Consider the following 54,764-nt stretch of genomic DNA (forward strand, 5'->3'; position numbering starts at 1 on the left):
AGCGGCGCAAGCTCGACATCGATCCCCAGCATCGCCAGCGTGGTCTCCTGGTTGAAGTAATAGGGATTGGTCATCAGCACCGTGTCGCCGGCCCCGGCGACGGCCATCGCGGCACAGATGAAGGCCTGGTTGCAGCCCGAGGTGATGTGGATGTTGCCGGCGGCGATCGCCCCGCCATAGAGCGCCGCCACATGCTCGGCATAGGCTTGGCGCAGTTCCGCTTCACCCTCGATCGCCCCGTAGCCCGTATAGGCCGTCGACGCCGCGGCTTCGCCCAGCCATTTCAGCATGTCGGGATGAGCGGGATAGCCGGGCACGGCCTGGGAGAGGTCGATCAGCGGGCCTTTTGCCCCGTCATAGGCCTTCGCCCATGCGAGCACCGAGGGTATCGGCGGCGGCGAGAGCTTTTCGACCAGGGGATTGAAATGCGGCATGGCGGATTTCCTGTTGTTGAAGCGGACGGGGTTCTCAGCCCCGCATTATGATTTGATTTTGCGCTTCTGCGGACGTTCCGGACGCCGGTTGCGCGGCGCGGAACGGGGCTGAAGGCTCTTCGGCGTGGTGTTGCGGCCGGCATCTTCGGGCTTCGACATGCGGCTGCGGATGATCGTGCGGGCGGACATCTGCAGCTCCGGCATCGGGTCGCTTTCGAGTGCGGCAAACAGCCAGTCGATGAAAACGCGGACGATCGGCGCGGCGCGAACCTCGTTGCGGCAGGCGACGAAAAAGGCGTCGTTGGCCGGAACCGTCAGGTCGAAGGGGGCGATCAGCTCGCCGCGGGCGATCAGGCTGCCGGCGGTGATCGTATCGCCGAGCGCAACGCCCTGGTTGTGGAGGGCCGCCTCGGTGGAAAGCCGCGCATCGCTCATGAAATGCTGGCGGCCGCGCTGAAAATCGATGGCGTCGGCTGCGGCGAGCCAGGTGTTCCACTCGCGGCCGTCGTCGCCATGCAGCATCACGTGGTCGCGGATATCCCGGATGGAGCGTAGCGGCCGCATGTTGAGGAGCGTCGGGCTGACGACCGGGAAAAGCTCGAGCCGGCTCCAGAGCCTCGACCAGCAGTCCTGCCAGTTGCCGTCGCCATAGAGCAGGCAGACGTCGACATCCGGGGAGTCGAGGTTCGCCTCGTCATTGGAGGCGATCAGCCGCAACTGGACATCGGGGAACTGCTCGGTAAAGAGGTGCAGGCGCGGAATCATCCAGAAGGAGAGCAATGCCGGGACGCAGGTGACGGTGAGCTCCCCGCTCGTCGCGGGCCGCGTCATCGCCGCGGTTGCCGCGGCGATCTCGGCGAAGGCATGCGTCACGGCAGGCAGGAGCAGCGCGCCCTGCGGCGTCAGCCTCAGCCGCTTGCCGCCCCGCTCGAAAAGGGGCGCGTTGAAGGAGAGTTCGAGCGCGCGGATCTGATGGCTTACTGCGCCATGGGTGACGTTGAGCTCACGCGCCGCAGCGGAAACGGAGCCGCGCCGGGCGGTTGCCTCGAAGGCGCGCAGCGGATTCAGCGGAGGCAGGCGGCTCGACAAGAAGAGGCTCCGGAGAGGCGGCATTTATGTGAATTTTTCTCACATCAAACGCTATAACAATGTCAATTGCTTTTCCAGAAGAATTGTCTCCTAATATGCGCAACAAAGGCAAAAGCCGGGGAACCTGATTGCGCCGCTTCGGATCGGCACTACGCAAGTCGTGACTTGCGGTGCATCATGTGCCAGCCCCGGCCGAACGATACGGAGGTCCGGCGCATGGCTTGGGATGAACAGAAGCTCAACGAATTGAAGGCGAAATATGGCGAGAGCCATGGCGGCGAGCTCTTCGATCCGACCTTCCGCAAGGTCGCGGACAAGATTTTCACGAAGAGCGGCACGCGGCTGGCGCCCTATTCCGGCATTCCGACATTCCTGACCGCACCCCACATGCCGGTCGATGCCGATGACCCGGATTTCGGCAATCTTCAGGTGGCGATGATCGGCGTTCCCATGGATCTCGGCGTCACCAACCGCCCGGGTTCGCGCTTCGGACCACGGGCGCTGCGCGCGATCGAGCGGATCGGCCCCTATAATCACGTGCTCGGCTGCGCCCCAGTGCATGATCTCCGGGTCGCCGACATCGGCGATGTTCCCTTCCGCAGCCGCTACCGGCTCGAAATCAGCCACGAGGACATCGAGAAGCGGATCAGCCAGATCGTCGATGCTGGCGTCCTGCCGCTCTCCGTCGGCGGCGACCATTCGATCACGCATCCGATCCTCAAGGCCGTGGGCAGGAAGCAGCCCGTCGGCATGATCCATATCGACGCGCATTGCGATACCGGCGGCGCCTTCGACCTGACCAAGTTCCACCATGGCGGCCCATTCCGCAACGCCGTTCTCGACGGCGTGCTCGACCCGACACGCGTCATCCAGATCGGCATCCGCGGCTCGGCGGAGTATCTGTGGGAGTTCTCCTACGAGTCCGGCATGACGGTCATTCATGCGGAGGAGGTCACCGGACTGGGTATTCCGGCGATCATCGAAAAGGCGAAGAAGATCGTCGGCGACGGTCCGACCTATCTCTCCTTCGATGTCGACAGCCTCGACCCGAGTTTCGCGCCGGGCACCGGTACGCCGGAAGTCGGAGGTCTGACGACGCGGGAGGTTCTGGAGTTGATCCGCGGGCTGAAGGGCGTCAATCTCGTCGGCGGCGACGTCGTCGAGGTGGCGCCGCAATACGACACGACCACCAATACAGCCCATGCCGGCGCCCAGGTGCTCTTCGAGATCCTGAGCCTGATGGTCTTCAGTCCGGCCGTTGCCGGCAAGGGCTGATGCGCGCATGAACGATCCGAAATCGATGCGCATGGCGGCCACGAGCGGATCACGATAATCTGATGCCAAATCACTCTCTTCGCTGAAGCGCAGCGGGGACAAAGGGCGCAGGGAATCAACTAGAACAAGGGAACGCGGCGCAAGCCGCCAAAAAACAAAGGAGACATGCGATGATCATCAATTCCATCAAGCGCCGCACGCTGCTCGGTGCGGGGCTTGCCGGCGCGTCGATGCTGGCGATGCCGGCCGTGCTGAGGGCGCAGGACAAGTCGCTGAAGGTCGGCGTCTATGGCGGCTACTTCAAGGACTCCTTCGACAAGAACATCTTCCCCGAATTCACCAAGGCAACCGGCATCGCGATCGAATCCGTCGCCGAGCCCACCGGCGAGGCATGGCTCGTCCAGCTCGAACAGGCTGCGCGCGCCGGCCAGGCGCCCGCCGACGTTTCCATGATGTCTCAGGTGGCGATGCTCAAAGGGCAGGCGACCGACCTCTGGACGCCGATCGACATGGCGAAGATCAAGAACGGCTCGAACCTGCTCGACCGCTTCGTCAACAAATATCCGGACGGCCGCATCGCCGGCATCGGCGCCGTTTCCTGGTACATCACGCTGGTGACCAACACCGACGTCTACAAGGAGGCGCCGACCTCCTGGCAGGCCTTCTGGGATCCGGCGAATGCCGACAAGCTCGGCCTCCTGGCACTGGTCTCCAACTCCTTCCTGCTCGAAGTGACGGCCAAGACCTTCATGGGCGGCACCAATGCGCTCGACACCGAAGAGGGGATCCTCAAGACCTTCGAGAAGCTCGCCGAAGTGAAGCCGAACGTCCGTCTCTGGTACCGCGACGAAGCCCAGTTCGAACAGGCGCTGAAGTCGGGCGAAATCCCGATGGGGCAATATTATCACGACGTGACCGGGCTCGCCGCGGCGGATGGTCATCCGGTGCGTTCCACCTTCCCGAAGGAGGGCGGCATCCAGGATTCCGGCTGCTGGGCGCTTTCGCGCGCTTCGCAGAAGGTCGAGGAAGCCCACATCTTCATCGATTACATGTGCCAGCCTGCGGTCCAGGCGACGCTCTCGCGCAAGGTCGGCACCTCGCCGACGGTCAAGCGCGAGTCCACCGATCTGACGGATAAGGAATTCGCCGCCGTCTCTTCGGACATCGAGCCGATCGTTCCGCGCTACGATCTCTACCAGACCAAGTCGGATTGGCTGAACCAGAAGTGGACGGAACTGATCGTCGGCTGAGGCCGGCCACGAGCCGCCGCCTCGGTATCCCCGGGGCGGCGCAGCCAATTGCACGGACCTTAAACCGGAAGCGGTTTAGGGATAAGCTGATGTTGAATTTTTCAAAATGTCGCCGAGGCAGCGCGTCTGACGTGGCCGGTGACATCCGCGTATGACGCGCGAAACGGGGAACATATGTCGGGACTTGCCCTTCAAAACGTCGTCAAGGAATTCGGGTCGTTCAGGGCCGTCAACGATGTCGACCTGACGGTGCCGCACGGCACCTTCGTCTGCATGCTCGGGCCGTCGGGCTGCGGCAAGACCACGCTCCTGCGCATGATCGCGGGTCTGGACCTGCCGACCTCGGGTTCCATAGGGCTCGACGGCGAGGACATCACCCGGGTTCCGACGCATAAGCGCAATCTCGGCATGGTGTTCCAGTCGCTGGCGCTGTTCCCCCACCTGACCGTCGGCGAGAATATCGCCTATCCGCTGCGCATCCGCGGCGCGCCGAAGGAAGACCAGAAGAAACGGGTCGACGAGCTGCTTTCGATGATCCACCTGTCGGGCTATGCCGACCGGCCGGTCTCGAAGCTCTCCGGCGGCCAGCGCCAGCGCGTGGCGATAGCCCGGGCGCTGGCGATCTCGCCGAAGCTCTTCCTGCTCGACGAACCCCTGTCGGCGCTCGATGCCAAGCTGCGCGAGGCGATGCAGGTCGAGCTCAGGCAGTTGCAGCAGAAGCTCGGCATCACCACCATCGTCGTCACCCACGACCAGCGCGAGGCGATGACCATGGCCGATACGGTCGTGGTCATGAACGGCGGCGAGATCCGGCAGGCTGCCTCGCCGATCGAGATCTACCGCCGGCCGGCCGACAGCTTCGTCGCCGACTTCATCGGACAGACGAATCTGATCGAAGCGGAGGCGGACACTTCGGGTCGCGTGACGGTGCTCGGTCAGCCGGTGCCGGGCCTGCAGTTGCCGCCGGGTGCGGCGAAGGCGATGCTTTCGATCCGCCCGGAAGACGTGCACCTGACCGCGCCGGGTGCCGGAGCGCTTTCCGGCACGGTGACCTTCGTGCGCGATCTCGGGGGCACGATCGAGACATTCGTCGATGTCGCCGGCCGGCAGATCGTAGCGGTCTCGACGCCGCGCGCCCGGCCGCAGGTGACGGTCGGCCAACAGGTCGGCGTCGCTCTCACACCCGATGTCTGTGTGGTGCTCGCCAGATGAGACGCGAACCGCCCCGGACCCTCGGCGACTACCTGCCGATCCTCTTCCCCGCGGGGATGCTGACGATCTTCTTCGTGGTGCCCTTCGGCACGATGATCGCAGTCAGTTTCTTTCAGCGCCAGCAGGGCGGCTTCTATACGCCGGCCTTCGTTTACGACAATTATGCCCGCTTCCTCTCGGCCTTCTTCGGCGGCGTGCTCGGCTTTTCCCTGATGCTGGCGATCGCGGTCGCCGCGTGCTGCGTCGTTTTGGCGCTGCCCTTCACCTATCTGCTCACGCGTATGGCGCGCCGGGTGCAGGTGGTGTGGCTCGTCGCACTGCTCTCCGTGCTTTCTCTCTCCGAAGTCATCATCGGTTTTGCCTGGTCCACCCTATTCTCGCGCACGGCCGGCATCACCAACATCCTCGTGGCGCTCGGGCTTATGGATGAGGCGAAGGCGCTCACGCCGAGTTTTGCCGCTGTGCTGACCGGCATGGTCTATCAGGCCTTCCCCTATACCGTGCTCGTGCTTTTCCCCGCGCTCGTGCGCCTCGACCCGACGCTGACGGAAGCCGCCCGCACGCTCGGTGCCTCGCCGCTCAGGGCCTTCTTCACCGTCGTCGTTCCGGCGCTGAGAAACACGATCACCGCCACGCTGATCATGGTCTTCATCTTCGCGCTCGGCTCCTATCTCCTGCCGCAACTTCTCGGCCGGCCGCAGCACTGGACGCTCTCGGTGCTCATCACCGATCAGGCGATCTATCAGTCCAACATGCCCTTCGCCGCGGCGATGGCGGTGTTCCTCGTTCTGGTGACGCTTGGGCTGGTGGCGTTAACCGTCATCGCAGGACGGAAGGGAGAGGCCGCATGAGCACCATTTTCCGCAAGGTCTACTTCTCCCTGATCGGGCTCTTTCTCGCTTTGCCGCTGATCGTCGTCGCCGGCGTATCGGTCAACGCCAAGCAGACGCTCGCCTTTCCCCCGCAAGGATTTTCCACATCCTGGTACGGGGAAATCTTCCTGAACCCCGAATGGCGCAGCGCGCTTGTCGCGTCGGTGACGCTCGCGCTCCTTTCCGCCGCACTTGCGGTCGCGATCGCGCTGCCGCTTGCCTGGTTCCTGTGGCGGCGCGTCGCGCCATGGGCGAACATCTTCCAGCTTCTGGGGGTCGCGCCCTTCACGCTGCCGCCGGTCATTACGGCGCTCGGTCTGCTCACCTTCTGGGCGACGGCCGGCTTTTACGGCCAGCCCTGGACCGCCGTCGTCAGCCACGCGATCTTCTTCGTGACACTGCCGCTGGTCACGCTGTCTCTCGGCTTCACCTCGGTCGATCGGTCGCTGGTCGAGGCGGCCTCGACGATGGGCGCAGATGACCGCACGGTCTTCCGCACTGTCGTTCTGCCGTTGATCCTGCCCTATATCGTTTCGGGCTATGCCTTCGCCTTCGTGCTGTCGCTCAATGAGTATATCGTTGCCTACATGACCGTCGGCTTCACGATGGAGACGCTGCCGATCAAGATCTTCAACGCGCTTCGCTACGGCTATACGCCGACCATGGCCTCGGTGACGATCCTCTTCGTCACGACGGCCGCGGTCATCTTCAGCCTCGTCGCCCGCTTCGGAGACCTGCCGAAGCTGCTCGGCGCCATGTCGTCGGACGGAAAATGATGAAGTTCGCTGCCCTGCAGATGAAGAGCATTGGCGGCGACGTGGCCGCCAATCTCGCCCGCATCGAGTGGGCGGCGATCGGGGCTTCCGGCGAGGGTGCGAGCCTGCTCGTCGCCCCCGAGCTCGCAATCACCGGCTACGGCGCGGGGGAAGCCATTCGCAGGCTCGCGGAGCCGGCGGATGGGCGGATCGTTCGGGAACTTGGGCGCATCTCGCTCAAAACCGGCATCGCCATTGTGGCCGGATTCGCAGAGCAGGGAGCGGACGCCGTCTACAACAGCGCCGTCCATGTCGATGGCGATGCCGTCCCGGTTGTCTATCGGAAGTCGCATCTCTACGGCGATTACGAGCGCTCGCTCTTCACGCCGGCGGAGCCCTCGACGCGCCTGTTCAAACATCGTGGCGTCACTTGCGGCATGCTGATCTGCTACGATGTCGAATTCCCCGAAAACGTCCGTCGCCTGGCGCTTGCGGGTGCCGATGCGGTGCTGGTGCCGACGGCCCTCCCGGCCGGATGGTCCGGCACTTTCATCACCGACCACATGATCCAGACGCGCGCCTTCGAGAACCAGGTCTTCGTCGCCTATGTCAATCACTGCGGTTCGGACGACATGTTCTCCTTTGCGGGCCTCTCGCTGATAGCGTCACCGGATGGCCAGGCACTGGCAAAGGCCGGTTCCTCGGATGAAACCCTGATCATCGCCGAAATCGACCCCCAGGCATTTGCCATTTCGCGAGCGGAGAATACCTATCTCATGGACTTGAAACACGACTGATCTGCCAGATCGTTCTCAATCAGAGAACAATCTGTTCGCGTCGTCCCCTCTTTTGGAAACGCTCGGCCGGATCGATATTGTGCTCAACGGAAATGCCCGCTCTGCAGGCCCGCGCGTCTGACGCAAAAGGCGATGCAGCATAGCGATTAGGAGGCAATCATGAGCTTGCAACTGACTGGTATCCACCATCTGACTGCGATAACCGCCAATGCGCCGGAGAACCTGCGCTTCTACACGGGGACGCTGGGTCTCCGCCTGGTCAAGAAGACCGTCAACCAGGACGACACCACGGCCTATCATCTCTTCTATGCCGACGGGCAGGCGACCCCCGGCACGGATCTGACCTTCTTCGACTGGCCGGTCGGACGCGAAGGACGCGGCACGCACAGCATCTCGCGGACCGGGCTTCGGGTCGGCAGCGCCGAAACCGTGCGGTGGTGGAAGAGCCGTTTCGATGAGTTGGAGGTCGCTTCCGGTGAGGTGGCCGAAATCGACGGCCGCGCCTCCCTCGATTTCGAGGACGGCGAGGGCCAGCGCTTCCGGCTCGTCGACGACGGCGGATTGGCGCCGTCCCACCCATGGGAAAGGAGCCCGGTTCCGTCCGAGCATCAGATCAAGGGCCTTGGGCCGATCACCATCAGCGTGCCGGACATCAGCAACACCGCGCTCGTGCTGACGCGTGTCATGAACATGGCCGAACTGCGGAGCTATCCGTCGCCGGATGGCGTCGGAGAGGTGCATGTCTTCTCGATGGGCGACGGCGGGCCGGCGGCCGAACTGCATGTGGCGGTCCAGCCCGACCTGCCGGCTGCTCGCCAGGGGGCGGGCGCCGTCCACCACGTGGCCTTCCGGGCGCCGGATGTCGAAGCGCTGCACCGGTGGACGGAGCGGCTCGGCGAGTTCCGCCTGCCGTCGAGCGGCGAGGTCGAGCGCTTCTACTTCCGTTCGCTCTACTTCCGCGAGCCGAACGGGATCCTTTTCGAGATCGCCACCGACGGACCCGGCTTCGCCGTCGACGAGCCGATGGAAACCCTCGGCGAAAGCCTGTCGCTGCCGCCGTTCCTCGAACCGAAGCGGGCGCAGATCGAAGCGAGACTGAAGCCTCTGGAGTAACGGCTGCCGCTCTCGTCGGGCCGAGACATGGAGAGCCGGAAGCGATTCCGGCTTTCCTTTTGCCGCGAGCCCGCTAGTTTTTCGACTGACGCGGGATTTGCGCGGCATCGCGCCAGCGAAAGGAAATTGTCGTTCATGACCAAGCTTCTCGGCATATCGGGCAGTCTGCGGAAGGCCTCCTTCAACACTGCATTGCTCAAAGCCGCACAGGCGGTCGCGCCGGACGGGGTCGAATTCGAGACCGCGACCTTGCATGGCATTCCGCTATATGACGGAGACGTGGAGGCCGAAAGCGGCGTTCCAGCCGCTGCGGAGGCGTTGAAGCAGAAGATCGTCGCGGCGGACGGCGTCATTCTCTTCACGCCGGAATACAACAATTCGGTCCCGGGCGTTTTCAAGAATGCAATCGACTGGCTGAGCCGCCCGCCAGCCGACATAAAGAAGGTCTTCGGCGGGCGGCCGTTCGCGCTCGCCGGCGCATCTCCGGGAAGCTTCGGGACCATTCTCAGCCAAAACGCCTGGCTGTCGGTGATGCGGACGCTCGGCGCCGAAATGTGGTCGGGCAAGCGGCTGATGGTGCCGAAAGCCAACACGTTGTTCGACAGCGACGGACAACTGAAGGACGATCAGACCCTGGAGAGGCTGCGCGGCTTCGTACAGGCCTTCGCCGATCACCTGGCAATGAGGAACTGACGTAGCGTTCGAAACTGTGGAGCACGCCGACTTTCCGGCTGCCACCACCATTCCCGGTGAGCGGGGTGAGGGCTCTTGAAGCAACCCCCCTCCCTCTAACCGAAACGCGGGATCGTGATCGTAGCGATTCCCTCACAGGGGCGTCTTCGGCTCAGCCCGAAACAACCGCGGTTCGATCTTTTTGGTCAGGTGATTGGAAGACTGGTATCAAACACCGCACCATGCAGACGCATCAACTGGTCCGTTCTCGCCGGGTCATCTTCGAACCGCTGTCCCGGCAATGTCACAAGATCACTCGATAAGACACGATCGAACAGGGCGTAGCAAACCTCGCCGTTATTGTGTCGGGACTTATAAGCAAGACCATCCAGATCCGGATAATCCTCATGCAATGCGAGCGCGAGCGCACGAGATGGTGCGTAGTCTGCCCCAGCACTGATGGACGCATCTACGCCGTGAAAGAGTAGCCCTTCGTCCATTAACTTTGCCAGAACTAATTGGCGATGCAGTCGACGTGGTGTCCACATGCGCTCTTCCACGAACGCTCGCCGAACGATGCGGTTTGCAGGCCTACGAAGAACGGTCTCAACAAATGCCCCTTCGAGGCGTTGCGCGACGTACAGAAGGCGATACTGGCCCGCAGGCGCATCGAACCGGCCTTGGGGTGTCGCACCGGGCGCCGGCCCAAAGAAGATCGCACCATGAATCTTCTGATGGACGCGGACAACGACGTCGCCCGCGTCTAATGCAGCAATTCTTAATCCCGAGGGAAAGCGGGCTGTTGGCGCAGTATAAGCGGGCACTCCTCAAGCCTCGTCCATGCCAAGATAGGCTTTGGCCGCCGTTACGACTTCGCCAACGCGCCCTCCGGCAAGGATTCGCTGTGGTGTATCTGCCAAGTTCGGATCGGTGTCGATCAGAAACTGCAGCATCGACCAACGGCCGGCACCGCTGTCATCAAAGAGTTTGGTCACCTTGGCCAACCCCTCTAGCAGGCGGGTGTCGTTATCCACGGTAATGAACTGGAACTTGGGAAGAACGATTTCCGATCCGTGCATGAGACCGAATGCCGAGCCCAACTTGACCCGCTTGTGGAGGGCCTGCCGGGTCGTGCCGAGCATCTTCGCGCCCTCAGTTAGAGAGACCCCACCGCCGGAACGATCGAGAAGAGCAGTGCTGATGTTGAGGAACCTTTGGTCATCGCTCAATTCAATCGCGCTGGTTCCTCCCTCGACCTCCGCCAAGAGATCGGCCGAGAGCTGAAACTGGTCGGCGGCGAGATCTATGTGCTTGGCAAGCTCCGAGAATGCTCGGGGCCTATCATACTGGCACAACCGCAACAGCTCGGTACGAGCCGGTGTCAACTCGGTCAACAGAACGAAAGCATCGATAGCCAACTGCTCGGCGCGTGGGGTAGGGGTCCACCTGTGCAACAGAGCTTGTCGAACCTCCCTCGAACGCGCGAGACAGTCATCCACAATGTGCGAGTACCAGTTACGCCTTGTCTTGACGCGGTGAACCGATGAACGCTGATGCCGGGGAAGTTCGAAGTCCGACACTGATGCCTCGTGAAACGCAGCCCCCATAAGAAGTGCTGCCGAGTGGAGCCGCGAATTGAATACGAACACAAGTTTCAAGGTAGGGCTCGCCGAAACGTCAGGGAGAAGCGTCTCGCGAACGCGCATGTTCCAGTGACGAAACTCCTCACTGTCTGCCCAATGGTGGTTCAATCGCAATTGATGACCAGCCCACTTCTCAAGCCCTCGATCCATGTCTCCTGCAGTTGGACGGTCGAATACGAGACCGGCGAGGTACTGAGAGAGTGTCTGTCCTGCTTCTCGAGCGTGCAGCTCTGCAGCAGCGCGCACGACCGGATCTATGTCGGTCGCAGATCTTGTGTGTTCGCTCATGGCCTACTCACGGCTCTCGCCGTCACGAGAGCAGCACAGGGTTGATGGTTAGGTTGATATATACAGTCGTAAGCGTGGTATATCAACCTCGAGCATCAAGCCATCAACAGCACCTCATGGGTAGGTTCCATTCCAACAGGACAGCGTTGGCGAAATGCGCCGGCTGTTCGCCATTTCTGCAGGGTTTCTTGGCGCGGGAGCCTCAGCGGCATCCGGGATTCCGACCGCTACGCTATGGACCCGTGATTTCAAGGCGTCAGGCGTGCAGTCGCCTTGGATCAAACTGCAGACCGACTATTGGGCCGGCCCACATCTAAATGCCGGATTCCGCGAGCCAGGGCCGGATGACGGCGATGTCTTCCACGCCTATTCCGTGGCCGGTATCGAGGTCGGCTTCCTCGAAATCGGCTCCGCTGGCCCTGAGCGCCGTCTTCAGTTCCGGTGCGTGTTTGCCGTAGGGATCGTCCTTGCCGGTGAGCATCAGCACTCTTGTGCCGGCGAGGTCCGGTTCCGGCGCGCTTTCGAGCGCCGCCATTGCGCGCATCATCACGGCGTTCCTGACGATGCCGGGGTGGAGAAGCAGCACGGCGGCGAGCAGGTTGGCGCCGTTGGAGTAGCCGATGAACACGGTCTTCTCCGGGTCGAGGCCGTAGCTCTCGCGCGCGCCCTCCACGAAGGCGGCAAAGGCTTCCGCTTCCGAGCGAATATCCTGCTGGTCGAATTTCGTCATCGAGAAGCGCCGGAACCAGCGCGGGAAGCCTTCCTCGGCGCTGCGGCCGCGCACGCCCAGGAGAGTCGCATGCGGATCGAGCTGATGGCCGAAGGGCAGCATATCGATTTCGTTGCCGCCGCTGCCGTGCAGCAGCACGAAGGTGCGATCGTTCGCCTTCTCCGGGCGGTGGAACCGATGGATGAAAGGAAGGTCGCGCTGCGGCACCCTGGGTTCGCCGGGCAGCGCAAATTGCGGCAGCCTGACCAGCGTTGCCGTGGGGTCGCTCGCCAGATGCGGGGGCAGGAACAGCGTCGTGCCGAGAGCATCCGGAGCTTCGTCGACGGTAAAGCCGGGCCCGTCCGTAGCGAGCTCGCAGAGCGCACCGCCAGGCTCGCGTACATAGAGCGAGAAGAAATATTTCCGGTCATGCGCATTGGTGGCGCCGGCGTGCTCCTGCTCGAGATCGGCTCTCACCGCAAGCACGGTCGCCTCATCCGGGGCGCGGAAGGCGATGTGGTCGATCGTGCCGGTGCCGGGGGCGGCACTCCAGAAGCCGCCGGCATCGCGGACATCGATCACGTCCCCGGACGAGGAAGTGAGGCGGCGGATGCTCTCCGTCGCTCCCGTCTCGGTGTAGCCGAAGTGGTTTTGAAGGAAGTGCGCCGTGTCCTTGGGTTTTTCCGTGAGCACCGTTGCGCCGCGTAAGCGGCGGATGGAGTCCGTTTCGGGGATGTCCCGGCCCGCCCAGGGCGCGGGCTCCGCAAGCGCGTTCGTTCCCACCAGCTTGACGATCACGCCGTCCGGATCCTTCAGACGCAGGACCGGTTCGCCGAATTCCTGCGAAGGGCCGGTCGCCTGGATATTGAACTTCAGCGCTCGCGTCATCCAGTAGCCGATGCTTTCGGGCGGAATGGCGAAGGCGATCTCGCTCGGCTGGCCGTAGCCGACCCGGCCCGGAGAGCCGTCCTCCCAGACCAGGAAACTCACGAGAGAGCCCGGCGAGCCCGCGGCGTCGCCGTAGAAGAGATGCAACTGATTGGGATCTTCGTAGCCGCCGGTCCGCTTGACGAGGTGCAGCCCCAGGAAGCCGACATAGAAATCGACATTGGCCTGTACCTTGCGGGCGATCAGGGTGATGTGATGAATGCCGCTCGTCACGGTTTGGTCCTCCCTGCCGTCGTCCCGGCGAGAAACGACTGGAAGGCCTCGCCGTAGTCCGGGTGCCAGCGTGAAAGCGGCGGCCGGTTCTCGACGATGTCTCCCGCTGCCCAAAGGATCCGCTTTTCATCCGTCGGACGCGCGACCTCGTTGTCGGGGCAAAGGATATAGAAGTCGCCGCGGGCAAGGCCCTCCATCATGAAGTCCACCGTCTGTTCCGGCGTCCAGGCGCCGGCCGGCTTTTCCGTGCGTCCTTGCGCGGTGAGGGACGTGTAGACGAAACCGGGGATCAGCAGATGCGCATTGACCTTGCAGTCCTCGGTATTGCGCAGTTCGTGCTGCAGGGCCTCGGTGAAGACCTTCACGCCCGCTTTCGAAAGGTTATAGGCGGGATCGCCGGGCGGCGTGGTGATGCCCTGTTTCGAACCCGTGTTGATGATGAGCGCCGGCTGCCCGTGGGCAATCATGGCCGGGGCAAAGATGCGCGAACCGTTGATGACGCCCCAGAGATTGACGCCGATCACCGCTTCCCAATTTTCGAGCGGGCCGAAGAGGGAACTGCCTGGCTGGACGCCGGCATTGTTCATCAGCACATGGACGTGGCCGAAGCGCTCGCGCGTCGCGCGCGCCAGGGCCACGAGGTCGTCCGCCAGCGACACGTCGGTCTCGATCGCAGCGACATCGCCGGAACCGCCCGGAGCCGCCTTCGCTACCTCGGCTGCCGCTGCCTGCAACTTCTCACCGCCGAGATCCGCGAGCACGACCTTCATTCCGAGGCTGGCGAAGCGCCGTGCCGAGGCAAGGCCGATGCCCGAGGCGGCGCCGGTCACGACGGCGACGTTGTTCTTGTCGATAGCGGAGTAGGACAACATGGGCTTCAATCCTGCTAGATCATGTTCATGAATTCAGGTCGGTCCCCAGCCTAAGGCACGGACCTGATCGACTCCAATATGTCAGAGCGGGATGCGGGCGGAAACCGCGCGCGTTCTTCCAATCCGCTCCAACAACGGGTAGAGGCAGACATAGGGTCTGGCCGCGGGCAAGTCCATGATGCGAGGCGGTGTTCACCAGCTTTCGTCTTCGACCTTGTCGTTCTTTTGCGCCATGCTACCTTGTGAAGTCCGCCCCCATCCGCTCCGGTCCGCCGGGCCTCGAGATACTTCATGATAACCGAAGGAAAATTCACCAAAGGCACGCCCTGCAGGGACTGTCCCTTGCGCCCGCTTCCGCTGTTCCGCCCGTTCAAGGCGGAAGAACTTGCATTCGTCTCCCACTTCAAGATAGGCGAACTCGCCTTCGGCGCGAGCGCGACGATACTCGCAGAAGGGGAGCAAAGCGAACATCTCTTCACGGTACTTTCCGGATGGGGCTTTCGCTACAAGATGCTCGATGACGGCCGGCGACAGATCCTGAACTATGTGATGCCGGGCGATATCGTCGGGCTGCAAGGCACTCTCATGGGCGAGATGCAGCATTCGATCGAGGCGCTTTCGCCGGTCGTTCTCTGCGTCTTCCAGCGTGACAGGCTCGCAGAATTGTACAGGGAGCACCCCGACCTCGCCTATGACCTGACCTGGATCGCAGCGCGCGAGGAGCGGATGCTGGATGAGAATCTGCTGAGCATCGGCCGCCGCTCCGCTGTGGAGCGGGCAGCCTACCTCATCGCCTTTCTCTACCAGAGGGCCGCCACGCTGGAACTCTTCAGCAGCGGTTGGAGCGTTATTCCCGTCACGCAGCAACATGTTGCCGACACGCTCGGCCTCTCGATCGTCCACACCAACAAGACGCTGAAGAAGCTGGCCGCCAGGGGTCTCCTGCGCTGGGCCGAGAAGGGCTGCGACGTCCACGACATCGACGGCTTGCTTGCGCTTGCAGGCTGGGACGGATTGAGCGAGCCGAAGCGGCCGCTGATTTGATGCGAAGCTTCATGCGTCAAATTACGTACAACATGTCTTTTTTAAATGCGCCCGGCCTACCGGGTGTTCTATTAGCCGCTTCTTTGAGGTCTCGAAAATCGAGGAGACCGAGGATGCAGATATAATGCCAGTCAGTCAGGTTCCGCCGGCCATCAAGTCAGTCCTCGTCCTCGAGGATAATTTCCTTATCGCACTGGACATGGAGGAGATGCTCGTCGCTCTCGGGGTGACGAGCGTCGACGTCGCTACCACCAAGTCAAAGGCGATGGAACTCATCGCGGATCATACGTACGATTTCGCAATTCTCGACATCAACCTGGGGGATGACACGAGCTTTGCCGTTGCCGATGCGCTGATGGCACGGGGCATCAGCTTCGGCTTCACCAGCGGCTACGGGGAACTGTTGGCGCTGCCCAGCCATCTTCGCGATGTCCCGAGGATCGACAAACCCTTCAGCGAGGGAACGCTCGGCAGCCTCATCGCCACGGCCGCCCCTTCGAGAGACATGTGACCGCGGTTGCGGGTCACGCCTTGCCGCGCGAGATGAACCAGGGATTGGCGAAGTCGCTGTCATCCGATTGATTGCGCTTGCCGTAGCCAAGCGGATTGCCCGCCATCGTCAGTGTTTCACCGCCTGCCGACCTTAGGATCGCGTCGCCCGCCGCGGTGTCCCACTCCATCGTCCGGCTGAAGCGCGGATAGATGTCCGCAATGCCTTCGGCCAGCAGGCAAAACTTCAGCGATGAGCCGACGGCCTCATGATCGCTGATGCCCTGATCGGTGAGGAAGGAGATCGTCTCGGGGCTGTTGTGCCAGCGGCTGGTAAGCGCCATCGGCCGGTCGCCGCAACGGCGGCAGCCGATGGTGGTCCATTCGCCCGTGACCTGTCCATCCTCGACCACCGCCTTCTTCGCCATGCCGGCGGCCGCCGAATAGATGAGGCCGAGAGCCGGTGCATAGACGACACCGACGACGGGTGCACCGTTTTCTACGAGCCCGATATTCACGGTGAAATGGCTGTTGCGTTCGACGAATTCCTTCGTGCCGTCCAGCGGGTCGACGAGGAAGAACCGCTTTCCGGCGATATCGGGAACGCGACCTGCGGCGACCTCCTCCTCCGCGACGATCGGAATATCCGGAAAGGCGGCCGCCAGATCGGCAAGGATGATCCGCTCGGCACGATGGTCCGCATCGGTCACGGGCGAGGCGTCAGCCTTGTAGGTGACAGCCGGACCGGCACGGTAAATTTCCAGGATGGCTTGTCCGGCGGCGAGTGCCGATGTTTCCAGTATGTCCAGCATTGCTTCCTGTTCTTGCGGTCGAGGCGATTCGCTTTGGAGCGCCTCGCCTCTTATCAGACGGGCAACGGCCACTGTAGCACTTGAATTGCTGCGCGGGTCACTTGCCGCGGCGGGCCCGGGGCTTCCCACCAAAGTAACGCGCCTCGCTTCATTGCCGCTTTCAGCCCTTTGCTGCCGAAGTTGGCTATTTCGCAAGCGAATGCTGCTGAAATTTTCATTTTTCTGGCTCCAAAAGTGTCAAATCGATTTTATCGCGGAACAATTTGGTGGTGGCGCATTTTTTAGCTTTCATTTTCATTTGAAAGCGGTATGAAATCGGGCTTAGAGCATGCTCGAAAACGAGTATTAAAAAACAAGAGATCGGACCGACAGGATCCGGTCCAGGGGAAGATTGATGGAGTATTTTGTCCAGCAGCTCGTCAACGGGCTGACGCTTGGGTCTATTTATGGTATGATCGCGATCGGTTATACCATGGTCTACGGCATCATCGGCATGATCAACTTCGCCCACGGCGATATTTTCATGCTTGGCGGCTTTGCCGCATTGATCGTCTTCTTGCTTCTCACGACATTTATTGCCGGCGTGCCGGTTGTACTGGCGCTTTTGATCATGATGGTCGTCGGTATGCTGACGGCTGCGCTTTGGAACTGGACCATCGAGCGCGTGGCCTATCGCCCGCTTCGCGGCTCCTTCCGTCTGGCGCCGCTGATCACGGCGATCGGCATGTCGATCGTGCTGTCGAACTTCATTCAGGTGACGCAGGGTCCGCGGAACAAGCCGATCCCGCCGCTGGTCTCCTCGGTCTATGACCTGTTCGGCATCTCGGTTTCGCTGAAGCAGATCATCATCGTCGTCATCACGGCAATCCTGCTTTCGGTCTTCTGGTACATCGTCAACCGAACTCCGCTCGGACGAGCCCAGCGTGCGACCGAACAGGACCGCAAGATGGCAGCCTTGCTCGGTGTCGATGTCGATCGGACAATCTCGGTGACCTTCATCATGGGAGCCGCACTCGCCGCCGTCGCCGGGACGATGTACCTGATGTATTACGGCGTGGTCGTGTTCACCGACGGTTTCGCTCCGGGTGTCAAGGCGTTTACCGCTGCCGTTCTCGGTGGGATCGGTTCGCTGCCCGGCGCCGTGCTCGGCGGCTTGCTGATCGGTCTCATCGAGTCGCTGTGGTCCGCCTACTTCACCATCGACTACAAGGATGTCGCGACCTTCTCGATTCTCGCGATCGTCCTGATCTTCAAGCCGTCGGGTATTCTCGGACGACCGGAAGTCGAGAAGGTATAGTTCCATGGCAAATGTCGCATCCACAACCGCAAGCGCCGGCAGCGAGCTGACGGCGCGGGCGCTCCGCGAGGCTGTCTTTGCGGGCCTCATCACGCTCGGCATGTTCGTGCTCTTCGTCGGCCTCAAGACCGACCAGAACATCCGCAACGAGCTCATCCTCACGCAGCGCTGGGGCCTGCTCGCGACCTTCGTGGCCATCGCCATGGTCGGCCGCTTCCTCATGGTCGCCTATGTCCAGCCGCGGCTGGCGCAGCGCAAGGCGGCGAAGGCGGCCGCGCCCGATGTGGTGAAGGAGGAGACGTTCTTCAGCCGCAACTGGTCGAAGATCGCGGTCATCCTGCTGCTGATCTACCCACCGGTGATCGTCGCGCTCGTGGGCGTCCAGGGATCGCTGAAATGGGTCGACAATTTCGGCATTCAGATCCTCATCTACGTGATGCTTGCCTGGGGCCTCAACATCGTCGTCGGTCTCGCCGGACTGCTCGACCTCGGCTATGTGGCCTTCTATGCCGTCGGCGCCTATTCCTACGCGCTGCTCTCCAGCTATTTCGGCCTGTCCTTCTGGGTGCTGCTGCCGATTGCCGGCCTTCTCGCCGCCTGCTGGGGCGTCGTCCTCGGCTTTCCGGTGCTGCGTCTCAGGGGCGATTACCTCGCCATCGTGACGCTCGCTTTCGGCGAGATCATCCGCCTCGTGCTGATCAATTGGACAGAGGTCACGAAAGGCACGTTCGGCGTTTCCGGCATCGCCAAGGCGACGCTCTTCGGTATCAAGTTCGATGCTACGAAGGACGGCTTCGCGGCAATGATGGGCCTGCCGATGTCTTCGGCCTATTACAAGATCTTCCTGTTCTATCTGATCCTCGGTCTCGCCCTGTTGACGGCCTTCGTCACGATCCGGCTGCGCCGGATGCCGATCGGCCGCGCCTGGGAGGCGTTGCGGGAAGACGAGATCGCCTGCCGGTCCCTCGGTATCAACACCGTCACCACAAAGCTGACGGCGTTTGCGACGGGGGCGATGTTCGGCGGCTTTGCCGGTTCGTTCTTCGCCGTGCGTCAGGGCTTCGTCTCGCCGGAATCCTTCGTCTTCCTGGAATCCGCCGTTATCCTCGCCATCGTGGTTCTCGGCGGCATGGGCTCGCTGACGGGCATCGCCATCGCCGCCGTCGTCATGATCGGCGGCACGGAAATCCTGCGTGAACTGACCTTCCTCAAGATGATCTTCGGACCGACCTTCACGCCGGAACTCTATCGCATGCTGATCTTCGGCCTCGCCATGGTCGTCGTCATGGTCTGGAAGCCGCGCGGCTTCGTCGGATCACGCGAGCCGACCGCGTTCCTGCGCGAACGCAGGGCAATCTCCGGCAGCTTCACCAAAGAGGGGCACGGCTGATGGCCTTTGGGACCGACACCATGACAAAAGACCCCATCCTCAAGGTTGAACGCCTGTCGATGCGCTTCGGCGGTCTCATGGCCATCAACGACTTCTCCTTCGAGGCGGAGCGCGGCGAGATTACCGCGCTGATCGGTCCGAACGGAGCGGGCAAGACGACGGTGTTCAACTGCATCACCGGTTTCTACAAACCGACGATGGGCATGATCACCATGCGGCAGAAGTCGGGCGCCGAATTCCTTCTGGAACGGCTGCCGGATTTCGAGATCACCAAAAAGGCCAAGGTGGCTCGGACCTTCCAGAACATCCGCATGTTCTCGGGCCTGACGGTGCTCGAAAATCTGCTCGTTGCCCAGCACAACAAGCTGATGCGGGCATCCGGCTATACCATTCTCGGCCTGTTCGGCTTCCCGGCCTATCGCGAGGCATCCAGGGAATCGATCGAGCTCGCCAGGCACTGGCTCGAAAAGGCATCGCTGACCGAGCGGGCCGACGATCCGGCCGGCGACCTGCCCTATGGCGCTCAGCGGCGGCTCGAGATCGCCCGCGCAATGTGTACCGGGCCGGAGCTTCTCTGCCTGGACGAGCCCGCGGCGGGTCTCAATCCGCGTGAATCGCTCGCCCTCAATGCGCTGCTGCAGGAGATCCGCCGCGATACCGGCACCTCCATCCTGTTGATCGAGCACGATATGTCCGTGGTGATGGAAATATCGGATCACGTCGTCGTGCTCGAATACGGTCAGAAGATTTCCGACGGCAACCCGGACTTCGTGAAGAACGATCCAAGGGTCATTGCGGCCTATCTGGGTGTCGAGGATGAAGAGGTTGAAGAGGTGATCGGAGAAATCGAGGAAATCGAGGGCGAGCGTGGGGGGCCCGGGCAATGACTGCGCCCCTGCTGCATGTGAGAAGCGTCGAGACCTATTACGGCAACATCCGCGCGCTGAACGGCGTCGACATGGAGGTCCATCGCGGCGAGATCGTTGCGCTGATCGGCGCCAATGGCGCCGGGAAATCGACGCTCATGATGACGATCTGCGGCAGCCCGCAGGCGCGCACCGGCTCGGTTCACTTCGACGGCCAGGACATCACGCGTCTGCCGACCCATGAGATCGCGCGTCTGAGGATTGCCCAGTCGCCGGAAGGGCGCCGGATTTTCCCGCGCATGACGGTGCTCGAGAACCTCCAGATGGGTGCGAGCCTCGACAATCTGAAGCACTTCAAGGAAGACGTCGAAAAGGTCTTCACGCTTTTCCCGCGGCTCAAGGAGCGGCAGGCGCAGCGTGGGGGTACGCTTTCGGGAGGCGAGCAGCAGATGCTGTCGATCGGCCGTGCGCTGATGGCCCGTCCGAAGCTCCTGCTGCTCGACGAGCCGTCGCTCGGGCTTGCGCCGCTGATCGTCAAGGGCATCTTCGAAGCGATCAAGGTGCTCAACAAGAACGAGGGACTCACCGTGTTCCTCGTCGAGCAGAACGCCTTCGGAGCGCTCAAGCTCTCCGATCGAGGCTATGTAATGGTCAACGGCCGTGTGACGATGAGCGGGTCGGGCAAGGACCTCCTCGCCAATCCGGAGGTTCGCGCGGCCTATCTCGAAGGCGGCCGCCATTGATCCGCCGCGTCTGGAGTTGAGTGAGATGCAGGGAATTCTCTACGAAGAAGCCTCGATCTGGCAGTTTTTATTCATCACCTGCGTTCTCGGGGGCTGGACGGCGTGGCGGACTGGCAAGAGCGTCGCGGAAAGCTGGGGTGGCGTTCCGCGGCTCGTGATTTATGTCGCGCTTTTGGGCTGGGGCATCCGCTTCATCCATCATGCGCTTTTCAACGGGACGATGTTCACCCTGCAATACTATATCGTGGACACGCTCGTCCTTTTGTTGTTTGCTACCGCTGGTTTCCGTTACTATCGGACCAAGCAAATGGCCAGCATGTACTATTGGCTTTATGAAAAAACCTCGCCTTTCTCCTGGAAGGCAAAATAAGGGAACAGCGCGTGCCGGTCCGCGCGGCCGGTGCGAAAGAACACCGGCGCAATGATGGTGGGCATTGCGCAGGCTTATGAAACGAGACCCGCTCGAATAATTGGGAGTAACAAGATGAAAAAGTCTCTTCTGTCGGCCGTTGCGCTGACAGCAATGGTCGCCTTCAGCGGCACCGCGTGGGCTGACATCCTGGTCGGTGTCGGTGGTCCGTTGACTGGTCCGAACGCCGCCTTCGGCGCGCAGCTCCAGAAAGGTGCAGAACAGGCGGCCGAGGACATCAATGCTGCAGGTGGCATCAATGGGGAACAGATCAAGGTCGTACTCGGCGACGACGTTTCGGATCCCAAGCAGGGTGTTTCCGTCGCCCAGAAATTCGTGGCCGATGGCGTGAAATTCGTCGTTGGTCACTTCAACTCGGGCGTCTCGATTCCCGCATCGGAAATCTATGCGGAAAACGGCATCCTGCAGGTGACGCCAGCCTCGACCAACCCGCAGTTCACCGAACGCGGCCTGTGGAACACCTTCCGCACCTGCGGCCGTGACGACCAGCAGGGCGCCGTTGCGGGCGCCTATATCGCGGCCAATTTCAAGGACGCGAAGGTCGCCGTCATTCACGACAAGACCCCCTATGGTCAGGGCCTTGCCGACGAAACCAAGAAGTCGATGAACGAAGCCGGCGTCACCGAGGCGCTCTATGAAGGCATCAACACCGGCGACAAGGACTTCTCCGCACTTATCGCCAAGATGAAGCAGGCTGGTGTCTCGATCGTCTATTACGGCGGTCTGCACACGGAAGCCGGCCTGATCATGCGTCAGATGAAGGACCAGGGCCTGAAGGCGACGATGATGTCGGGCGACGGCATCGTCTCGAACGAACTGGCCTCGATTGCCGGCGATGCGGTCGACGGCACGCTGATGACCTTCGCACCGGACCCGCGCAAGAGCCCGGCCGCCAAGGACCTCGTCGAGAAGTTCCGCGCCGCCGGCTTCGAGCCTGAAGCCTACACGCTCTATGCCTATGCGGCCCTTCAAGTGATCGCAGAAGGCGCCAAGGCCGCCGGCAACACCGATCCGCAGGCGGTCGCCGAAGCCATCAAGGCCAAGGGCCCGTTCAAGACGGCAATCGGCGAGCTCGGCTTTGACGAAAAGGGCGACATCACCCGCCCGGACTACGTCATGTACACCTGGAAGAAGGGTGACGACGGCAAGTTCAGCTACTTCCAGAACGAATAGTTCTTTTTCATAGGCAATCTGGAAGGCCCGGCGGCATACGCCGGGCCTTCTGCTGTTTGGAGCCAGCGAGATTGCTTGGAAGAGCAAATCGGACGATCAGAAGGGTCTAAGTGTTAGAGCGGGCTGAGGAAAAGTGTGTGCGGTTTTCCGGCCGCATCCCGCGTCTCGACTTCTTGGAATAGATCACGGCCATGTAGGTCGACCCGACCTAGGTAACTCCCGTGGTTCGATAGGACTGTTTGTGAACCACTCTGGTTTGTCAAGGTTCCATTCGAGAGCCGACGCTTCCTGTTCAATGACGCACTTTATCGCAGCAGCGACGCCCGGAGAGCCGCGATTTCTCGTTTCAGCCGGGCGACCTCTGCCGGCTCCATTCCCGTCGCATCGGCAATGCCGATCGGAACGCGGCTTGCTTTTTCCCTGAGCGCGCGGCCGGTCTCGGTCAGTCGCACACGCACTTGCCGCTCATCGGCCTTGTCGCGGGTCCGCAAAATGTAGCCCATGGCTTCCAGCCGCTTCAGCATGGGAGTGAGGGTGCTCGACTCCAGGAACAGCTTCTCGCCCAGACTGCCGACGGTCTGGTCGTCCTTTTCCCAAAGAGCAACCATCACGAGGTATTGCGGGTAGGTCAGGTCGAGCTCGTCGAGGAGCGGCTTGTAGACACGCGTGAAGGCGTGATTTGCGGAGTAGATCGCAAAGCACAGGAAGTTGTCGAGCTTCATGAGTTCCTCCGAGGAGGGGAGGTTTGTCTTCGCCATCGCTTCGGTCCCGGTTGTCGTGCCCACTAAAATAAATCGTTCGCGATATAATCGCAAGGTATTGACACCGGACGGAGCGCACGATAAATATCGCACACGATTTAATCGCTTTCGATATAAAATTGCGTTAGCGGTTGGATCGTGAATTTTGACCGGATTTCAGGGAAAGGAGCATTTCCAATGACCAAGTCTCAGGTGAAGACAACCACGAACGACGTCTCCCGCAGAGAAATTCTGGCAGGCGCAATCGGCGCCGCCACCGCCACCGCCACCGCCGCGGCCGCTCTCTCGGCCGCCAGCCCGGCCGTCGCCGGGGGTGCTGAGCCGCCCGCCGGTGCGGCGACCCCTGGAGCAACCGGCAGCAGGATCATCACGCGTGATGGCGTCGAGATCTATTATAAGGACTGGGGTCCGAAGGGCGGACCTGTGGTCATCCTCAGCCATGGCTGGCCGCTTTCGTCGGATAGCTGGGAGGCACAGGCCTTCTATCTCGCCAATAACGGCTTTCGGGTCGTCACCCATGACCGCCGCGGCCACGGCCGTTCGAGCCAGCCATGGGACGGCAACGACATGGACCATTATGCCGACGATCTCGCCGATCTGATCGAAACGCTGGACCTCAAGGATATCTTCCTTGCCGGCTTCTCGACCGGCGGCGGCGAAGTCGCCCGTTATATCGGACGCCACGGCACGGCCCGCGTCGCCAAGGCAGGACTAATCTCGGCAGTGCCGCCCTTGATGGTCAAGACCGACGACAACCCCGGCGGTCTGCCAAAGGAGGTGTTCGATGGCCTGCAGGCCGCCAGCCTCGCCGATCGCTCGCAGCTTTACCGGGACATCGCCTCGGGCCCGTTCTTCGGCTTCAACCGGCCCGGCGCGAAACCTTCGCAGGGCATGATCGACAGTTTCTGGCTGCAGGGCATGACGGCCGGTCACAAGAACGCCTATGACTCCATCGTCGCCTTTTCGCAGACGGATTTCACGGAGGACTTGAAGAAGTTCGATGTGCCGACGCTCATCATCCATGGCGACGATGACCAGGTCGTGCCCATCGATGCGGCCGCGCGTGCCTCCAAGAAGCTGGTCCCTCAGGCCGAGCTGAAGGTTTATCCGGGTGCTCCGCACGGCATCACGGATACCCACAAGGACCAGCTCAACAAGGACCTGCTCGACTTCGCAAGGTCCTGAGACAGCGGGATTGCTGCAGGCAAAGCAGCTGAAAAGGGCACCGCCGGGTGCCCTTTTTGTATCTGACCGGCTACCCATCGGCTCGATTTCATGCACTATCCGGAAGGATTCCGGGAGACAAATGATGACCGCCAAGCCGCGCATTCTTATCACTCGCCGCTGGCCGCAGGCCGTGGAGCGGGTTTTGGCCGAAAGGTTCGATACAGTCCTCAACGAGGAGGACCGGCCGCTCGACAGGAGCGCGCTCGCAGACGCCTTGCGTAATTTCGATGCGGTGCTGCCGACCGTCTCGGACCGGCTGCCGGCCGATGTTTTCACGGGCGGAGGTCTTCGCACCCGGATCCTCGGCAATTTCGGCGTAGGCTACAATCACATCGACGCCGGAGCTGCCAAGGAAGCCGGCATCGTGGTGACGAATACGCCCGGCGTTCTGACCGATTGCACTGCTGATCTCGCCGTATCGCTGCTGCTCGCCGCCGCGCGCCGGACCGGCGAAGGCGAGCGGCAGGTGAGGGCGGGCGCGTGGGACGGGTGGCGGCCGACCCACATGATCGGAACGAAGGTGACGGGCAAGACGCTCGGCATCATCGGCTTCGGGCGCATCGGAAAAGCCATGGCGAAGCGCTGCCATTTCGGCTTCGACATGGACATCGTCTTCTACAACCGCTCCAGGGTAGCGCCGGAGGAAGCGGCGCGCTTCGGGGCCCGCCAGCTCGATACGGTCGAGGACGTGCTCAGGGCAGCGGACTTCGTGTCGCTGCATTGCCCGGGCGGCGGCGAGAACCGGCATTTGATCAACGCGGCGCGCCTTGCGGCAATGAAGCCGGCCGCCTATCTCATCAACACGTCGCGGGGCGATGTCGTGGACGAGGCGGCATTGATCGCGGCCCTTGAGAAGGGCGTGATCCGCGGCGCCGGGCTCGATGTCTACGAGGCGGAGCCTGACGTTCCCACGCGCCTGCGTGCGCTCGAAAACGTCGTGCTGCTGCCGCATCTCGGCAGTGCCACGGAGGAGACGCGCACGGTAATGGGGATGAAGGTCGTCGACAACATCACGGCGTTCTTCGCGGGCCTGCAGCCGCCGGACCGGGTGGCGTGATCTCGGCACTTCGGCAACGCGGTTCGGGCGAAGACCCGTCCGCAGGGGAGCTTCGGCAAACGTCCATGGAACCGGCAGCGATCATCGCACCGCAGCGGGCGAGGGGAGAGGGGCGGCTCGTCGCCAAGGCTGAAGGCGGCCGCACGCGCATCGCCGAGCTCTACCAGGAAGGCTGCGCCAAGATCCGTCTGCCGAAGACCTTCGATGCCTCGATGGAGGCCGTGCTCATCAATTCGTCGGGCGGCGTGACGGGCGGTGACCGGCTTTCCTGGGAGTTCAGGGCGGGCAAAGGCACGAAACTCACGCTGACGACGCAGGCCTGCGAGAAGGTCTACAAGGCAGCCGCCGGCACGGCCGAGATTGCGACGCGCATATCGGTCGCCGCCGGCGCTCACGTCGACTGGCTGCCGCAGGAGACGATTCTCTTCGATCGGTCGGCCCTGTCGCGGAGCCTCGAGGTCGACCTCGCCGCCGATGCATCCTTTCTCGCAGTGGAGGCCGTTCTGATCGGCCGCAAGGCCATGGGTGAGGAGGTGCGCGCCGGCCTCTTCCGCGACAATTGGCGAATTCGAAGCGGCGGCAGGCTGATCCACGCGGAGAACCTCGCCTTGGCCGGCGACATCGCGGCGCTTGCGTCCCGGCGAGCGGTGCTCGACGGCGCTGCCGCCTTCGCGACCCTCGTCTATGCCGCGCCGGACTGCGAGTCGCAGCTTTCCAAACTGCGCTTGGCGCTCGCGGGACATGCCCTGTCCGGCGTCAGCCATTACGACGTCGGCGGTCGCGACAAGATCGTCGCCCGCGTTGCTGCGGCCGATGGGTTCGCGCTCAGAAAAATCCTCATCCCGCTCATTTCGCACTTGCGTAAAGACGCGTCAGTGCCGAAAGTCTGGACTCTCTGATCCCTGCAATCGATCTGGACGGCGACGCATGAATCTCACTCCGCGCGAAAAAGACAAGCTGTTGATTTCCATGGCGGCGATGGTCGCGCGCCGGCGGCTCGAGCGGGGCGTGAAACTCAATCATCCCGAGGCGATCGCCCTCATCACCGACTTCGTCGTGGAAGGCGCGCGAGACGGCCGTTCCGTCGCCGAGCTGATGGAGGCAGGCGCCCATGTTCTCACCCGCGATCAGGTGATGGAGGGCATTGCGGAGATGATCCACGACATCCAGGTCGAGGCGACTTTTCCCGACGGGACGAAGCTCGTCACCGTCCACGAGCCTATCCGTTAACGAGGAGGCACCATGCTCAGCCTGCGTCCGAACTGCGAATGCTGCGATCGAGACCTGCCACCCGATAGCGGCGATGCGATGATCTGCACCTTCGAGTGTACCTTTTGCGCCGGCTGTGCGGAAACGAAGCTTGGCGGGACTTGCCCGAATTGCGGCGGCGAACTGGTTCGGCGCCCGGTGCGGCCCGCGTCAATGCTGAAGAAATATCCGGCATCGACGGCGCGCGTCCTGAAGCCTCAGGGCTGTGCGCCCGAACGAGCCGCCTGAGGGGAACGAACATGATTCCAGGTGAGATTATCGCCGCCGCCGGTGAGATCGAGTTGAATGCGGGCCTCGAAACCGTCAGCATCGAGGTCGCCAACTCGGGCGACCGACCGGTGCAGGTCGGTAGCCATTATCATTTCGCCGAGACCAATCCGGGCCTGATCTTCGACCGTGACGCCGCGCGCGGCAAGCGGCTCGACATTCCTGCGGGTACGGCCGTCCGCTTCGAGCCGGGACAGACACGGCAGGTGACGCTCATCCCGCTTTCGGGAAAACGCGAGGTTTTCGGCTTCCGCCAGCAGGTCATGGGGAAGCTATGAGAGCGGCCGCTCCTGCGCTGAGCCTGTTGTTGTGCTGCACGGCTCCCGCCAATGCGCAACAGCCTGAGCCGGATTGCCGGAAGGCCGTGAGCCAGATGGATCTCAACATTTGCGCCGATCAGGACTACCGGGCGGCGGATGCGGAGCTGAACAAGACCTACCGCCTTGTGGTCGCGGCCATGCAGGCGACCGACAAGGAGCTTGGCGACATCGACGCGGCTTACGCCGGAGCGCTCGAGGCACTAAAAAAAGCGCAGCGAGCCTGGATCGGCTATCGCGACGGCCAATGCGAACTCGCCGGGTTCGAGGCGAGGGGCGGCTCGATGGAACCCATGCTGGTCTCCGGTTGCCTCGCAGAGCTGACACGCAAGCGCACCGCCGAGCTCAAGGAACTCATGGAATCTGCGGAGAATTGATCATTGCAAAGCGGCCGCGTCATCATGATCGTTGGCAATGGTGACGTGCCCGAGGGCGCTGCCGCGACGATCGATGCAGCCGATCTGGTGATCCGTTTCAACGATTGCCGCTCGGTCGGGAAGGGCGGCAGCAGGACCGATATCATCGCCGTCTGCAACACCGGCCGCCCGGCACTGTCGATGCTCGGCGGCGGGCGCTGGAAGACGAGTGCGGCGGTCCGGCAGGCACGCGAGCTATGGAGCGTCCGCTCCGGAGCCAGGTTCGCCGCGATGCGGGCAGCACTTGCCGGGACCCATCCGGATCTCGACGATTTCTGCGACGACTATACGGCCGGCTTCGAGAGCTTCGCGCGGGCGACGGCACGCAAGCACCGGGTCATCGCGGCCGAGACGCATGACCGGCTGGAGCGCGATCTCGCCCGCTTCGCGCCGTCGCCTTATGTCGCGCCGTCGAGCGGTCTGGTGGTGATTGCCGACATCGTGTCGAGCTTTGCCGCAGCCGGCGACGATGTCGTGCTTGCCGGCTTCGGCCATATCGGCTGGCAGTGGCACCCGTTCGCCGCCGAGCGCCGCTATGTCGATGCGCTCGCAGCGCAAGGGCGGCTTCGCCGACTTCATCCATTTGCCTCTTCAGATTTGCCCCAGGGAGCCTGATCCATGTCCTACAGAATGTCGCGCGCGGCCTATGCCAACATGTTCGGTCCGACCGTGGGCGACAAGGTGCGCCTCGCCGACACCGAGCTCTTCATCGAGGTCGAGAAGGATTTCACCACGCATGGCGAGGAGGTGAAGTTCGGGGGCGGCAAGGTCATCCGTGACGGCATGGGCCAAAGCCAGGTGACGCGCGAAGGCGGCGCGGTCGACACGGTGATCACCAATGCGCTTATCCTCGATCATTGGGGGATCGTGAAGGCGGATATCGGGCTGAAGGACGGGCGGATCGCGGCAATAGGCAAGGCCGGCAATCCGGACATGCAGCCGGGCGTCACCATTATCGTCGGCCCGGGCACGGAGGTCATCGCCGGCGAGGGCAAGATCGTCACGGCCGGGGGCATGGACAGCCATATACATTTCATCTGCCCGCAGCAGATCGAAGAGGCGTTGATGAGCGGCCTGACCTGCATGCTCGGCGGCGGGACGGGACCGGCGCACGGTACGCTCGCCACGACCTGCACGCCCGGACCGTGGCACATCGCCCGCATGATCGAAGCGGCCGATGCGTTTCCGATGAATCTCGCCTTTGCGGGCAAGGGAAATGCGTCGCTGCCCGGCGCGCTCGTGGAAATGGTACTCGGCGGCGCGACCTCGCTGAAGCTGCACGAGGATTGGGGCACGACGCCGGCCGCCATCGACTGCTGCCTCTCCGTTGCCGACGAATACGACGTGCAGGTTATGATCCATACCGACACACTCAACGAAAGCGGCTTCGTCGAGGATACGATCGCGGCGATCAAGGGCAGGACGATCCACGCCTACCACACGGAAGGCGCCGGCGGCGGGCATGCGCCTGATATCATCAGGATCTGCGGCCAGCCGAACGTCATCCCGTCCTCGACCAATCCGACGCGGCCCTATACGGTGAACACGCTTGCGGAACATCTCGACATGCTGATGGTATGCCATCACCTGTCGCCCACCATTCCGGAAGACATCGCCTTCGCCGAAAGCCGCATCCGCAAGGAGACGATCGCAGCGGAGGATATCCTCCACGATATCGGCGCCTTCTCGATCATTTCCTCCGACAGCCAGGCGATGGGGCGGGTCGGCGAGGTGGCGATCCGCACCTGGCAGACCGCCGACAAGATGAAGCGCCAGCGCGGACGGCTCAAGGAGGAGACCGGCGACAACGACAATTTCCGGGTCAAGCGCTACATCGCCAAATATACGATCAACCCGGCGATAGCCCATGGCCTCAGCCATGAGATCGGCTCGCTCGAGGTCGGCAAGCGCGCCGATCTGGTCCTCTGGAATCCCGCCTTCTTCGGCGTGAAGCCCGACATGGTGCTTCTCGGCGGCACGATCGCCGCAGCACCCATGGGCGACCCGAACGCCTCCATCCCCACGCCGCAGCCGGTCCACTACCGGCCGATGTTCGGCGCCTATGGAAGGAGCCGGACCAACTCCTCGGTCACCTTCGTCTCGCAGGCGTCGCTCGATGCCGGGCTCGCCGGCAGGCTCGGCGTCGCCAAGGAGCTCGTCGCTGTCCAGAATACCCGCGGCGGCATCGGCAAGGCGTCGATGATCCACAACAGCCTGACGCCGCATATCGAGGTCGACCCGGAAACCTACGAGGTCCGCGCCGACGGCGAGCTCCTGACCTGCGAGCCGGCGACGGTGCTGCCGATGGCGCAGCGGTATTTCCTGTTCTAGGTTCTATAGCCCTTAGATCGTGGCACGATGCACGCCTGTGAGGTGCGCGACTTCCGCCACCGGCTCCTTGTCCTCATGGATGAGTTGGCGCGCGTGCGCGATCTGCTCGGCCAATAGGGTAGGGAAAGGGCCGAACCGCACGCCTCGCGCCTTCGCCGCGATCCGGCCGGCCCGCTCTCATCATCTAGCTACTGCATGTTTCCTTTAATCGTATCCGATTAAAGGACAAAAACATGCAGCAAATCAAAGTGCTACAGCGACCTTTGCGCGTCTGATAAGACGCGCGGCGCTGTAGGGCCGTAGGGCCGGCCCAGGATGGGTTTATAGGCTGCAACATTGCCTCTTTGCCGGCAACGCAGCAATCAGGCAATCGCCGCAAGCCCTCTTTTCTGAACAATGGTCAGCAATCGCAGCGCCGGCCCTCCCGGCTTCTTCACCCCGCGCTCCCAATCGGACACAAGCCCCTTGCTCACATTGAGGTAGCGGGCAAAGACAGGCTGCGAGATATGTTCACGCTCCCGAATAGCGCGAATTTCCTCCGGGGTCATTGACTCCACGGCCGTCAAGCAGGCGTCGTCGAATTCGCGCATCGTCTGCTTGTCGATCGCGCCGGCTTCAAACAGGCTCTCCATGGTTTCATGGATGGCCGCCATTGCCTCACTCTTATACTTCTTCGCCATCTTCAACCTCCGAAAAGCGCCCTTTCCCAATCAGCACGGCCATTTGCGCATCCGATAGCGCAAGGAGTTCCTTCGCCATCTTCTTGAACAGGGCTTCCTCGCCGTCTTCAATGTTGGCCTGTTCACTCTTTGCAAAGCCGAAAACGAAGAATGCCCGCTGTTCCAGCCTAAACAGGATGATCGTGCGATAACCGCCTGACTTCCCTTGCCCCGCCCTCGCGACACGCTGTTTGATCACGCCGCCGCCAAGATCGGCGTCAATCTGGCCTCGTTCGGCGCGGCGCACCGCGTCTACCAAGGCAGCGTCCGCGATCCTCTGCTTTCGAGTAAAACGCTCAAACCATGCGTTCTTAAAAATCCGCACCGCCATCCTACCGGTCTATATATAACACTAAGCGTTACACTTCAAGGTGCGGCGCTGTCCGTGCAAATTGCCTCATTGCCAGCAATATCATCAAGGCCTACCGGATCGGGGACTGTCGCCGCAGCTCGTTTAATTGCCCCGCAGTCATGCGCCTTCCGCATGGCTGCCATGCGGGAGGTCTCCGTCGCTTTGATGCTGCACTGCAGCGGAAATTTCGTTAGGAAGGGCACTCGATTTCCGCCGGCGCGCCTGTCCTCCCAAGACTGCGCCGCCGGCAGCCAGTTTTTAGGAGATGATGATGCTCGGCAGAAAAGTTCCCGCTGTAACCTTCCGCACCCGCGTCCGCGACGAGTCCGTCGGCGGTTCCAATCCGTTCCGCTGGCAGGACGTTACCTCGGACGACTATTTCGCCGGCAAGCGCGTCGTGCTGTTTTCGCTGCCGGGTGCTTTCACCCCGACCTGCTCGACCTACCAGCTGCCGGACTTCGAAAAGCTCACCTCCGAATTCCGGACTCTCGGGATCGACGAGATCTACTGCGTCTCCGTCAACGACGCCTTCGTGATGAACGCCTGGGGCAAATCGCAGGGCCTCGAGAACGTCAAGCTCATTCCGGACGGTTCGGGCGAGTTCACCCGCAAGATGGGCATGCTCGTCGCCAAGGACAATCTCGGCTTCGGCATGCGCTCCTGGCGCTATGCCGCCGTCATCAACAACGGCGTTGTCGAGCAGTGGTTCGAAGAGGAAGGCTACTCCGACAACTGCGACAGCGATCCCTACGGCGTCTCCTCGCCGCAGAACATCCTCGCGGCGCTGAAGTCCAAGAAGCTCGCCGCCTGATCCCGATTTTACCGAATCGATAAAGCCCCGGCTGCCGCAAGCAGGTTCCTGAAAATCCACGCGATTTTCGCCTTCTTGCTGGTGCCGGGGCTTTTTCTTGCTACAGTGAAGACTTCCAGGAGGAAGCGGATGCGGGGGCGCGAACCATGCACGTTTCCTCGTTTCACCGGTAAGGGAATGCAGAAATCCATGGTTTACATCATTGCATATCTGACGGCGCATGCGGGCAAGGGCGACGAGGTCGTGGCACTGACGACGCCGCTGATCGAAGCGACGCTGAAAGAGGCCGGTTGCGTCAGCTATGAGCTCTATCGCAAGCCCACGGATCCCGATGCGCTGGTGTTCGTCGAAACATGGAAGGACAGGGCGGCTATCGATGCGCATTTCGCCGAGCCGCATCTGAAGGCCTTCCAGACGGCGGCGGCGAATCTTTTGGCGAGCGCCCGCGTCGAGATCGTGCATCCGGAAAAGATCGAGGTGGTCTGACGTGCCCTATCGCTCGACCGAAGTTCTTTCGCCCGGTCCCGGCGAAAGGGCGCCGCTTCATCGCTTGACCCTGACGCATGAGCAGCGCCATCTGCGCCGCAAGCTCCTGCACCTCGAAAACGACGATGTGGTGATGCTGGATCTCAAGGAGCCCGTGATGCTCGCCGATGGCGATCTTCTGGTGCTCGAGGGCGGCGGCCATATCGAGGTGAAGGCGGCAGCGGAAGCGCTTTACGACATCCGCGCGCGAAACCCGCTGCACCTGATGGAGCTTGCCTGGCATCTCGGCAACCGGCACCTCCCGGCGGCGGTGGAAGAGGGGCGGATTCTGATCGCCCGCGACCCGGTCATTCGCGCGATGCTGGAGGGCCTGGGCGCCACCGTCGATGAAGTGAACGAACCCTTCCATCCCCTGCACGGCGCCTACCACCAGCACGGTCACGGCGATCACTACCGTCATGGCTGAGCATGCCGATACGCAGTCGCTCCTGCGTCTCGTTACCTGGCTCTCGCCCGCCTTTCCCGTCGGCTCCTTCTCCTATTCCGGCGGTCTGGAGCAGGCGATTCATGACCGGCTTGTCACCGGTGCCGACGATTTGCGGCTATGGTGCGAAACGCTCCTGGATCACGGCACGACGTGGAACGACGCGCTGCTTCTGGCGGAAGGTTACCGTGCATGTGACGATGCCGCGCGGTTGATCGCGGCATCGGAACTGGCCGAAGCACTGGCCGGATCGCGCGAGCGGCATATGGAAACCATGCTCCTCGGCGAGGCGTTCCTGGCCGCCGCCGGCCACTGGCCGCACGCGTCGCTCGAATTCCCTGGCGCGAGGGCCGCCTATCCGGTGGCGGTCGGCGCGGTCGCCGGAGCGCACCGCACCGGCCTCGAAGCGGCGCTCGCCGCCTTTCTCAACGCCACCATATCGAACGCAGTGTCGGTGGCTATCCGCTGCGGCGTTACCGGCCAGCGCGACGGGGTCGGCATGCTTGCGCGAATGGAGAAAACGATAGGGGCGGTGGCAACGCGCGCCACGCGCGCCTCGCTCGATGATCTTGCCGCCGCGACGATCATCGCCGACATTGCCTCGCTGAGACACGAGATATTGCATTCACGATTGTTCCGCACTTAACGGAACAACGGACGGACTTCGAAAGGATAGAAAAAGATGCCATCGAAAAACGGTCCTCTGCGCATCGGTATCGGCGGTCCGGTCGGATCCGGAAAGACGGCGCTGACCGACAAGCTCTGCAAGGCCATGCGGGAGAAATATTCCGTCGCGGTGGTTACGAACGACATCTACACCAAGGAAGATGCCGAGGCGCTGGTGCGCATGCAGGCCTTGCCTTCGGAGCGGATCGTCGGAGTCGAGACGGGCGGATGCCCCCACACGGCGATCCGCGAGGATGCATCGATCAATCTTCAGGCGATCGCCGATCTCAACCGCCGCATTCCCGATCTCGATGTCGTCTTCATCGAGTCGGGAGGGGACAATCTGGCAGCGACCTTCTCGCCCGATCTCGCGGATCTTACGATTTATGTGATCTCGGTCTGCCAGGGCGAGGAAATTCCGCGCAAGGGCGGACCGGGCATCACCAGGTCCGATCTGCTGGTGATCAACAAGAAGGATCTCGCCCCTTACGTCGGTGCCGACCTCGGGGTCATGGAACGCGACGCGGCCCGGATGCGAGCCGAAAAGCCGTTCGTGTTCTCGGATATGAAACGCGGCGACGGGGTGGAGCGGATCGTCGAGTTCCTGACGGTGCACGGGGGGCTCTAGATCACGATGTATTTAGGTCGGTCGGCCTAAAAACATGAACGTGATTTGCTGCGAGATGGATGATGGCGCTTCTCCTCCTCCTCATCTCTGTGCTTGTCACAGAGATCCAGCAGCGCCGCGTCTGCGGCGCGGGAAGAGTTCTTTCAGCCCAAGGACTTGGTCTGGCTGGATCCCTGTGACGGGCACAGGGATGAGGAAATCAAACAAGCCGCCGCAGGTATCCCGAATCTCAACAGGCCTTAGATCACGTTGTTTTTAGACCGGGTCGACCCGCTCTGAGCAGCACCCCGGCGCAGCTCTCGTCCTATTCCGCGGCCAGCGCCGGATGGCTGATGACCTTGCCGTCGGACTTGCGGCGCTTCTCGTCTTCGAGCGCCTTGATGCGCTCTTCGAGGCTCTCGATCGTGCTGCCCTGTTCGGCGGCAAGCTTGCTCAGCGCCTCCTGGTCGAGCGGCAGTGCCTCCTCGTCCTTCTTGCCGATGAAGCGGCCGAAAGCCCAGGCGAGGAGACGCGACAGGTCGTCCATGATCAGGAAGAAGGACGGAACCACGACGAGGCTCAGGACCGTCGAAACGATGATGCCTCCGATGACGGCGATCGCCATCGGTGCACGGAAGGAACCGCCTTCGCCGACGCCCAGCGCCGAGGGCAGCATGCCCGCGGACATGGCGATCGAGGTCATGACGATCGGACGAGCCCGCTTCCGTCCGGCCTCGATCATGGCGAGCGTCCGGTCCATGCCGTGATGCATCATCTCGATACCGAAGTCGACGAGCAGGATGGCGTTCTTGGTGACGATGCCCATCAGCATCAGGATACCGATCAGCACCGGCATCGACAGCGCGTTCTGAGTCAGGATCAAGGCGGCTGCCACGCCGCCGATCGCGAGCGGCAGCGAGAACAGGATGGTGAAAGGCTGTATCACATCCTTGAACAGGAGGATGAGCACGACCAGCACCATCATCAGACCCAGCAGCATGGCGTTGCCGAAGCTCTCCTGCATCTCGGCCTGCACCTCGGCGTCGCCGCTTTCAAGGAACTGGACCGTTTCAGGCAGATCGGCGTCGGCGGCGATTTCCCTGAAGCGGGCCGATGCCGTGTCGAGCGCCACGCCGGCGGGCAGGTCGGCGCCGAGCTTGACGACGCGGTAGCGGTCGTAGCGCTTGATGGAACTCGGCCCTTCCGCATAGTTGATGTCCGCGACGCTCGACAGCGGAACGGTCGCTCCGGATGCCGTCTGGACCTTCAGGTTGCGGATCGCCGCCAGGTCGGTGCGAAAATCACGGTCGAGCTGCACCCGGATCGGGATCAGGCGCCCATCGAGCGCAATCTTCGTCAACTGCGCGTCGATATCGCCGATCGTGGCGATGCGGATCACCTCGGAGATCTGCGCCGTCGTGATGCCAAGGCGCGACATCTGCTCGTCGCGCGGCCGGATCTGCAGTTCCGGTCGGGGCAGCGCTCCCTCGGGGCTAACGTTGGCAAGCAGCGGATCTCGGCGCAGATCCGCTTCCAGGGTGGCGACCGCCTTGTCGAGATCCGCCTCGTTGCTGGAAAGCAGGTTGAACGACAGATCACGCTCGCCGCGATCGTTCAGCTTGGTGACGCGGACATCGGGAATCGATCGCAATCGGGCGAAGATTTCCTTCTCGATCTCCGATTGCGGCTTGATCCGACCGGCCGGGGGCAGCTTCGGCAGGTATTGGCCGATCAGCGGTGTGCGGCCGATCACGTCGTTGACGACCTTGTTGATCAGCGAATGATCGAGCTTCTCGAGCAGCACCGTGACGGCAGCGCGTCGCAGTTCGAGGTCGCCCTTGGGCGAGGCGCCGCCGAGTACGAAGACGTTTTCCACGCCGTCGATATCCTTGACGCGATTGTAGATCTCGGTGGTGGTCCGGTCCGTATCCGCGAGCATTGCGTCCGGCGGCAGTTCGATGGACAGGCTGACGCGCGAGCTGTCTTCCGGCGGCAGGAAGCTGCCCGGGACGAAGACGAGCAGCGCGACCACGGAACCGACCGAGACCAGGATCGCCGCAAGCAGGGTGGAGTAGCGCGTGTACCAGCGCTTCGTGGTGAAGCGTACGAGGCGCGTGTACTGGCGCATCATGAAGCCTTCGTCGTCATGATGCCCGCTGACATCCGAAGGCTTCATCAGATAGGCGGCCATGACCGGCGTGATCAGGCGGGCGACCAGGAGCGAGAAGAACACCGAGACGGCGACCGTCAGGCCGAACTGGATGAAGTACTGTCCCGGAATGCCAGGCATGAAGGATACGGGCACGAAGACGGCGATGATCGTGAAGGTGGTGGCGATCACCGCAAGGCCGATCTCGTCCGCAGCCTCGATCGCTGCGCGGTAAGGCGACTTGCCCATGCGGATATGACGCTCGATGTTCTCGATCTCCACGATCGCATCGTCGACGAGAATACCCGTCGCGAGCGTCATCGCCAGGAAGCTGACGAGGTTCAGCGAGAAGCCGAGCAGTTCCATCACCCAGAAGGTGGGGATGGCTGAGAGCGGCAGTGCGACCGCCGAGATCAAGGTCGCGCGCCAGTTGCGCAGGAACAGCATAACGACGATGACGGCGAGCACGGCGCCCTCGATCAGCGTATGAATCGCCGCTTCGTAGTTGCCGTAGGTGAAGTAGACCGAATCGTCCACCATCTCGATGGAGACATCCGGATGCTTCGCGCGGATTTCATCGAGCGTCTTGCCGACGGTTTCCGCGACCGACACTTCGCTCGCCCCCTTGGCGCGGAACACGGCGAAGGTGACGCCCGGCTGCCCGTTGAAGCGGGAGAACGACTTCGGCTCCTCATAGGTGTCGATCACCTTGCCGAGTTCCGACAGACGGACGAAGCGGCCGTTCGGCAGCGAGATCATCGTACCCGCCAGCGCCGTTACGTCGCGCGTGTCGCCCAATGTGCGGATCGCCTGTTCGCTGCCGCCGACCTGGCCGCGGCCGGAACCGAGGTCCATGTTCATTCGGCGAAGCTGGGCGTTGACGTCGGCGGCGCTGATGCCAAAGGAATTCAGACGGTCCTCATCGAGCTCGACCCGGACCTCGCGGTCGGAGCCGCCGTAGCGGTCGACACGGCCGATGCCGGTTTGGCCCTGGATGGCGCGCTTGATCGTGTCGTCGACGAACCAGGACAGCTCTTCCAGCGTCATGCCGGGCGACGAGACGGAAAATGTCTGGATCGCCTGGCCTTCCACATCGACCTTGGAAACGATCGGCTCTTCGATCGAGGTCGGCAGGTCGCTTCGGATGCGGTCGATGGCATCCTTGACATCCTGCACGGCCTGCGTCGTCGGGACTTCCATGCGGAAGATGACGGCGGTCGTCGAAATGCCGTCGGTGATCGTCGACTCGATATGGTCGACGCCGGAGACGCCGGCGACCGCGTCCTCGATCTCCTTGGTGACCTGGGTTTCCAGTTCGGCGGGCGCCGCACCGCTCTGTGTGACGGCGATCGAAACGATCGGCACGTCGATGTTCGGGAAGCGCGTGATGGGCAGCGAATTGAACGACTGCCATCCGAGCACCACGAGCACGAAAAACGCCAGGATGGGCGCGACCGGATTGCGGATGGACCAGGCGGAGAAGTTCATGGTCTCATGTTCCCGTCAGTTGGTTGCCGGCTCGGCGGATTCGACCGGATTGATGCGGTCGCCATCGCGCACATAGGCACCGGCCTTCGCCACCGCCTGCTCACCCGGTCTGATGCCGGAGAGTATCTCGATGAATTGTCCGTCCTGGATGCCCGTTTCGACAGGTACCAGGCGCACGACGCCGTCTTCGACCTTGCGGACGATGGACTTGCCGTCTTCCGATGTAACGGCCGTTTGCGGCAAAACCACCGTTTCCTTCTGCTCCGCCACGATCACTGCGCTGGCATACATGCCCGCGCGCGCCTTGGATGCGTCGGTCAGGCTGATACGCACCGTGCCGAGGCGGGTCTGCGGGTCGACCGTGGGCGCGATCAACCGGATCTTCCCCTCGATCGTGGTGGTGCTGCCGGCAAGCTTGACCGTGGCCGTCTGCCCCACGGCAAGCTTGATGACATCGGACTCGGCGACATCGGCCCACATCTCGATTTCGCCGTCGCGAATGATCGCGAACAGCGGCTCGCCGCTGCCGCTGGCGATCGCACCGACCTTGGCGTTCTTTCGCGAGATGACGCCGCTGACCGGCGCCTTAACGGCGGTTCGTGCGAGACGCAGGTCGACGTCGTCTATCTGGGCCTGCACCACCTTGATATCTGCCGTTGCGACGCTCACCGACTGCTCGGCCGAGCGGACGCGTGCGCGGCCCGCGGCAGCGAGCGCTTTCAAGCGGTCGGCCTCGGCCGTCGATACCGTACCGTTCTTGGAAAGCTGCACGGCACGCTCTGCCACACGCGTCGCCTCCTCCGAATTGGCCGTCACTTCGGCAAGCTGGGCGTGCAGCTGGGCAAGCGACGCCTCGGCCTTTGCGAGATTGGCCTCGAGCTGGCTCTTCTGCAGGAGCAGCGCGTCCTCATTGAGCACGGCGAGCGTGCCGCCTTCCTCGACCCGGTCGCCGACATCGACGTTGAGCGAGCGGATGGCAAGTCCATCGACCAGCGGAGAGACGTAGATCTCGTCCACCGCCTCGATCGAACCGGTCGCAATGACGCGGTCGGTAATCGCACGCTCCGTCGCTTCGGTCACGACGATGGATGGCGGCGCCTGTTTTTGCGGGGACTTGACGGCCTCTTCGGCCGAAGCGCTTACAAGCGCGGACAGGAGCATCGCTGCACAAGCGCCGACGAGAGGCAGGAGTTTCTGAGCCATAGGCCTGTTTTCCCGAAGCTGAAGCAAACATGCCCGATCACGCCCGCGCAGGGGCGAATATCCGGCCGCAATCACGCTATTTCACCTACAGCGCCGCGCGTCTTGCCGGACGCGCAAGGACCGCTGCAGCACTTTGAATTGCTGCCCGGGGCAGCGGTTTCAAACCACAGGCACCGGACGGGAAGAAAATTCCCTGATGGGCAACCCTAAAGAAATAAAGATTCCTCCATACGCTTGCCCTCCAGTCAAACGTTCCGGCCTATGTAGTCGCCGGAGCAAATGCTTACAAGAGCGGCGAAGCAATGGTGCCTCACTATTTCTACTGTCATGCGTCTTCGGATGCAATACGGGTGCAACCTGAAGGTAGTCTTAACAACCACGGCAGGATGCGAGATCTTTCGCCGTTCGACAGCGAGCCCTCCACGCTAAGCCATTGGAATCGAGCTTTTCTGGTGCCAGCGGGCGTCGGTCGGTGCGCTTCTCCAGGGTAGTAACGCTGCGACCTTTAACCACGGGGTGCGAGTTCTCGCTGCTGCGGCAAGCGGCACAACTCGCTGGGGAGCGCGAGGCGAGGGCCACGCGCTCCTTCCGTTCGTGTGGAGTCCTACTTAAGCGCCGCGTCCGTGATGTCGTGCGTCCAGGCGCCTTCCGGCTCCTTGGATATGACCGGGTCGGAGCCGCCGGCCAGCAGCGACTGGACGGTGCGCTTGTAATCCGCCTCGTCGAGGGCGCCGCTGGAACCTGCAGTCAGCTTGGCGACTTCGCCCATCATGCGCTTCTGGTGCTTTTCCGTCTGCGCGCCGGTGGAGTCGTTCTCGAGTACGATATCGGCCGCCTCGTCCGGATTCTCCTCGGCAAATTTCCAGCCCTTCATCGAGGCGCGGACGAACTTCACCATCTTGTCCTTGAAGGCCTCGTCCTTGAGCTTGTCCTCGAGCACGTAGAGGCCGTCTTCGAGCGTGGCGACGCCCTGGTCCTCATATTTGAAGGTGACCAGATCCTCCGGCTTGATGCCGGCGTCGATGACCTGCCAGTATTCGTTGTAGGTCATGGTGGAGATGCAGGCGGCCTGCTTCTGGATCAGCGGATCGACGTTGAACCCCTGCTTCAACACGGTCACGCCATCCGGTCCGCCATCCGTCGGGATCTTCAGGTGCGACATCCAGGAGAGGAACGGATATTCGTTGCCGAAGAACCAGACGCCGAGGGTCTTGCCCTTGAAGTCTTCGGGACCCTTCACTCCGGATTCCTTCAGACAGGTGAGCATCATGCCCGATGTCTTGAAGGGCTGGGCGATATTGACGAGCGGTACGCCCTTTTCGCGCGTGGCCAGCGCGGAGGGCATCCAGTCGACGATGACGTCGGCGCCGCCGCCGGCAATCACCTGCGCCGGTGCGATATCCGGGCCGCCGGGCTTGATTTCGACGTCGAGGCCCTCTTCCTCGTAAAAGCCCTTGTCCTTCGCCACGTAGTAGCCGGCGAACTGGGCCTGGGTCACCCACTTCAGCTGAAGTGTGACCTTTTCGGCGGCATTGGCATGGAAGGCCGCGAGCGAAAAGACGCCCGCTGCCAGCAGAGATGCAAGTTTCTTGTTCATTCCAGTTCCCTCTTATTGTTGCTTCATTGTCAGGTCCGGCCACTGCGGATGGACGGATGCCAGAAGGTGACGGCGCGTTCGATGAGCGCGACCATCCCGTAGAAGACGGAGCCAGCCACCGCCGCTACGGCGATTTCGGCCCAGACCATGTCGACATTCATGCGGCCCACTTCCGTGGAGATCCGGAAGCCCATGCCGACGATGGGCGTTCCGAAGAATTCGGCCACGATCGCACCGATCAGCGCCAGCGTGGAGTTAATCTTGAGAGCGTTGAAAATAAAAGGCCAGGCGGCCGGCAACCGGAGCTTGACGAGTGTCTGCCACCAGGAGGCGGCATAGGTGCGCATCAGATCGCGCTCCATGTGGCTGGCGGCTGCAAGCCCCGAAACCGTGTTCACCAGCATCGGGAAGAAGGTCATGATGACGACGACCGCCACTTTCGACTGCCAGTCGAAGCCGAACCACATGACCATGATCGGGGCGACACCAATGACGGGGAGGGCGGAGACGAAATTGCCAAGCGGCAGCAGCCCCTTCTGCAGGAAGGGCGAACGGTCGATGAGGATTGCGACGACGAAGCCGAGGCCGCAGCCGAGCGCGTAGCCGGTCAGCACGGATTTCAGGAAGGTCTGCCGGAAATCGGCCGCCAGCGTCGGCAGCGAATTGATCAGCCGCTGCCAGATCATCGAGGGCGCCGGCAATAGCACCGATGGAACGGCGAAGCCGCGGACGATGCCTTCCCAGAGGACGAGTATGGTGATGCCGAAGAGGAGAGGCACGGCAACACGTGCCGCGTTGTTCGCGGCGTCGCTTGCGAACTGCTTTCGGACCAGCCATTCGTTGAAGGCCCAGGCAGCGAGCCAGAAGAGGATGGCGCCCGCGAGAGCGGCAAGGTTCATGGTTTTGCCCCCATGCGCTTCAGGACGGCCGTATGCGCCAGGCCGACGATCATGACGAGGACCGCGGCGAGTGCCGCAGCCATGAACAGCGCCGCCCAGATCTGTACGGTCTGTCCGTAATAGGACCCGGCGAGCAGGCGTGCGCCGAGTCCGGCGACCGCGCCGGTCGGCAGTTCGCCGACGATGGCGCCGACGAGCGAGATCGCGACGGCAACCTTCAACGAGGTGAAGAGATAGGGCATGGACGAAGGCCAGCGCAGCTTCCAGAAGGTCTGAGCGGGCGAGGCGTTATAGGTGTGCATCAGGTCGAGCTGGATCGTTTCGGGGCTGCGCAGCCCCTTGACCATGCCGACGACCACCGGGAAGAACGAAAGATAGGTGGAAATCAGCGCCTTCGGAAGCAGGCCGGAAATGCCGATGGCGTTGAGCACGACGATGATCATCGGCGCGATCGCCAGGATCGGTATCGTCTGACTGGCGATCACCCAGGGCATGAGCGATCGGTCCATTGCGCGGTTGTGGACGATACCGACGGCCAGCAGCACGCCCAGCACCGTGCCGATGCCGAAGCCGAGCAAAGTGGCCGAAAGCGTGATCCAGGCATGATAGACCAGGCTGCGCTTCGAGGTGATCGCCTTGTTGGCGGTCGTATCCCAGATCTCGGCGATCAACTGGTGCGGAGCAGGCAGCACCGGGCGTTCCTGAGCCATGGTATTGCGGAGGATTTCGGAAAAGCCGATCTCGGTGCCGGCGCGGGCGGCGGTATCCCGTTCGAAAGGTGCGTTCAGGAAGACCGATGCGACGTACCAGCCCGCGATCAACAGGAGGACGACGGTGGAGACGGGAAGGAGCTTGTCCTTGAGGAGGCTTTCCTCGCGCATGGTCAGGCCTCCCTTTCGCGCAACGGTTCGGAGCGCCAGTGGTACAGAATGTCTGGCAGGCCCTCCTCGTTGTCGCCGCCCGTTCTGCGCACCGGCAGGAAGCCCTCACGTTCATAGAAGCGCTGGGCGCCACCGTTGTGTTCAAATGTCCAAAGCTTGAGCTCGGATCTCGCGCGTTTCTTGGCTTCGCGGATGAGGGTGGTTCCGATTCCGACGCCTCTGTGCCGTTCATCCAGATAGAGCGCGGTGACGAAGCCATCCGCGGACAGAGCGAGGAAGCCGGCGATTTCGCCCCGACAGTCGGCAACGATGACGGGTCCGTTTGCAAAGACGCTTTCCCGGTAATGCCGCTCCACATCCTCCTGCGGATGAACCCGCGGCATCCACGGTGTGGCGTCTATCCAGCGATTGAGAATACCGGCGCATGCCGGCATGTCCGCCAAGGTCGCATCGCGACAGGACACTTGAGCGGCGCGGCTACTCGTCATAGCTGTGCCCCGCTCTCAAGCCCTCGCGCACGCGATGCGCGATCTCGAGGAATTCCGGCGTTTCCCGAATGCCGAGCGGACGTGCCCTCGGAAGGGTCGATTCGATGACGTCCGTCACGCGGCCGGGGCGGGGACTCATGACGATGATCTTGGTCGAGAGGTAGACCGCTTCCGGAATGGAGTGCGTGACGAAACAGATGGTCTTGTCGGTGCGCGCCCAGAGTTTGAGGAGTTGCTCGTTCAAATGGTCGCGGACGATCTCGTCGAGCGCCCCGAAGGGCTCGTCCATCAAAAGGAGATCGGCATCGAAGGCCAGCGCCCGGGCAATCGACGCGCGCTGCTGCATGCCGCCGGACAGCTGCCAGGGATATTTCTTGCCGAAGCCCGAGAGGTTGACGAGTTCCAGCGTCCGCTCGATCCGCGCCTTCCGGTCCTCGCTGGAGTAACCCATGATCTCCAGCGGCAGCGCGATGTTCTTTTCGATCGTGCGCCAGGGATAAAGGGCGGCCGCCTGGAAGACATAGCCATAGGCGCGCCGCCGGCGGGCCTCCTCGGGCGTCATGCCGTTGACGGAAATGGTGCCGGCCGTCGCCTTTTCGAGATCGGCGATGACGCGCAGAAACGTCGTCTTGCCGCAGCCGGACGGGCCGATGAAGGACACGAAGTCGCCCTTGACCACGTCGAGATTCACGCCGGTAAGTGCATTGACCGGTCCGTCGCTGGTCTCGAACGTCAGGCCGAGGTTCCGGGCCGAGACCACGGAGGCGGGATTGGATGTCATGGACGGATTCTCATTATCGACTGCCTGTGTCAGACTGCTATCCGGACCCGCAACATGCAATGGCGGATTTGCCGGCGAGGTCGCCTGCTGTTGGTTTTTCAGCGTATTCTGGAGGACGGTCATGTCTCGATCACCCAATCCTGGCTGTCGCGTGGTCCGCCCGGGCGATGCCTTTGCCGGCAAGCAGGGGCTCGATTATTTCGAGGGTATTGCCACGGAAACGGTCGGCTCCACCGGCATCTGCATGCATCTCGTGACCATGCCGCCCGGTGCGCGCGCCAAGGCACATCTTCATGAGACCCACGAAACGGCGATCTACGTGCTCTCCGGCGAAGCGCACACCTGGTTCGGCGAGCGGCTCGAAGAACACGTGATCACCAGGGCGGGAGATATGCTCTACATTCCCCCCGGCGTGCCGCACCTCCCGGCGAACCTCTCGGACGCCCCTTGCACGGCGGTGATCGCCCGGACGGACCCGAAAGGAAACGAGAGCGTCTTGCTGCTGCCCGAGCTCGACGGGCTGGTGCCCTCCTGACTGCCCGGGTACGGTTTTTTCTCTAAAGGCACAGGGCTGCGGCATCTCGGATCAGACGCCGCTTGCGGGAATGCCGCTGCGCTGCACCGCCCGTGGCGCCGTCACTTCCTTCCAGGTGGAAAGCGCGGTGCTGACCGCCGGGAAGGGATCGCGCCGGACGAATTCGCCGTGGCCCTCCTGCGTCTTCACGGTTCCTTCCTCGATCGAAACCACGCCGCGCGTCAGCGTGAAGCGCGGCAGACCGGTGACCGTCTTTCCCTCGAAGACGTTGTAGTCGATCGCCGATTGCTGCGTCTTCGCAGAGATCGTCTTGGAGCGCTTCGGGTCCCAGACGACAAGGTCCGCATCGGCGCCGACGAGGATCGCCCCCTTCTTCGGATAGATGTTCAGGATCTTGGCGATGTTGGTGGAGGTTACCGCAACGAATTCGTTCATGGTGATGCGGCCGGTCGCAACACCATAGGTCCAGAGCATCGGCATGCGGTCTTCCAGCCCACCGGTGCCGTTCGGGATCCTGGTGAAATCGCCGACTCCGAAGCGCTTCTGCTCGGTCGTGAAGGCGCAATGGTCGGTCGCGACCACCTGGAGCGAACCGGAGGCAAGCCCCGCCCAGAGGCTGTCCTGGTGAAGTTTGTTGCGGAAGGGCGGCGACATCACCCGGCGGGCGGCGTGGTCCCAATCCTTGTCGAAATATTCGGTCTCATCGAGCGTCAGGTGCTGGATCAAGGGCTCGCCGAAGACGCGCATGCCCTTGGCGCGGGCGCGCCGGATCGCTTCATGCGCCTGTTCGCACGAAGTATGAACGATGTAGACGGGACAGCCGGCCATGTCGGCGATCATGATCGCGCGGTTGGCGGCCTCGCCCTCGACTTCTGCCGGACGCGAATAGGCATGTGCCTCCGGGCCGCTATTGCCTTCCGCCAGCAGCTTCGCCTGCAGTTGCGCCACCACGTCGCCGTTTTCGGCGTGGACCAGCGGCAGCGCGCCGAGCGCCGCACAGCGTTGGAAGGAGGAGAACATCTCGTCGTCGTCCACCATCAGCGCGCCCTTGTAGGCCATGAAGTGCTTGAAGGTGTTGATGCCCTTGTCCTTTACGATCGTCTCCATCTCGTTGAAGACCTGCTCGCCCCACCAGGTGATGGCCATGTGGAAGGAATAGTCGCAGTTGGCGCGCGTCGATTTGTTGTCCCACATGGTGAGCGCCTCGAGCAGCGACTGGCCGGGCGAGGGGAGTGCGAAATCGACGACCATGGTGGTGCCGCCGGCAAGAGCCGCGCGGGTCCCGCTTTCGAAATCGTCGGAGGAATAGGTGCCCATGAAGGGCATTTCGAGATGCGTATGCGGGTCGATGCCGCCCGGCATCACGTAGCAGCCGGTGGCGTCGAGCGTTTCGGCGCCGGAGAGATTCGGCCCGATTTCGACGATCCTGCCGCCTTCCACCTTTACATCGGCCTTGTAGGTCAGGTCGGCCGTGACGATGGTTCCACCCTTGATGACAGTGCTCATTGGTTCGTTCCCCTGGATGGTGCTTTCGGCGGCTCGGGCCGCCTACAGCGCCGCGCGTCTCAGACGCGCAAAGGACGCTGTAGCCTTTGAGTTGCTGCATGTTTTGTCCGTTGATCGGCTACGATCAAAGGAAACATGCAGTAGAAAAGGGCGGAACCACCGTCCCGCCCGCAAAACTCATTCCACGATTTCCGCCGTTTCGAGCACGGCGTGGAACAGGACGTCCGCACCGGCGGCCGCCCATTCCCTGGAGATATCCTCCGCCTCGTTATGGCTGAGCCCGCCGACGCAGGGGCACATGATCATCGTGGTCGGCGCGACCTTTGCGGCCCAGCAGGCATCGTGTCCGGCGCCGGAAACGAGATTCATGTGGCTGTAGCCGAGCTTCTCGGCGGCCCCGCGTACCGTCTCGACCAGCTTGGGGTCGAAGGTGACGGGGTCGAAATGCCCGACCGCCTCGATGGAACAGCCGACGCCGAGCCGCTCGCAGATTTTTGGCGCTTCGGCTTCGATCCGGGCGCGCATGCCGTCCAGTTTGGCCTGGTCGGGCGAGCGGATGTCGACGGTGAACACTACTTTGCCCGGCAGGACGTTGCGCGAATTGGGCGAAAAGAACATCTGGCCGACGCCGCCGACGGCGCCCGGCTGGTTTTCCATGGCGACGGTCTGGACCATTTCGAGGATGCGCGCCATGGCGAGGCCTGCATTGACGCGCATGTCCATCGGCGTCGAGCCGGTATGCGCTTCCCTGCCGGTCAGCGTGAACTCCAGCCACCGGAGGCCCTGACAGTGCGTGACGACGCCGATCTGCTTGTTCTCGGCCTCGAGGATAGGCCCCTGTTCGATGTGGTATTCGAAATAGGCGTGCATCTTGCGCGCGCCGACCTCTTCATCGCCGAGCCAGCCGATGCGCTTCAGTTCGTCGCCGAAGCTCTTTCCTTCGGGATCCTTGCGGGCATAGGCGTATTCGAGGGTATGGACCCCGGCAAATACGCCGGAGGCGAGCATGGCAGGCGCAAAACGCGCTCCTTCCTCGTTGGTCCAGTTGGTCACGACGATCGGGTGCTTCGTCTTGATGCCGAGGTCGTTCATCGTGCGTACGGCCTCGAGGCCGCTCAGGACGCCGAGGACCCCGTCGAACTTGCCGCCGGTCGGCTGTGTGTCGAGATGCGAGCCGATATGGACGGGCAGCGCATCCGGATCGGTACCGGGTCGCGTTAGGAACATGGTGCCCATCTTGTCGACGCCCATGGAGAGCCCCGCCTCTTCGCACCAGGACTGGAAAAGCCGGCGACCTTCGCCGTCCGCATCCGTCAAGGTCTGGCGGTTGTTGCCGCCGGCAACGCCGGGGCCGATCTTCGCCATTTCCATCAACGAATCCCATAGACGGTCGGCATTGACGCGCCTATTCTCGCCAGGTGCTGCCATGGCGTTCTCCTCTATTGTCGGCCAGTCCCTCCCCGGGATAGCCCTCATGTTCCCGTCGGCCAAATCGGGGCCTTGTTGTGATGCCCTTCGATCAGGCGTTGCCTTTGTCGGCAATCTGACTGATAATTTGACCGGTTGGTAAACATTACAACTTCCGTGGCGGCACTCAAGCCGGAAAAAGAAAAAAACAGGAGTTGTTGCTCAAAAAAACGGCGCGTCCGATTTTTGGGCAGCCCGCGCCGGACGTCATATGCCTGGGGGTATGGACAGGGGACGAGATGGTACTTCCGAGAGCGGCTAGAACCCAGAGGCGCACGCGCATTCAGGAGGAGAAGGAGGAGCAGATCCTCGAGGCGGCGCTGGAGGTGTTTTCCGCAAACGGCTTTCGCGGTTCGACGATCGATCAGATCGCTGACGTGGCGGGCATGTCGAAGCCGAACCTGCTCTATTATTTCCGCACCAAAGAGGCGATGCATCGCGCGCTGATAGACCGCGTTCTCGACACCTGGCTCGATCCGCTGCGCGCGTTCGATGCCGAGGGCAATCCGGTCGCCGAGATCCGCAGCTATATCCGCCGCAAGCTCGAAATGGCGCGCGACTTCCCGCGCGAAAGCCGGCTGTTCGCCAATGAGGTCCTGCAGGGCGCCCCGCGTATCGTGGACGAGCTCAAGGGTCCGCTGAAGCAACTGGTGGACGAAAAGGCCGAGGTCATCCGCAGCTGGGCCAAGGCGGGCAAGATCGCAAAATGCGACCCTTATCACCTGATCTTCGCCATCTGGTCGACGACGCAGCACTATGCCGATTTCGACGTTCAGGTGCGCGCCGTGCTCGGCCAGGAGAATGCCGGCGAGGGGCGCTTCGAGGACGCCGCACGCTTTCTAGAGCGGCTGTTCGTCGACGGGCTGCAGGTGCGGGAGTAGGGGCTTTTTTTGGCGAGAAGCTTTGCGGCGTGCCCCTCATCCGGCTGCCGCCACCTTCTCCCCGCAGGCGGGGAGAAGGGACAAGCGGCGCCAACTGAACCCCGCATTCACCGCCCGCCCGAGGGAGCGAGCGGGCGCGGCATATCCCTTCTCCCCGCCTGCGGGGAGAAGGTGGCGGCAGCCGGTTGAGGGGCAACCAACCCCGACCGAGCGGGGTTGAGCCGGTTGGGTTCCCGAGGGATCCCCTTCATGAGCAGTATCCGCCGCCCCGGCGCGCAAGAGATATGTGCATGCCGTAGGCTTTCGACGGGGAGAAGGGACTCGCGGCTCGCGTCTTGCGTCTTTCCGTCCCCTCTCTCCCGCGCGAGGGGAGAGGGTGAGGGGCAAATCGGGGCTGGTCAACCCTGCATCGGCAGCGAAAGCGAGAGCTGCGCCGCGTCACCGATGATCCAGGTTTCCAGAGTCGCCTTGCGGCCCCGCAGGCCGATTTCCAGCCGTCTGTGGCCTTCGAAGCTGAGGCCGGCGCGCTCGACCAGTTCGGCGGAAACGGCAAGCTCGACGTCGTGCTCCTTCGCGAGACCTTCCAGCCGGCTCGCCGTATTGATCGTGTCGCCGACGACCGTGAGCGAGGTTGCCTGGCCGTAGCCCATTTCGCCGATGATCGCCGGGCCCGCGTGGAGGCCGATGGCGAGCCTCAGTGGCTGCTCGAGTTCCCCTTCGAAGGTCTGGTTGAGCGCCCGGATTCCCTGCGACAACCGGGCGGCGGCCGAAAGTGCCTGGCGGCAGGCCTCCGGCAGAGGGGTCTTCAGTCCGAAGATCGCGAGCGCCCCGTCGCCGATGAACTTGTCGACGACGCCACCGGAACCTTCGACGGCTTCGCCGACGACTTCGAAATAGCGGTTGAGCAGAAAGACCGTGTCGTAGGGCAGCCGGTGCTCGGCGATGCGGGTGAAATCACGCAGGTCGCAGAAGAGCACGGCGACACGGCGCTCGCGTCCGCCGGCGTTCTGGCGGGCAAGCTGCGTCTTGATCCCGAGGCTGTCGGTGTCGAGGATGGGCACGACGCTCACATTGTGCACGGGGCGGAACTGGCAGGCGAGGCGTACGTTCTCGGGAGCGCCGATGCGGGTCAGCGTCGCGAGTTCTGCAGCTTCCGGCGGCGGCTGGCCTTCGAGCCCCTGCGTTATCCGCACGCGACAGGTGGAACAGCGCCCGCGCCCGCCGCAGACGGAAACATGAGGAATTCCGGCCGCCCGGCTGGCCTCCAGAACGCTGAAGCCGAGGCTGACGGCGGCGACCCGGCCGTCCGGATAACGAATACGAATACGGCCGCGCGCCGGCAGGGCGCGCAGAACGAGGGTGCCGCCGATCAGGCTTGCGAAGCCGCCATAGAATGCCAGCCTGATCTTATCGAGAAGGTTAGGGTCGACGCGAGGTGCCTGGCTGGAATAGGCCCTGTCGCCGTAACCGCCATGTTCCGCGTAGTCGCGCTCCAGTGAACGGGCGCCGTTGACGAAGCCGAGCAGTGCGAAGATCGGCACCAGCAGGGCGACGGTATAGAGCAGCGTTTCGTATTTCGGAAACCAGGCGCGCCCTCGCATCCAGAACCAGGCGCCAAGACAGGCGTGACCCCAGACGACGATGAGCGCAAGCGACTGACGAGAGGTGTTGAACGAGCTTGACCAGAGGGTGCGCAGGATCGCGGGGTAGTCTGGATAAACACCTGAAAGAAGCGGCTCCACGCGGGCGGCGACCACGTGAGGCACAAGCAGAAAGGGCAGACTCAGGCCGAAGATGATCTTCAGGGCTTCGCCGACAGGCATGCGGAACGTTTGCCGCCGGTAGAGACTGTCGAGCGCCATCAGGAAATGCAGCAGCAGCGCGCCGTAGAGGAGGGCCGTTCCGGGAATGCTCTGCCAAACCGAGGTGAATATCCGCCGGCCCGTTTCCATCGCATCGATCGAGACGAGCCCGAGCGCGTGATTCGAGAAGTGCAAGAGCACGAAAACGCCGAGTACGGCCCCTGAGATCAGGTGCATCTTCTTGCGCGTGCTGGCGGATAGGATCGTCAAACAAACTTGCCTGGGTCTGGCGGCCTTGGAGCGGCTCGCTTCGGTGTCCTCCTTATTTACCAGATCATCGGTGCCGGCAACTTACGTTTTCTAAACGAACTGTTTCGCTTTTCGGGTGTTGCGCGGAGTGCGTGTTCCCATGCCGTCCTACTCCATGATGCGCGGCAATCCAGCGGCGAGTTTGTCGATCACCACCCGCAGTTTCGGCAGCATGTGTTGCGTTCGCGGCCAGACTGCGTGGGCCTTGAAGATCAGACCCGGCCGGTCGGTGAGGACACGGACAAGTTCGCCTTTCTGCACGCGCTCGCGCACCAGCCAGCAAGGCAGCCAGGCAAGGCCGTGGCCGGCGGCAGCCGCATCGGCGATTGCGGCGAGATCGTCGAGCCTCAGCCGCGTTTGCGGCAGCACGATTTCCGCCGCCTTGCCGTCGGACGGAAAGGACCAGGATAGCGGCTCGCCTCCGCGGGCGTAGACGATGCCTTCATGTGCGGCGAGTTCGGCAACCGTCCTCGGCATGCCGTGCGCTTCGAGATAGGCAGGGGAGGCGCAGACGGTCATCCGCTGTTCCGCCACCGTGCGCATCATCAGGCCTGAGCCGTTACCGAGGGGGCTGTTGCGGATGGCCAGATCGAAGCCCTCGTCGAGAAGATCGATGACCCGGTCATTGAAGGAGAGATCGAACTCCAGACGGGGATGCGACCGCAACAGGTCGCGAAGCAGCGGCGCCACGCATTGGCGGCCGAAGAGGACCGGCATCGAGATGCGCAGGCGGCCGCGAATTTCCCGCCTCCCGGATTCGAGGAGGTCTTCGGCCGTTCTGATTTCGCCGAGCGCTTTTTGGCAGCTCTCGTAGAAGAGCTGCCCTTCTTCGGTGAGACTCTGCGTCCGTGTGGTGCGATGGAAGAGGCGCACGCCGAGCCGCCGTTCGAGCCGGGAGACCGTCTTGCCCACGGCCGAGCGCGAAAGATTGAGCCGGGCGGCGGCGGCGGAAAAGCCACCGGCATCGGCAACTTCCACGAAAACCGAAATGCCGTTGAAGCGCTCCATGAATTGCGTCCTCCGGGGAACCAATGATGGGAAATCATATCGCAACTGAAGAAGAATATTCAACAGTATGCTCGCCTTACCGCAACAGATGAAAAGGAACGAGCATGTCCAAATGGATGCAGGAATGGAGCACCGAGACGGTGGCCCCCCACGATCTCAAGCTTGCCGAACGGCCGGTGCCGGAGGCCGGCGAACACGATATAATCGTGCGCACGCTTGCCGTATCGCTCAACTACCGCGACAAACTGGTACTCGAGACCGGCATGGGGCTCGATCTCGCTTTTCCCTTCGTGCCGGCCTCGGATATGAGCGGAGTGGTCGAGGCCGTCGGCAAGAGCGTGACGCGTTTCCGGCCGGGCGATCGCGTGATCTCCACCTTCGCCCCCGGATGGCTTGACGGCTTACGACCCGGCACCGGCAGGACGCCTGCCTATGAGACGCTCGGCGGCGCGCATCCGGGCGTCCTGTCGGAATATGTGGTTCTCCCTGAGGGCTGGTTCGTCGCAGCGCCGAAGAGCCTCGACGCGGCGGAGGCGAGTACCTTGCCCTGTGCGGGGCTGACCGCCTGGTTCGCTCTTGTCGAGAAGGGTCATTTGCGGGCGGGCGACCGTGTCGTCGTGCAGGGTACCGGCGGCGTTGCGCTGTTCGGATTGCAGATCGCAAAGGCGACCGGAGCCGAGGTCATCGTGACCTCGAGCAGCCGCGAAAAGCTCGATCGGGCTTTCGCGCTCGGTGCCGATCACGGCATCAATCGCCTGGAGGAGGACTGGGTGGAGCGCGTCTATGCGCTGACCGGGGACCGTGGCGCCGACCACATTCTGGAGATCGCCGGCGGCGCCGGGCTCGGCCAGTCCCTGAAAGCGGTCGCGCCGGACGGGCGCATCTCGGTGATCGGCGTGCTCGAGGGCTTCGAGGTCTCAGGCCCGGTCGGGCCGCTTCTCCTGAAGTCTCCCGTCGTGCAGGGTATCAGCGTCGGTCACCGCAGAGCGCTCGAAGATCTGGTCGGGGCCGTCGACCGCCTTGGACTGAAGCCCGTCATCGACATGCGTTACAAGTTCACCGAGGTCCCCGAGGCCCTCGCACATCTTGACCGCGGCCCCTTCGGCAAGGTGGTGATAGAGTTTTGACGCGATAGGAACGCGGAAGGCCGCCGGCGATGCCGGCGGCCTTCCGGTCTGACTTGTACGTCCTTCACTCGGCGGCCTGGCGGGCCATCGGGTTGTTCGGATGGGTCGTCCAGTTGGCGTAGTTCGGGTCGACCGGTTTCCCGGTGCGCCGGTCGAGTGTGCCGGCCGCGAGCGGCTCCATGGTGATGCAGTTCTCCACCGGACAGACATTGACGCAGAGGTTGCAGCCGACGCATTCCTCCTCGATCACCTCGAAATGGCGCACGCCATTGACGAATTGGGTGATTGCCTGATGCGAAGTGTCCTCGCAGGCGATATGACAGCGGCCGCATTTGATGCAGGCGTCCTGATCGATCTTCGCCTTGGCGATATAGTTGAGGTTGAGATATTGCCAGTCGGTGACCTTCGGGACGGCTCGGCCGCTGATGTCGTCGAGCGTCCGATGGCCCTTGGCGTCCATCCAGTCGGAGAGGCCGGTGATCATCTCCTGGACGATCTTGAAGCCATAGGTCATTGCGGCAGTGCAGACCTGTACGTTGCCGGCGCCGAGCGCCATGAATTCGGCCGCATCCCGCCAGGTGGTCACGCCGCCGATGCCCGAAATCGGCAGGCCGTAGGTCTCCGGATCACGGGCGATCTCGGCCACCATGTTGAGCGCGATCGGCTTCACGGCCGGGCCGCAATAACCGCCATGGCTTCCGCGGCCGTCGATCGAGGGCTCCGGCGAGAAAGTGTCGAGGTTGACGCCGGTGATGGAGTTGATCGTGTTGATGAGCGACACCGCGTCGGTGCCGCCGGCCTTGGCAGCGCGGGCGGGCTTGCGGATGTCGGTGATGTTCGGCGTAAGCTTGGTGATGACAGGCATGCGCGTGTATTGCTTGCACCAGCGCACCACCATTTCGATGTATTCCGGCACCTGGCCTACCGCCGAGCCCATACCGCGCTCGGACATGCCGTGCGGACAGCCGAAATTGAGCTCGATGCCGTCGGCGCCGGTCTCCTCGACCAGCGGCAGGATCGCCTTCCAGGCGTTCTCCTCGCAAGGCACCATGATCGAGGCGATCAGGGCTCGATCCGGCCAGTTCATCTTCACCTGCTTCATTTCGCGCAGGTTCACATAGAGATCGCGGTCGGTAATGAGTTCGATATTGTTGAAACCCAGCAGCCGCCGGTCGGCGCCCCAGATCGCGCCGTAGCGCGGGCCGTTGACATTGACCACCGGCGGTCCTTCTTCCCCGAGCGTCTTCCAGACGACGCCGCCCCAGCCCGCCTTGAAGGCGCGCTCGACGTTGTAGGCCTTGTCCGTCGGCGGCGCCGAGGCGAGCCAGAACGGGTTCGGGGATTTGATGCCGACAAAATTGTTGCGAAGATCAGCCATTGTTCTCGTCCTCTCGATCCTGTTCTGCTTTTCAAGCAACGGCGCTCGCCAGCGGCTGAGCCACGGCGAAAGCCCGGTCGATCGATCCGGCGGCATCGCGTCCCATCGCGACGGCCGAAACGGTGAGGTCCTCGCCCCCGAGCACGCAGTCACCGCCGGCCCAGACCTTTTCCAGCGAGGTGCGTCCTTCCGAATCGACGACGATGCGTCCGCTTTCCATGCGAAGGGCGCCGAGGCCGGAGGCCTCGAAGGCCTGGCCGATGGCCTTGAAGATCTGGTCGGCGGCAATGATTCCGGTCTCGCCGGTCGTTGTCAGCTTCCCGTTTTCAAGCGTGGTGTAGTCGAGTTCGATGCCGGCGACCCGGCCATCCTTGACGGCGATGCGCTTCGGCTGCAGCCAGTGGCGGATGGTGACGCCCTTGGAAGCCGCAAGGTCCTGCTCGAATTCCGAGGCGTTCATGTGCTCCTTGCCGCGGCGATAGCAGATCGTCACTTCCTCGGCGCCGAGCAGCTTCGCCTGGACGGCGGCGTCGATCGCAGTCATGCCGCCGCCGAGCACCACGACGCGCCGGCCGACCGGAATGTCGGCCTTTGTCTTCGACTGGCGAAGTGCGGCGATGAAGTCGACGGCGTCCTCGACGCCTTCGGCATTCTCGCCTTCGATCCGCAGTGCATTGACACCTGCAAGACCGAGGCCGAGAAAGACGGCATCGAATTCTTCCGCCAGATCGGCAAGAGAGAAGTCGCGGCCGAGCGCCTTGCCGTGGCTGACCTCGATGCCGCCGACCGAAAGCACGTATTCCACCTCTCTCTGGGCGAAGTCGTCGACCGCCTTATAGGCGGCGATGCCGTATTCGTTGAGGCCGCCGGATTTTTCGCGCGCATCGTAGATCACCACGTCGTGGCCTTTCACGGCCAGCCGATGCGCGCAGGCGAGCCCCGCCGGCCCGGCGCCGACGACGGCGACCCTGCGGCCGGAACGAGCGGCGCGCGAATAGAACTGCTTGTTCTCCCGCATGGCGATGTCCGTCGCGTAGCGCTGCAGGCGGCCGATTTCGACCGGCCGCTCCTCGGCCGTGTTGCGTACGCAGGCCTCTTCGCAGAGCGTC

Annotated in this window: 57 protein-coding genes (2 of these 57 cut by a window edge); 34 read left to right on the forward strand and 23 right to left on the reverse strand. The window is 62.8% G+C overall.

Annotated elements, in window-relative coordinates; genetic code table 11:
• Nucleotides 1-434, reverse strand: the beginning of a protein-coding gene (locus tag JOH52_RS10740; protein WP_010969980.1) for an aminotransferase. 745 nt of this gene lie to the left of the window's left edge; the window shows 434 of its 1,179 coding nt (coding positions 1-434); its start codon is at nt 432-434; the stop codon falls past the left edge of the window.
• Nucleotides 435-479: 45 nt separating this feature from the next.
• Nucleotides 480-1,547 (reverse strand): LysR substrate-binding domain-containing protein, encoded by a 1,068-nt coding sequence (locus JOH52_RS10745; protein ID WP_017264593.1) that lies wholly within the window; start codon nt 1,545-1,547, stop codon nt 480-482.
• 192 nt (nt 1,548-1,739) lie between these two features.
• Between JOH52_RS10745 and speB the strand changes: the two genes are divergently transcribed.
• The 8 genes from speB to JOH52_RS10785 all read left to right on the forward strand — a co-directional run bounded on the left by speB (nt 1,740) and on the right by JOH52_RS10785 (nt 9,490).
• On the forward strand, nt 1,740-2,798 hold the full coding sequence (speB, locus tag JOH52_RS10750; RefSeq protein WP_004434026.1) for an agmatinase: 1,059 nt from the start codon (nt 1,740-1,742) through the stop codon (nt 2,796-2,798).
• A 170-nt stretch (nt 2,799-2,968) separates the two neighbouring features.
• Nucleotides 2,969-4,048 (forward strand): ABC transporter substrate-binding protein, encoded by a 1,080-nt coding sequence (locus JOH52_RS10755; RefSeq protein ID WP_010969978.1) that lies wholly within the window; start codon nt 2,969-2,971, stop codon nt 4,046-4,048.
• A 174-nt stretch (nt 4,049-4,222) separates the two neighbouring features.
• Nucleotides 4,223-5,260 (forward strand): ABC transporter ATP-binding protein, encoded by a 1,038-nt coding sequence (locus JOH52_RS10760; protein WP_004434020.1) that lies wholly within the window; start codon nt 4,223-4,225, stop codon nt 5,258-5,260.
• The gene (locus tag JOH52_RS10765) at nt 5,257-6,111 is read left to right on the forward strand and encodes an ABC transporter permease (protein ID WP_010969977.1); all 855 of its coding nucleotides are present in this window, start codon (nt 5,257-5,259) and stop codon (nt 6,109-6,111) included. Before JOH52_RS10760 ends, JOH52_RS10765 begins: the two co-directional genes overlap by 4 nt.
• The gene (locus JOH52_RS10770; RefSeq protein WP_017265649.1) at nt 6,108-6,908 is read left to right on the forward strand and encodes an ABC transporter permease; all 801 of its coding nucleotides are present in this window, start codon (nt 6,108-6,110) and stop codon (nt 6,906-6,908) included. The genes JOH52_RS10765 and JOH52_RS10770 overlap by 4 nt, the downstream gene beginning before the upstream one ends.
• Nucleotides 6,905-7,684 carry a carbon-nitrogen hydrolase family protein gene (locus tag JOH52_RS10775; protein WP_014529852.1) on the forward strand — a complete coding sequence of 260 codons (780 nt, stop codon included), beginning with the start codon at nt 6,905-6,907 and terminating at the stop codon, nt 7,682-7,684. The genes JOH52_RS10770 and JOH52_RS10775 overlap by 4 nt, the downstream gene beginning before the upstream one ends.
• A 159-nt stretch (nt 7,685-7,843) precedes the next feature.
• Nucleotides 7,844-8,797: a ring-cleaving dioxygenase gene (locus JOH52_RS10780; protein WP_010969975.1), complete on the forward strand. Its 954-nt coding sequence runs from the start codon at nt 7,844-7,846 to the stop codon at nt 8,795-8,797.
• Between the two features lie 135 nt (nt 8,798-8,932).
• Nucleotides 8,933-9,490 (forward strand): NADPH-dependent FMN reductase, encoded by a 558-nt coding sequence (locus JOH52_RS10785; protein ID WP_013844781.1) that lies wholly within the window; start codon nt 8,933-8,935, stop codon nt 9,488-9,490.
• A gap of 185 nt (nt 9,491-9,675) precedes the next feature.
• Here the strand turns inward: JOH52_RS10785 and JOH52_RS10790 are convergent, their stop codons facing one another.
• The 4 genes from JOH52_RS10790 to JOH52_RS10805 all read right to left on the reverse strand — a co-directional run bounded on the left by JOH52_RS10790 (nt 9,676) and on the right by JOH52_RS10805 (nt 14,142).
• Nucleotides 9,676-10,293, reverse strand: coding sequence for an RES family NAD+ phosphorylase (locus JOH52_RS10790; RefSeq protein WP_234842727.1), 618 nt, complete (start codon nt 10,291-10,293; stop codon nt 9,676-9,678).
• Nucleotides 10,294-10,296: 3 nt separating this feature from the next.
• Nucleotides 10,297-11,262, reverse strand: a complete 966-nt coding sequence (locus JOH52_RS10795) for a hypothetical protein (RefSeq protein WP_017263786.1) — start codon at nt 11,260-11,262, stop codon at nt 10,297-10,299.
• A gap of 451 nt (nt 11,263-11,713) precedes the next feature.
• Complete coding sequence (locus tag JOH52_RS10800; protein WP_010969972.1) at nt 11,714-13,270, reverse strand: VOC family protein; 1,557 nt, start codon at nt 13,268-13,270, stop codon at nt 11,714-11,716.
• Nucleotides 13,267-14,142 carry an SDR family NAD(P)-dependent oxidoreductase gene (locus tag JOH52_RS10805; protein WP_003525644.1) on the reverse strand — a complete coding sequence of 292 codons (876 nt, stop codon included), beginning with the start codon at nt 14,140-14,142 and terminating at the stop codon, nt 13,267-13,269. Before JOH52_RS10805 ends, JOH52_RS10800 begins: the two co-directional genes overlap by 4 nt.
• A 291-nt stretch (nt 14,143-14,433) precedes the next feature.
• On the opposite strand from JOH52_RS10805, the gene JOH52_RS10810 reads away from it, so the two are divergent.
• Both JOH52_RS10810 and JOH52_RS10815 read left to right on the forward strand, forming a co-directional pair.
• Nucleotides 14,434-15,186 (forward strand): Crp/Fnr family transcriptional regulator, encoded by a 753-nt coding sequence (locus JOH52_RS10810; protein ID WP_003525643.1) that lies wholly within the window; start codon nt 14,434-14,436, stop codon nt 15,184-15,186.
• 124 nt (nt 15,187-15,310) lie between these two features.
• Nucleotides 15,311-15,697, forward strand: coding sequence for a response regulator (locus JOH52_RS10815; RefSeq protein ID WP_003525641.1), 387 nt, complete (start codon nt 15,311-15,313; stop codon nt 15,695-15,697).
• Between the two features lie 13 nt (nt 15,698-15,710).
• Here the strand turns inward: JOH52_RS10815 and cysQ are convergent, their stop codons facing one another.
• The gene (gene cysQ / locus JOH52_RS10820) at nt 15,711-16,487 is read right to left on the reverse strand and encodes a 3'(2'),5'-bisphosphate nucleotidase CysQ (RefSeq protein ID WP_010969970.1); all 777 of its coding nucleotides are present in this window, start codon (nt 16,485-16,487) and stop codon (nt 15,711-15,713) included.
• Between cysQ and JOH52_RS10825 the strand changes: the two genes are divergently transcribed.
• The 7 genes from JOH52_RS10825 to JOH52_RS10855 all read left to right on the forward strand — a co-directional run bounded on the left by JOH52_RS10825 (nt 16,477) and on the right by JOH52_RS10855 (nt 22,386).
• The gene (locus JOH52_RS10825) at nt 16,477-16,800 is read left to right on the forward strand and encodes a hypothetical protein (RefSeq protein WP_127508838.1); all 324 of its coding nucleotides are present in this window, start codon (nt 16,477-16,479) and stop codon (nt 16,798-16,800) included. The two genes, cysQ and JOH52_RS10825, sit on opposite strands and share 11 nt — an antisense overlap.
• 81 nt (nt 16,801-16,881) lie before the next feature.
• The gene (locus JOH52_RS10830; RefSeq protein ID WP_003525638.1) at nt 16,882-17,784 is read left to right on the forward strand and encodes a branched-chain amino acid ABC transporter permease; all 903 of its coding nucleotides are present in this window, start codon (nt 16,882-16,884) and stop codon (nt 17,782-17,784) included.
• Nucleotides 17,785-17,788: 4 nt separating this feature from the next.
• Nucleotides 17,789-19,174 carry a high-affinity branched-chain amino acid ABC transporter permease LivM gene (gene livM, locus JOH52_RS10835; protein ID WP_010969969.1) on the forward strand — a complete coding sequence of 462 codons (1,386 nt, stop codon included), beginning with the start codon at nt 17,789-17,791 and terminating at the stop codon, nt 19,172-19,174.
• Nucleotides 19,174-20,061 (forward strand): ABC transporter ATP-binding protein, encoded by an 888-nt coding sequence (locus tag JOH52_RS10840; protein WP_003525635.1) that lies wholly within the window; start codon nt 19,174-19,176, stop codon nt 20,059-20,061. The genes livM and JOH52_RS10840 overlap by 1 nt, the downstream gene beginning before the upstream one ends.
• Nucleotides 20,058-20,783, forward strand: a complete 726-nt coding sequence (locus JOH52_RS10845) for an ABC transporter ATP-binding protein (protein WP_003525634.1) — start codon at nt 20,058-20,060, stop codon at nt 20,781-20,783. The genes JOH52_RS10840 and JOH52_RS10845 overlap by 4 nt, the downstream gene beginning before the upstream one ends.
• Nucleotides 20,784-20,808: 25 nt before the next feature.
• A complete protein-coding gene (locus JOH52_RS10850; protein WP_003525632.1) occupies nt 20,809-21,153 on the forward strand; it encodes a DUF6867 family protein in 345 nt (114 codons plus the stop codon).
• A gap of 114 nt (nt 21,154-21,267) precedes the next feature.
• On the forward strand, nt 21,268-22,386 hold the full coding sequence (locus JOH52_RS10855) for a branched-chain amino acid ABC transporter substrate-binding protein (protein ID WP_003525631.1): 1,119 nt from the start codon (nt 21,268-21,270) through the stop codon (nt 22,384-22,386).
• A 305-nt stretch (nt 22,387-22,691) separates the two neighbouring features.
• Here the strand turns inward: JOH52_RS10855 and JOH52_RS10860 are convergent, their stop codons facing one another.
• Complete coding sequence (locus JOH52_RS10860; RefSeq protein ID WP_013844779.1) at nt 22,692-23,144, reverse strand: MarR family winged helix-turn-helix transcriptional regulator; 453 nt, start codon at nt 23,142-23,144, stop codon at nt 22,692-22,694.
• A gap of 180 nt (nt 23,145-23,324) precedes the next feature.
• Here JOH52_RS10860 and JOH52_RS10865 point away from each other — a divergent pair, with 180 nt between their 5' ends.
• The 9 genes from JOH52_RS10865 to ureC all read left to right on the forward strand — a co-directional run bounded on the left by JOH52_RS10865 (nt 23,325) and on the right by ureC (nt 30,031).
• Nucleotides 23,325-24,332, forward strand: a complete 1,008-nt coding sequence (locus JOH52_RS10865) for an alpha/beta fold hydrolase (RefSeq protein ID WP_107010527.1) — start codon at nt 23,325-23,327, stop codon at nt 24,330-24,332.
• 121 nt (nt 24,333-24,453) lie between these two features.
• Complete coding sequence (locus JOH52_RS10870; RefSeq protein ID WP_014529848.1) at nt 24,454-25,431, forward strand: 2-hydroxyacid dehydrogenase; 978 nt, start codon at nt 24,454-24,456, stop codon at nt 25,429-25,431.
• Between the two features lie 65 nt (nt 25,432-25,496).
• Entirely contained in the window at nt 25,497-26,330 is an 834-nt protein-coding gene (locus JOH52_RS10875) for an urease accessory protein UreD (RefSeq protein WP_010969965.1), read from the forward strand.
• A 28-nt stretch (nt 26,331-26,358) separates the two neighbouring features.
• Complete coding sequence (locus JOH52_RS10880) at nt 26,359-26,661, forward strand: urease subunit gamma (RefSeq protein WP_003525618.1); 303 nt, start codon at nt 26,359-26,361, stop codon at nt 26,659-26,661.
• Nucleotides 26,662-26,673: 12 nt separating this feature from the next.
• Entirely contained in the window at nt 26,674-26,928 is a 255-nt protein-coding gene (locus JOH52_RS10885; RefSeq protein ID WP_010969964.1) for a DUF1272 domain-containing protein, read from the forward strand.
• Nucleotides 26,929-26,939: 11 nt separating this feature from the next.
• Nucleotides 26,940-27,245, forward strand: coding sequence for an urease subunit beta (locus JOH52_RS10890; protein ID WP_003525615.1), 306 nt, complete (start codon nt 26,940-26,942; stop codon nt 27,243-27,245).
• Nucleotides 27,242-27,661 carry a lysozyme inhibitor LprI family protein gene (locus tag JOH52_RS10895; protein ID WP_010969963.1) on the forward strand — a complete coding sequence of 140 codons (420 nt, stop codon included), beginning with the start codon at nt 27,242-27,244 and terminating at the stop codon, nt 27,659-27,661. The genes JOH52_RS10890 and JOH52_RS10895 overlap by 4 nt, the downstream gene beginning before the upstream one ends.
• A gap of 3 nt (nt 27,662-27,664) precedes the next feature.
• On the forward strand, nt 27,665-28,315 hold the full coding sequence (locus JOH52_RS10900; protein ID WP_010969962.1) for an urease accessory protein: 651 nt from the start codon (nt 27,665-27,667) through the stop codon (nt 28,313-28,315).
• Nucleotides 28,316-28,318: 3 nt separating this feature from the next.
• Nucleotides 28,319-30,031 (forward strand): urease subunit alpha, encoded by a 1,713-nt coding sequence (ureC, locus tag JOH52_RS10905; protein ID WP_010969961.1) that lies wholly within the window; start codon nt 28,319-28,321, stop codon nt 30,029-30,031.
• A 362-nt stretch (nt 30,032-30,393) separates the two neighbouring features.
• On the opposite strand, the gene JOH52_RS10910 is transcribed toward ureC, so the two are convergent.
• Together JOH52_RS10910 and JOH52_RS10915 are read right to left on the reverse strand one after the other, a co-directional pair.
• Nucleotides 30,394-30,711, reverse strand: a complete 318-nt coding sequence (locus tag JOH52_RS10910; protein WP_010969960.1) for a helix-turn-helix domain-containing protein — start codon at nt 30,709-30,711, stop codon at nt 30,394-30,396.
• On the reverse strand, nt 30,695-31,081 hold the full coding sequence (locus tag JOH52_RS10915) for a type II toxin-antitoxin system RelE/ParE family toxin (protein ID WP_010969959.1): 387 nt from the start codon (nt 31,079-31,081) through the stop codon (nt 30,695-30,697). Before JOH52_RS10915 ends, JOH52_RS10910 begins: the two co-directional genes overlap by 17 nt.
• 292 nt (nt 31,082-31,373) lie before the next feature.
• On the opposite strand from JOH52_RS10915, the gene JOH52_RS10920 reads away from it, so the two are divergent.
• The 5 genes from JOH52_RS10920 (at nt 31,374) to ureG (ending at nt 34,177) form a co-directional block, all read left to right on the forward strand.
• Nucleotides 31,374-31,913, forward strand: a complete 540-nt coding sequence (locus tag JOH52_RS10920; protein ID WP_013844776.1) for a peroxiredoxin — start codon at nt 31,374-31,376, stop codon at nt 31,911-31,913.
• 129 nt (nt 31,914-32,042) lie between these two features.
• The gene (locus JOH52_RS10925) at nt 32,043-32,399 is read left to right on the forward strand and encodes a putative quinol monooxygenase (protein ID WP_013844775.1); all 357 of its coding nucleotides are present in this window, start codon (nt 32,043-32,045) and stop codon (nt 32,397-32,399) included.
• Between the two features lies 1 nt (nt 32,400).
• Complete coding sequence (ureE, locus tag JOH52_RS10930) at nt 32,401-32,865, forward strand: urease accessory protein UreE (protein ID WP_010969957.1); 465 nt, start codon at nt 32,401-32,403, stop codon at nt 32,863-32,865.
• Nucleotides 32,858-33,529: an urease accessory protein UreF gene (locus tag JOH52_RS10935; RefSeq protein WP_107010526.1), complete on the forward strand. Its 672-nt coding sequence runs from the start codon at nt 32,858-32,860 to the stop codon at nt 33,527-33,529. Before ureE ends, JOH52_RS10935 begins: the two co-directional genes overlap by 8 nt.
• Before the next feature lie 36 nt (nt 33,530-33,565).
• Nucleotides 33,566-34,177: an urease accessory protein UreG gene (gene ureG, locus JOH52_RS10940; RefSeq protein ID WP_003525604.1), complete on the forward strand. Its 612-nt coding sequence runs from the start codon at nt 33,566-33,568 to the stop codon at nt 34,175-34,177.
• A gap of 304 nt (nt 34,178-34,481) precedes the next feature.
• Here the strand turns inward: ureG and JOH52_RS10945 are convergent, their stop codons facing one another.
• The 7 genes from JOH52_RS10945 to JOH52_RS10975 form a co-directional block, all read right to left on the reverse strand.
• Nucleotides 34,482-37,793 (reverse strand): efflux RND transporter permease subunit, encoded by a 3,312-nt coding sequence (locus tag JOH52_RS10945; protein ID WP_010969955.1) that lies wholly within the window; start codon nt 37,791-37,793, stop codon nt 34,482-34,484.
• A 15-nt stretch (nt 37,794-37,808) separates the two neighbouring features.
• Nucleotides 37,809-38,996 (reverse strand): efflux RND transporter periplasmic adaptor subunit, encoded by a 1,188-nt coding sequence (locus JOH52_RS10950; RefSeq protein ID WP_010969954.1) that lies wholly within the window; start codon nt 38,994-38,996, stop codon nt 37,809-37,811.
• A gap of 604 nt (nt 38,997-39,600) precedes the next feature.
• Nucleotides 39,601-40,593, reverse strand: coding sequence for an ABC transporter substrate-binding protein (locus JOH52_RS10955; RefSeq protein WP_013844773.1), 993 nt, complete (start codon nt 40,591-40,593; stop codon nt 39,601-39,603).
• Nucleotides 40,594-40,622: 29 nt separating this feature from the next.
• Nucleotides 40,623-41,492, reverse strand: a complete 870-nt coding sequence (locus tag JOH52_RS10960) for an ABC transporter permease (RefSeq protein ID WP_010969952.1) — start codon at nt 41,490-41,492, stop codon at nt 40,623-40,625.
• The gene (locus JOH52_RS10965) at nt 41,489-42,373 is read right to left on the reverse strand and encodes an ABC transporter permease (RefSeq protein WP_010969951.1); all 885 of its coding nucleotides are present in this window, start codon (nt 42,371-42,373) and stop codon (nt 41,489-41,491) included. Before JOH52_RS10965 ends, JOH52_RS10960 begins: the two co-directional genes overlap by 4 nt.
• 2 nt (nt 42,374-42,375) lie before the next feature.
• Nucleotides 42,376-42,861 (reverse strand): GNAT family N-acetyltransferase, encoded by a 486-nt coding sequence (locus tag JOH52_RS10970; RefSeq protein WP_010969950.1) that lies wholly within the window; start codon nt 42,859-42,861, stop codon nt 42,376-42,378.
• Nucleotides 42,851-43,642, reverse strand: a complete 792-nt coding sequence (locus JOH52_RS10975) for an ABC transporter ATP-binding protein (RefSeq protein ID WP_010969949.1) — start codon at nt 43,640-43,642, stop codon at nt 42,851-42,853. Before JOH52_RS10975 ends, JOH52_RS10970 begins: the two co-directional genes overlap by 11 nt.
• Before the next feature lie 121 nt (nt 43,643-43,763).
• On the opposite strand from JOH52_RS10975, the gene JOH52_RS10980 reads away from it, so the two are divergent.
• Nucleotides 43,764-44,177 carry a cupin domain-containing protein gene (locus tag JOH52_RS10980; RefSeq protein ID WP_013844771.1) on the forward strand — a complete coding sequence of 138 codons (414 nt, stop codon included), beginning with the start codon at nt 43,764-43,766 and terminating at the stop codon, nt 44,175-44,177.
• Between the two features lie 51 nt (nt 44,178-44,228).
• Here JOH52_RS10980 and hydA read toward each other — a convergent pair whose 3' ends face one another.
• On the reverse strand, nt 44,229-45,683 hold the full coding sequence (gene hydA, locus JOH52_RS10985) for a dihydropyrimidinase (RefSeq protein ID WP_013844770.1): 1,455 nt from the start codon (nt 45,681-45,683) through the stop codon (nt 44,229-44,231).
• A 177-nt stretch (nt 45,684-45,860) separates the two neighbouring features.
• The gene (locus tag JOH52_RS10990; RefSeq protein WP_014529845.1) at nt 45,861-47,111 is read right to left on the reverse strand and encodes a Zn-dependent hydrolase; all 1,251 of its coding nucleotides are present in this window, start codon (nt 47,109-47,111) and stop codon (nt 45,861-45,863) included.
• Nucleotides 47,112-47,389: 278 nt separating this feature from the next.
• Here JOH52_RS10990 and rutR point away from each other — a divergent pair, with 278 nt between their 5' ends.
• Complete coding sequence (gene rutR / locus JOH52_RS10995; RefSeq protein WP_003525590.1) at nt 47,390-48,031, forward strand: HTH-type transcriptional regulator RutR; 642 nt, start codon at nt 47,390-47,392, stop codon at nt 48,029-48,031.
• Between the two features lie 398 nt (nt 48,032-48,429).
• On the opposite strand, the gene cyaC is transcribed toward rutR, so the two are convergent.
• Both cyaC and JOH52_RS11005 read right to left on the reverse strand, forming a co-directional pair.
• The gene (gene cyaC / locus JOH52_RS11000; protein ID WP_010969945.1) at nt 48,430-50,103 is read right to left on the reverse strand and encodes an adenylate cyclase CyaC; all 1,674 of its coding nucleotides are present in this window, start codon (nt 50,101-50,103) and stop codon (nt 48,430-48,432) included.
• A gap of 147 nt (nt 50,104-50,250) precedes the next feature.
• On the reverse strand, nt 50,251-51,150 hold the full coding sequence (locus tag JOH52_RS11005; protein WP_010969944.1) for a LysR substrate-binding domain-containing protein: 900 nt from the start codon (nt 51,148-51,150) through the stop codon (nt 50,251-50,253).
• 104 nt (nt 51,151-51,254) lie between these two features.
• Here JOH52_RS11005 and JOH52_RS11010 point away from each other — a divergent pair, with 104 nt between their 5' ends.
• Nucleotides 51,255-52,277: a zinc-dependent alcohol dehydrogenase family protein gene (locus JOH52_RS11010; RefSeq protein WP_010969943.1), complete on the forward strand. Its 1,023-nt coding sequence runs from the start codon at nt 51,255-51,257 to the stop codon at nt 52,275-52,277.
• Nucleotides 52,278-52,341: 64 nt separating this feature from the next.
• Here the strand turns inward: JOH52_RS11010 and preA are convergent, their stop codons facing one another.
• Together preA and JOH52_RS11020 are read right to left on the reverse strand one after the other, a co-directional pair.
• Complete coding sequence (preA, locus tag JOH52_RS11015) at nt 52,342-53,655, reverse strand: NAD-dependent dihydropyrimidine dehydrogenase subunit PreA (RefSeq protein ID WP_107010525.1); 1,314 nt, start codon at nt 53,653-53,655, stop codon at nt 52,342-52,344.
• 31 nt (nt 53,656-53,686) lie between these two features.
• A protein-coding gene (locus tag JOH52_RS11020; protein ID WP_010969941.1) for an NAD(P)-dependent oxidoreductase crosses the window boundary here: on the reverse strand, nt 53,687-54,764 show its 3' portion. It continues 284 nt past the right edge of the window; the window shows 1,078 of its 1,362 coding nt (coding positions 285-1,362); the start codon falls outside the window, past its right edge; the stop codon is at nt 53,687-53,689.

Source organism: Sinorhizobium meliloti (assembly GCF_017876815.1).
GTDB lineage: Bacteria > Pseudomonadota > Alphaproteobacteria > Rhizobiales > Rhizobiaceae > Sinorhizobium > Sinorhizobium meliloti.

What these genes read in the sequence shown, in the direction of transcription:
- JOH52_RS10755 (WP_010969978.1), top strand. Translation starts at nt 2,969, where the DNA reads ATGATCATCAATTCCATCAAGCGCCGCACGCTGCTCGGTGCGGGGCTT.
- JOH52_RS10955 (WP_013844773.1), bottom strand. Translation starts at nt 40,593, where the DNA reads ATGAACAAGAAACTTGCATCTCTGCTGGCAGCGGGCGTCTTTTCGCTC.
- rutR (WP_003525590.1), top strand. Translation starts at nt 47,390, where the DNA reads ATGGTACTTCCGAGAGCGGCTAGAACCCAGAGGCGCACGCGCATTCAG.
- JOH52_RS11010 (WP_010969943.1), top strand. Translation starts at nt 51,255, where the DNA reads ATGTCCAAATGGATGCAGGAATGGAGCACCGAGACGGTGGCCCCCCAC.
- JOH52_RS10975 (WP_010969949.1), bottom strand. Translation starts at nt 43,642, where the DNA reads ATGACATCCAATCCCGCCTCCGTGGTCTCGGCCCGGAACCTCGGCCTG.
- speB (WP_004434026.1), top strand. Translation starts at nt 1,740, where the DNA reads ATGGCTTGGGATGAACAGAAGCTCAACGAATTGAAGGCGAAATATGGC.
- JOH52_RS10795 (WP_017263786.1), bottom strand. Translation starts at nt 11,262, where the DNA reads ATGGATCGAGGGCTTGAGAAGTGGGCTGGTCATCAATTGCGATTGAAC.
- JOH52_RS10895 (WP_010969963.1), top strand. Translation starts at nt 27,242, where the DNA reads ATGAGAGCGGCCGCTCCTGCGCTGAGCCTGTTGTTGTGCTGCACGGCT.
- JOH52_RS10810 (WP_003525643.1), top strand. Translation starts at nt 14,434, where the DNA reads ATGATAACCGAAGGAAAATTCACCAAAGGCACGCCCTGCAGGGACTGT.
- ureG (WP_003525604.1), top strand. Translation starts at nt 33,566, where the DNA reads ATGCCATCGAAAAACGGTCCTCTGCGCATCGGTATCGGCGGTCCGGTC.
- JOH52_RS10760 (WP_004434020.1), top strand. Translation starts at nt 4,223, where the DNA reads ATGTCGGGACTTGCCCTTCAAAACGTCGTCAAGGAATTCGGGTCGTTC.
- JOH52_RS10915 (WP_010969959.1), bottom strand. Translation starts at nt 31,081, where the DNA reads ATGGCGGTGCGGATTTTTAAGAACGCATGGTTTGAGCGTTTTACTCGA.
- JOH52_RS11005 (WP_010969944.1), bottom strand. Translation starts at nt 51,150, where the DNA reads ATGGAGCGCTTCAACGGCATTTCGGTTTTCGTGGAAGTTGCCGATGCC.
- JOH52_RS10860 (WP_013844779.1), bottom strand. Translation starts at nt 23,144, where the DNA reads ATGGCGAAGACAAACCTCCCCTCCTCGGAGGAACTCATGAAGCTCGAC.
- JOH52_RS10960 (WP_010969952.1), bottom strand. Translation starts at nt 41,492, where the DNA reads ATGAACCTTGCCGCTCTCGCGGGCGCCATCCTCTTCTGGCTCGCTGCC.
- ureC (WP_010969961.1), top strand. Translation starts at nt 28,319, where the DNA reads ATGTCCTACAGAATGTCGCGCGCGGCCTATGCCAACATGTTCGGTCCG.
- JOH52_RS10745 (WP_017264593.1), bottom strand. Translation starts at nt 1,547, where the DNA reads ATGCCGCCTCTCCGGAGCCTCTTCTTGTCGAGCCGCCTGCCTCCGCTG.
- JOH52_RS10785 (WP_013844781.1), top strand. Translation starts at nt 8,933, where the DNA reads ATGACCAAGCTTCTCGGCATATCGGGCAGTCTGCGGAAGGCCTCCTTC.
- JOH52_RS10890 (WP_003525615.1), top strand. Translation starts at nt 26,940, where the DNA reads ATGATTCCAGGTGAGATTATCGCCGCCGCCGGTGAGATCGAGTTGAAT.
- JOH52_RS10830 (WP_003525638.1), top strand. Translation starts at nt 16,882, where the DNA reads ATGGAGTATTTTGTCCAGCAGCTCGTCAACGGGCTGACGCTTGGGTCT.
- cysQ (WP_010969970.1), bottom strand. Translation starts at nt 16,487, where the DNA reads ATGCTGGACATACTGGAAACATCGGCACTCGCCGCCGGACAAGCCATC.
- JOH52_RS10950 (WP_010969954.1), bottom strand. Translation starts at nt 38,996, where the DNA reads ATGGCTCAGAAACTCCTGCCTCTCGTCGGCGCTTGTGCAGCGATGCTC.
- JOH52_RS10775 (WP_014529852.1), top strand. Translation starts at nt 6,905, where the DNA reads ATGATGAAGTTCGCTGCCCTGCAGATGAAGAGCATTGGCGGCGACGTG.
- JOH52_RS10850 (WP_003525632.1), top strand. Translation starts at nt 20,809, where the DNA reads ATGCAGGGAATTCTCTACGAAGAAGCCTCGATCTGGCAGTTTTTATTC.
- preA (WP_107010525.1), bottom strand. Translation starts at nt 53,655, where the DNA reads ATGGCTGATCTTCGCAACAATTTTGTCGGCATCAAATCCCCGAACCCG.
- JOH52_RS10765 (WP_010969977.1), top strand. Translation starts at nt 5,257, where the DNA reads ATGAGACGCGAACCGCCCCGGACCCTCGGCGACTACCTGCCGATCCTC.
- JOH52_RS10865 (WP_107010527.1), top strand. Translation starts at nt 23,325, where the DNA reads ATGACCAAGTCTCAGGTGAAGACAACCACGAACGACGTCTCCCGCAGA.
- JOH52_RS10770 (WP_017265649.1), top strand. Translation starts at nt 6,108, where the DNA reads ATGAGCACCATTTTCCGCAAGGTCTACTTCTCCCTGATCGGGCTCTTT.
- hydA (WP_013844770.1), bottom strand. Translation starts at nt 45,683, where the DNA reads ATGAGCACTGTCATCAAGGGTGGAACCATCGTCACGGCCGACCTGACC.
- JOH52_RS10880 (WP_003525618.1), top strand. Translation starts at nt 26,359, where the DNA reads ATGAATCTCACTCCGCGCGAAAAAGACAAGCTGTTGATTTCCATGGCG.
- JOH52_RS10935 (WP_107010526.1), top strand. Translation starts at nt 32,858, where the DNA reads ATGGCTGAGCATGCCGATACGCAGTCGCTCCTGCGTCTCGTTACCTGG.
- JOH52_RS10970 (WP_010969950.1), bottom strand. Translation starts at nt 42,861, where the DNA reads ATGACGAGTAGCCGCGCCGCTCAAGTGTCCTGTCGCGATGCGACCTTG.
- JOH52_RS10875 (WP_010969965.1), top strand. Translation starts at nt 25,497, where the DNA reads ATGGAACCGGCAGCGATCATCGCACCGCAGCGGGCGAGGGGAGAGGGG.
- JOH52_RS10925 (WP_013844775.1), top strand. Translation starts at nt 32,043, where the DNA reads ATGCGGGGGCGCGAACCATGCACGTTTCCTCGTTTCACCGGTAAGGGA.
- JOH52_RS10965 (WP_010969951.1), bottom strand. Translation starts at nt 42,373, where the DNA reads ATGCGCGAGGAAAGCCTCCTCAAGGACAAGCTCCTTCCCGTCTCCACC.
- JOH52_RS10840 (WP_003525635.1), top strand. Translation starts at nt 19,174, where the DNA reads ATGGCCTTTGGGACCGACACCATGACAAAAGACCCCATCCTCAAGGTT.
- JOH52_RS10870 (WP_014529848.1), top strand. Translation starts at nt 24,454, where the DNA reads ATGATGACCGCCAAGCCGCGCATTCTTATCACTCGCCGCTGGCCGCAG.
- JOH52_RS10780 (WP_010969975.1), top strand. Translation starts at nt 7,844, where the DNA reads ATGAGCTTGCAACTGACTGGTATCCACCATCTGACTGCGATAACCGCC.
- JOH52_RS10825 (WP_127508838.1), top strand. Translation starts at nt 16,477, where the DNA reads ATGTCCAGCATTGCTTCCTGTTCTTGCGGTCGAGGCGATTCGCTTTGG.
- JOH52_RS10845 (WP_003525634.1), top strand. Translation starts at nt 20,058, where the DNA reads ATGACTGCGCCCCTGCTGCATGTGAGAAGCGTCGAGACCTATTACGGC.
- JOH52_RS10910 (WP_010969960.1), bottom strand. Translation starts at nt 30,711, where the DNA reads ATGGCGAAGAAGTATAAGAGTGAGGCAATGGCGGCCATCCATGAAACC.
- JOH52_RS10815 (WP_003525641.1), top strand. Translation starts at nt 15,311, where the DNA reads ATGCCAGTCAGTCAGGTTCCGCCGGCCATCAAGTCAGTCCTCGTCCTC.
- JOH52_RS10855 (WP_003525631.1), top strand. Translation starts at nt 21,268, where the DNA reads ATGAAAAAGTCTCTTCTGTCGGCCGTTGCGCTGACAGCAATGGTCGCC.
- JOH52_RS10990 (WP_014529845.1), bottom strand. Translation starts at nt 47,111, where the DNA reads ATGGCAGCACCTGGCGAGAATAGGCGCGTCAATGCCGACCGTCTATGG.
- JOH52_RS10980 (WP_013844771.1), top strand. Translation starts at nt 43,764, where the DNA reads ATGTCTCGATCACCCAATCCTGGCTGTCGCGTGGTCCGCCCGGGCGAT.
- livM (WP_010969969.1), top strand. Translation starts at nt 17,789, where the DNA reads ATGGCAAATGTCGCATCCACAACCGCAAGCGCCGGCAGCGAGCTGACG.
- JOH52_RS10805 (WP_003525644.1), bottom strand. Translation starts at nt 14,142, where the DNA reads ATGTTGTCCTACTCCGCTATCGACAAGAACAACGTCGCCGTCGTGACC.
- JOH52_RS10945 (WP_010969955.1), bottom strand. Translation starts at nt 37,793, where the DNA reads ATGAACTTCTCCGCCTGGTCCATCCGCAATCCGGTCGCGCCCATCCTG.
- JOH52_RS10885 (WP_010969964.1), top strand. Translation starts at nt 26,674, where the DNA reads ATGCTCAGCCTGCGTCCGAACTGCGAATGCTGCGATCGAGACCTGCCA.
- JOH52_RS10920 (WP_013844776.1), top strand. Translation starts at nt 31,374, where the DNA reads ATGCTCGGCAGAAAAGTTCCCGCTGTAACCTTCCGCACCCGCGTCCGC.